A 55,976-nucleotide genomic window follows, 5' to 3' on the forward strand; every position below is an offset into this window, starting at 1 on the left:
CACAGTCTGGCTAGCAGAAGCAAATTCGGTCCCTCCGCCCCCGACAGGTTTCACCCTAGGCCATACAAGCGAATTCATTCGCGAAGCGGGCCGAAGGCCCGCCACTGGGGCAAGCAGGAAGCGGCCTTACAGCCGCCCGAAGGCCAAGGTCGGTACATCCACGATGCTCGATCCGCCATCGGCCACCAGGGTGGCACCGGTGATGATGGAGGCGTCGTCCGAGAGCAGGAAACGGCACGCGCTGGCGATCTCCTCCGGGTTGGCGGCGCGGCGCAGGGGCACATCGGCGGTGACGCGGGCATAAGCCGCATCCAGGCTTTCGCCGTGCTGATCCATCAACGGCTGCATTTCCGCATCGGCCATGGGGGTCCGGACCCAGCCGGGGCAGATCGCGTTCACTCTCACGCCCTGTGGGCCATAGTCCCGCGCCAAAGAGCGGGTCAGGCCAATCAGTGCGTGCTTGGCGGTGGTATAGCCGCAGACGTTTTCCCCAGCGGCCAGGGCCGCAATCGAAGCCATCAGCACCATGGCACCACGCCGATCGATCAGCAGTGGCAGGCAGGCGCGAGCGGTGTGGAAGGCGCTGTCCAGATTGGCGCGCATGGCCGTCTGCCAGTCCTCTTCGCTCGTCTCGGTGGCGCTGCCCAGGCCGTGGCCGCCAGCATTGGCGAGCACCCCGTCGAGGCCGCCGAAGCGTTCGACGATGGCCGGGATGAAGCGCGTCCAGTCGCCACTGTTCGCGGCATCCCCCGTTAGCACCAGGCCACCGGTTTCACGGGCCACCGCTTCCAATGGCTCGCGGCGACGCCCGACCAGCACCAACTGCGAACCCTCACCGGCAAGGCGCCGCGCGCAGGCAGCACCGATGCCCGTGCCAGCGCCGGTGACAAGGACGGTGCGACCCTTCACTGCGGGTACTCGGTGCGGTTGAGCACGCTGCAATGGGAGCTGACCGGGAAGTTCGACAGCTCGCCGAAGTCGCCACTGGCATAGCCGAAGATCTTGCCGTCGCTGCGATGGTTCTCCAGGTCGATCAGCACCAGGCCGAGCGTCGGGATGATCTTCTCGCGCCAGACGAACAGGTACAGCGAATCGGCGATCTTCAAAGTGTGGCATCGGTCGGTGTCGGCCAGCCCCTGCTCGACGCCCTTGAGGCACTGCCAGCTGTAGAAGTTCTCGTTGAGGTAGATGTGTTCGTAGACCTCAGTAGGGCTGTATCGATAGAGGTTGCGCAGGCCCACCAGTTCGCGTGTCAGGGTGTGGGGGCAAGCGCCCGGCTGCCAGGGACGGTCGAGGCTGCCATGGTGGAATTCGGCTTTCACCGACGTCAGTTCGTCACCCGTCAGCGCCTTGCTGAACAGGTCGCCACGCACCTCCACCTCGCCGGGCATGCGGCCGAGCACAGCGGTGAAGGCTGCATTGACGATATCCAGCACCAGGCTGACGGAGACGGTGCGTCCGTCTTCCTGCTTGAGAAAGTCCACCAGATACAGGCCCTCGCGCACGGAGGTGGCGCGGTAGGGCGCTTCGCCGCTCGCGCTGCTATCGGCCAGGGACCAGGCGAGCTGTCCGGTGCTGAAGCGGTGCTCGATCTGCCAGCCGTTTTCGAAGTGCAGGGTGAAGCTCTGGCCGGCCAGGTCTGCGAGGTTGGGCAGGATGAAGGCTTCGGGGGCGAAACCGTCTGCCAGGGCGCCTACGGTGATCCATTCGGGTTGGTTGTTCATGGCACATCTCTCTTGGGTGGGGATGGGCCAATGGTGGGAGGGAAGGAGGAGGGGCGGTATCAACCGGAAGGTGGAGCGGGCTGGTCTACGCTGGTCTCACCGTCTCCCTGCAAACGAGGTGTACGCCATGCACTTAGCAAGACCCCGGCTGCTCGACAAGGTTGCCATCATCAGCGGTGGTGCGGGTGGCTGTGGTGAAGCCGCCAGTCGCTTGTTCGCTGCTGAAGGTGCCCGGGTGGTGATCATCGACCGCAACGGTGATGTCGCCGAGGATCTGGCCCAGCAGATCAAGGCTGCCGGTGGCGAGGCGATCGGTATTGGCGCTGATGTTTCGAAGGCCGACCAGGTGAAGGCGGCCGTGGCGAAAGCGGAGGCGGCTTTCGGCGGCGCGGATGTGCTGTTCAATCACGCGGGCACCCTGATCGTGAAGCCCTTTCTCGATGTGGAGGAGGACGAGTGGGATTGGCTGATGGCGGTCAACGTCAAGAGCATGTACCTGATGACCCGCGCCGTGCTGCCGCAAATGCTTGCCAAGGGGAAGGGCAGCATCGTTTGCACTTCGTCCATTTCGGCGGAGTACGCGACCCCGGGTGAGGTGGTCTACAACGCCACCAAGGGCGCCTGCCAGATGTTTGCCAGGGCCATCGCCGTGGAGTTCCGCGACCGGGGTATCCGCTGCAACGCGGTGGCGCCGGGCTTCATCCGCACGGCTCATGGTGTTCGCGAGATGAAGGAGCTGCAGGCCATGGGCGTGGATGCCAGCGAAGCAGCCATTTCATTGCAGCAGGGTCGCCTGTGCGAGCCGGAAGAAGTGGCACGCGCAGCGTTGTTCCTGGCATCGGATGAAGCGTCCTTCGTCAGCGGCGCGCATCTCTTTGTGGATAACTGCTTCTCGTCGGTTTGAGTCGAGGGGCCTGCCGGCGGGACCGCCTTGCGGGCACGGACTGCTTTTCCTGTGGGGGCGATTTCAATCGCTGAGCAGACCGCAGGTCTGCCCTTGATGTCCGCAGGGGGCTGTTGCGCAGCCCTTGGCGAATGAATTCGCCCCCACATGTGTTCTGTTCCTTTGAAACGGTATCAATCCCCGACGCACCTACGGGAAGAGCCTTCTCACCAGCTCGGTGCGGCTGCGCGCCCCGGTCTTGCGGAACAGGTGGATAAGGTGGGTCTTGACCGTCGCCAGTCCCAGATCCAGTTGGCGGGCGAGGTCCTTGTTGCACAAGCCTTCGCGCAGGAGCAGGGCGATTTCCTGTTCTCGTGGAGTGAAGGCGGCGAGGGCTCCGCTCTCCGGTGACGCCTCCGGTAGCTGGCGCACGGCCAGGTCCAGCAGACCGCGCAGGCCGTCGAGGCGCTGCAGTTCTTCGGCATCGAAAGGCGAGAGCTTGCCGGTGCGCAGCAGGGAGATGCCCACTACCGGCCGCTGGTGATCATGGGCGATCACCTCCACCACATCGCGGATGCCGTGGCGGGCGAGGAAGCCCTGGTAGATGCGCTGCGAATCTCTCGCCTGGCGCGCCATGGCTTCCCGCAGGGGCACCACGGCGCGGCGTTCGTCGCGGCAGAGGGCGGGCTGCAGCGGGTCGAAATCGCGGTAGTGGTCGAGGTAGTCGCGGTGGGTGCGGGCGTCCATGCGCAGCAACTGGAAGTCGTGGGCGCGCAGCTGCGGGTCGACCCGGTAGAAGGCGAAGCAGGAGGCCGGGACCACCCGGCTGAAGGCGTGCAGGCAGTGCAGGCCGAAGTCGTCGTGCATGGCGCTGCTTCCGAGAACGGAGGAGCGCGGCCTGGGCCGCGCTCCGAAGGGTTACAGATGGGCCTCTTGGAAACCTATCGCGAGGGCATTAACGATGGTATCGAGCTGCTCCTGCTCGATCACCAGCGGCGGGGACAGGATGATCTTGGTACCCACCGGACGGACCATCACGCCGTTGGCGCGGGCGATTTCGGCAACCCGGTTGGCATAGCCGCCCATGGGATCGATGGGCTCGCGGCTGGTTTTGTCGCTTACCAGGTCCAGCGCCACCATCAGGCCTTTGCCACGTACTTCGCCCACGGCGGCGAAGCGCTCGGTGAAGGAGGCCAGGCTTTTGAGCAGGTAGTCGCCCTGTTTCGCCGCGTTGGCCGGCAGGTTTTCCTTCTCGACGATCTCCAGGTTAGCCAGGCCCGCCGCGCAGGCCACCGGGTGCCCGGAGTAGGTGTAGCCGTGCATGATCGCGCCGGTGAAGTTGCCGTTGTTGGCGAAAGCCTGCTCGATGCGCTCGTTGACCACCGTGGCACCCAGCGGGATGTAGCCGGAAGAAATGCCTTTGGCCAGGCACATGATGTCGGGCTTCACGCCCCACAGGCGGCTGCCGAACATGGAGCCGGAGCGGCCGAAGCCGGTGACGATCTCGTCGGCGATCAGCAGCACGCCGTACTTGTCACAGACCTTGCGGATCAGCGGCCAGTAGTTCTCCGGTGGCACGATCACCCCGCCCGCGCCCTGGATAGGTTCGGCAATGAAGGCGGCGACGGTATCCGGGCTCTGGAACTGGATTTCACGTTCCAGCAGGTCGGCGCAGATTTGCCCCAGTTCTTCCGGGTCCTGGCTGTAGGGGTTGCGGTAGAGCCAAGGCGTGTCGACATGGAAGCAGCCCGGCAGCAGCGGTTCGTAGTTGCGGCGGAATACGGTATTGCCGTTGACCGAGGCGCCACCGAAGTGGGTGCCGTGGTAGCCCTGGCGCAGCGAGATGAACTTGGTGCGGTCGGCCTGCCCCTGCAGCTTCCAGTATTGGCGGGCCAGCTTCAGCGCAGTCTCCACCGCATCCGAGCCGCCAGAGCTGAAGGCCACGCGGCGCATGCCTTCGGGTTCCAGCATGCCGATCACCTTCGCGGCCAGTTCCTCGGCGCGCGGGTGGCTGATGCCGTCGAACACCTGGAAGTACTCCAGTTCATCCAATTGGGCGGTGATGGCAGCCTTGATCTCCTTGCGGCCGTGGCCGACGTTGACGTTCCACAGCCCCGCCACGCCGTCCACCAGGCGATTGCCCTTGTCATCGAAGACGAAGCAGCCCTCGCCACGGAGGATGCGGATGGGCTCGCGCTGCTTCATTTCGTTGGGGTGCAGCATGGGGTGCCAGAAGGCGTTGTCGCGGGTAGCCATGTGAATTCTCCTCAAGGCCCGGTACGGAAGGTGCCTGCGCATCGGTGCAAGCTGCGTGGCTCCATTTGTGCCTCAAGCCGCCGCTGAATACTTGCACCTGCCTGCCAGCGCGCTTGCCTTTTCCTGCCAGCGCGCCTGGCAGCCATTGGCAAGTCCGGCGGCAGCCAGGATCAAGATCGCGCCGAGGGCTTGGCGCAGAGTGCTTCTCGACTATCCGAGATACCCGGTCGCCCCGGCGGCCGAGCGAGAAGAGGAACCGAGATGAGCATTGCCCTTGACCCCCGCGTGGTTGCCTTTGTCCAGGCCCACCACGGCCTGTTGATCGACGGCCAGTCGCGCCCGGCGCTGTCCGGCACCCAGATGCCGGTACACAACCCTGCGACCGGTGAGGAACTGGCGCGTGTGGCGGTGGCCGGCAAGGCCGACGTGGATCTCGCGGTGGCAGCCGCGCGGCGCGCCTTCGAGGGGAGTTGGGCGGCCCAGCGCCCAGCAGATCGCGAACGCCTGCTGCTGAACCTCGCCGACCTGCTGGAAGCCCACGGCGAAGAACTTGCGCAGCTGGAAACCCTCAACAATGGCAAGTCCATCAACCTGTCGCGCGCCATCGAAGTGGGCGCCGGGGTGGAATTCACCCGCTACATGGCCGGTTGGGCCACCAAGATCGAGGGCAAGAGCCTGGATGTCTCGATAGCCGCCATTCCCGGTGGCAAGTTCCGCGCCTACACGGTGCCGGAGCCGGTGGGTGTGGTCGGCGCCATCGTGCCCTGGAACTTCCCGCTGATGATGGCCCTATGGAAGATCGTTCCGGCCCTGGCCTGCGGCTGCACCGTGGTGCTCAAGCCGGCCGACGAAACCCCGCTTACCGCCCTGCGCCTGGGCCAGTTGTGCCTGGAGGCGGGCATTCCTGCCGGCGTGGTGAATATCGTCACGGGTGTGGGCGCCGAAGCGGGGGCCGCCCTGGCGGCCCATCCCGGGATCGACAAGCTGGCATTCACCGGCTCCACCCCGGTGGGGAAGATGATCGGCCACGCGGCGGTTGAGAACATGACGCGCTTCACCCTGGAGCTGGGCGGCAAGTCGCCGGTAATCGTGCTCGACGACACCGCGCTCGACACCGCAGCCGCCGGTGCCGCCAGCGCCATCTTCTTCAACCAGGGCCAGGTCTGCACTGCAGGTTCGCGCCTCTATGTACAACGCAAATCCTTCGACCAGGTGCTGGAGCGCCTGCACGGTATCGCCGGCTCCCTGAGCATCGGTCCGGGGCTGGACCCGAGCGCGCAGGTCAACCCGCTGATTTCCGCCAAACAGCAGCGCCGAGTGCTGGGAATGATCGACAGCGGCCGCGCCCAGGGCGCGAGCGTCATTTGCGGCGGCGAGGCGCATGGCGAGCAGGGCTTCTTCGTCAAGCCGACGGTGATCGCCAACGTGCGCCCGGACATGCAGGTGGTGCGCGAGGAAATCTTCGGTCCGGTACTGGTCGCCACCGCCTTCGACGACATCGATGAAGTGGTGACGTTGGCCAACGACTCTCCCTACGGCCTGGCCGCCAGCATCTGGTCCAACGATCTGAAACAGGTGATGGGCCTGATTCCTCGACTGAAGGCGGGCACCGTGTGGGTCAACGCCCACAACCTGCTGGACCCGTCCATGCCCTTTGGTGGCTTCAAGCAGTCCGGCATCGGCCGTGAGATGGGGCATGCCGCCATCGAAGCCTTCACCGAGAGCAAGTCGGTCTGCATCGCCTACTGAAAGCCCTGACAGGTGCGCGCCCATACGGGTGACGCGCCGAAAACCTTTCGCCCACCGCGGCGAGCCGGGCCCTTGTGGAGCCCGGCCATTTACATGCCTTGAGCCCTAACAACGACAACATCCGCTTTCGAGGTTCACCACCATGTCCATCAACGCAAGACTCACCGCACACCTGGATCGCGGCACGGTGGGATTCCCCACCGCGCTCGCCAGCACCATCGGACTGATCATGGCGAGCCCGGTGATCCTCACCGCCACCATGGGCTTCGGCATCGGTGGCAGCGCCTTCGCCGTGGCCATGCTGATCGCCGCCGTGATGATGCTGGCGCAATCCACCACCTTCGCCGAGGCGGCATCGATCCTGCCCACCAGCGGTTCGGTGTACGACTATATCTCTTGCGGCATGGGACGCTTCTTCGCCATCACCGGCACCATTTCCGCCTACCTGATCGTGCACGTGTTCGCCGGCACCGCCGAGACCATCCTCTCGGGGATCATGGCCCTGGTGAACTTTGAACACCTCAACACCCTGGCCGAATCCGCCGGTGGTTCCTGGCTGCTGGGCGTCGCCTTCGTGATCACCTTCGGCATCCTCAACGCCTTTGGCATCAGTGTGTTCAGCAAGGCGGAGGTCATTCTCACCTTCGGCATGTGGACGACGTTGATGATCTTCGGCGTGGCCGGACTCCTGGCCGCGCCCAAGGTCGAGCTGGACGGCTGGTTCGGGGCCTCGCTGATCGGCACCGACCTCACCACCATCCTGTCCCTGGTGGGCATGGCGATGTTCATGTTCGTCGGCTGCGAGTTCGTCACTCCGTTGGCTCCGGAGGTGCGCCGTTCGGCCTGGACCCTGCCACGCGCCATGGCCCTGGGCCTGCTGGGTGTGGCGTCCTGCATGTTCATCTACGGCGCGGCCATGAAACGCCAGGTGGAAAACGTGCTGCTGGATGAAGCGAGCGGCGTGCATCTGCTGGATACGCCGATGGCCATTCCCCAGTTCGCGCAGGCGGTGATGGGCGATATCGGGCCGATCTGGCTGGGCATTGGTTTCCTGTTCGCCGGTGCCGCCACCATCAACACATTGATGGCCGGTCTGCCGCGCATCATGTACGGCATGGCGGTCGATGGCGCTCTGCCCAAGGTCTTCACCTATTTGCATCCACGCTTCAAGACGCCGCTGCTGTGCATCGCCGTGGCAGCTGCGATTCCCTGCCTTCACGCCTGGTGGCTGGGTGGCAATACCGATGACATCTTCAATCTGGTACTGGCCGCGGTCTGTGCCTGGAGCACCGCCTACCTGCTGGTGACCCTGTCGGTAGTGATGCTGCGCATCCGTCGCCCGGACCTGCCGCGTGCCTATCGCTCGCCCTGGTTCCCGCTGCCGCAAATCGTCTCCAGCGTCGGCATTCTCATCGGCCTCTGGTACATCACTCCTCCGGGCATGAACCCCCGTGACGTCTACATTCCCTTTGCTGTGATGCTCGGCCTCACCGCCGCTTACGCGCTGTTCTGGACGCTGGTCGTACAGAAGGTCAATCCGTTCCGTCCGGTGCCGGTGGAAGAAGTGCTGGAGAAGGAGTTCAGCCAGGAACCCGTTGCCCACGCCGTGGAGCATTTCAGCCATGTTTCCAAGCCTGTCTGAGTACTGGCGGCGGCCGCCCCCCGGCTACCGGCCGGGGGCGACGTTGCTGAAGGTGATGCAGGACCTCCAATGCCTGCGCGCCGAAGCGCTGGAGGGTGCGGTCATGCGCTTCTCCAGCGATGACGGGGGGCTGGTGTTCGAGGTTCGCGAAGTGGTCCAGGCGCAGTTCCTCATGCACCTGGTACTCACCGAGTTCGTCCTGCAGGTTCCTTCGACCGGAGCCGGCCAGGTGCGAATCGAACTGAGCCACTGTGGCGCGGTTCGTCGCCAGGGAATCGCCTGCAAGGTGCGCGTAGGCGATTCGCAGGCCCTGAGCGGGCTGCTGGCCCGCCTACGCGGCGACCCGGCATTACTGGCGGCCCTGATGCCGCTGGATTTCAAGCGGCTGCTGATCGAACGGGAAGGGCGGCAGTGGACGGTCCGCCTGGAGCACATCGGCGCTAGCGAGGTGGTCAACCGCATGCCTGGCTTCCGTCGTTACATCCGCCTCGTTCCTGAACAGCGGCAATGCCTGCTGCAGGCGCTCCATGCGTTCAAGGACGTTCTCGGCAAATCCTGAAAGAACTGGACGGGTACACCTCTTGATTGGGCATTAACGATCTGTTTGAGCCCGGCAGCACCCTTGCCGGAAAAATAGATAACATGTTAATAATGTCGCCATAACAACAATGTGGCGTCAGCCGATCTGGAGGTTCCCGATGGTTGCCCAAGCTGTCCGCTCCCATGATTTCGATTCCTGGCTCCGTTCCCTGCAAGGTGTCTGCGGCCGATTCGAGTCGCGCCCAGCACTCAGTCATGACCTGTTCATCGGTGAAATAGCCCGTCAGGACCTTTCGGGCCTGGAAGTGGCGCAGATTCGCACCAACGCCGGAATGATCAGCCGGCAACGCACCTCCATCGATCACGACGACGACCGCCACTGTTTTCTGATTGTCCAGCGCAGCGGGCGTGCCCAGTTGCGCCAGAACGACGAAAGCATCGAGCTCGCACCCGGCGAGATGGCGCTGATGGATTCGGCGCGCGCTTGCGAGATCTTGCCCCATGGCCTGATCGAGCATGCGTCCTTCCATCTGTCTCGCGAAGATGTCTGCCGGCACATGCCGGACGGGCGACCGAAGTTCGGCAAGCTTTCCCAGCACTGCGCCAGTGGACGCGTGCTGCGTACCCTGGTGGAGCAGATATGCGGCGGCGAACTGGACAATTACGCCGCACTGGAGGAGGGCGAAGCCCTGCAGGAAGCACTTATTGCCCTGCTGGCGCCCACATTGCGCCAGCAGCCAGGACAAACCGTCAGCGAAATGGATGGTTGCCACAACGGCGGTCTGCGCAGCATGGCCCAGCAATTGATCGACCAGTCCCTGTCAGAACCTGGGTTGACGCCTCTGTCGTTGGCTAAACAGTTGAATATCTCCGTACGCCAGCTCTACCGGCTCTTCGAGGATCAAGGCGACAGTGTCTGCCGGTTCATCCAGCGCGCCCGTCTGAAACGCAGCGCTGCCGACCTCGCCAATCCCCGTCTGCGTAGCGACTCCATCACCGACATCGCGTTCCGTTGGGGCTTTACCGATTCGGCGCATTTCAGTCGGACCTTCAAGAAACACTTCGAGCAGTCGCCACGGGATTACCGCGCCAGCGCGTTCAGCGGCTGAGGGCGAGCTGGCGGTCTGGGGGGTTGTAGGAGCGGGGGGGGACGCCCAGTTCTTGCCCGCGAAGCTCTTCCGGCGCTGTTTTCGCGAGCAAGCTCGCTCCTACAGGGCGATCCGCTGCTTCAACTTCCGCGCCACGCCACGTACCCCCGGCTCGTAAACCTCGCGCTCGACGGCATTCAGCGCGAGCGCGAGCACCTGGTCAGCGATCAGCTCGTGCTGTTGGTACATGGAGTTCACCGCTAGCGGCAGGAAGTCCAGCAACTGGGTGTCACCGAAGGTGCCCACGCGCATGCGTTCGGGCCAGTCACCGTGTTCGCGCAGGGCATCCAGTACACCGGCCAGCAGGACGTAGGCGGTGGTGATCAGTACATCGGGCAGCTCGCCCCGTTGCAGCAGGTCGGCCATCAGGCGCTGGCCGCACTCGCGGCTGAAATCCTCGCCCTGGAGTTCCAGCACTTCGCACTTGAGCCCTTTCAGGGCGTCATGAAAGCCCGCGCTGCGTTCGGCGCTGATGGGCAGGTCCGGCCGCGCACCGAGCAGGGCGACGCGTCGAGGGGCGGGGTTCAGCAGGCTGCGTGTGAGTTGCAGGCAGGCCTGGCGGTCATCGCTGACCACGGCACAGAAGCGCGCCGGATCGCGCACCCGGTCGACGGCGATCACCGGCAATCCTTCGTCCAGCAGCCGGGCGAGGCTGTCATCGCCCGGCGGCAGGCAACTGGCGACTATCAGCGCATCGCAGCGCCGGGCGCGGAACAGCTTGAGCAGTTGCCGTTCGCTGTCCGGCTCGTCGTCGGAACTGGCGATCAGCAACTGATAGCCCCGTGCCCGCGCGCCCTGTTCGAGCAGCTTGGCGAGTCGGGCGTAGCTGGGGTTTTCCAGGTCCGGAAGGATGAAACCGAGGGTGCGCGTCTGCCGGCTGCGCAGGCCGGCGGCCTGGGGATTGGGCTTGAAACCATGCTCGTCCACCACCGCCTGTACGCGTTCCACGGTGGCCGGGCTGATGCGCTTCTGCTCGGCCTTGCCGTTGATCACGTAACTGGCGGTGGTCACCGAAACACCGGCCAGGCGGGCGATATCGCTGAGTTTCAAGTTCACGACTCCTGTTATGCGGATGTGTTTCATCGGGCGGGCTTCAAGAACCGAAGATTATCGAGTAACGTGCCAGCTCAGTTTAGTGAAACGATTCAGCATGCGTTCTGTCTACGCTTTAACCGATCCAATCGACGTTCGGTGACGCTGCTGATGGCTGACAACGATAAGAAGGGCGCAAGGCCCGAAGAGGTGATGCGATGCTCGAACTGACCGCAGGGCAGATTTCCATGGGCCTGGTCGCGGCGGACAAGGCGTGTGCGTTGCGCATGCTGGCCGAGCGGCTCGAGGGCGATGGCCTGGTAGCGGCGGGATACCTCGCCGGCCTCGAGGCTCGCGAAACCCAGGGCTCCACCTTCCTCGGCCAGGGCATCGCCATTCCCCATGGCACACCGCAAACCCGCGAGCTGGTTTTCAACACCGGCGTGCGCCTGATGCAGTTCCCCGAGGGCGTCGACTGGGGCGGTGGACAGATCGTTTACCTCGCCATCGGCATCGCCGCCAAATCCGATGAACACCTGCGCCTTCTGCAGATCCTCACCCGTGCGCTGGGTGAAGCAGACCTCGGCAGCGAACTGCGCCAGGCGCAAACTCCGGAAGACATCCTCAAGCTGCTGCAAGGCGCTCCCCAGGAGCTGGCGCTGGACGATCAGCTGATCGGCCTTGGCCTGGCGGTGGACGACTATGACGAGCTGGTGCTGCAAGCCGCGCGCCTGCTGCGTCGCGCCGAATGCGTGGAGGGTGGCTTTGCCGCCGCCTTGCTGCAGGGCGAACCACTGCCGTTGGGCGATGGGCTCTGGTGGCTGCACAGCGACCAGGCGGTGCAACGCCCCGGCCTGGCTTATCTGACGCCGGACAAGCCCCTGCGCTATCTCGACCAGCCCCTCAACGGCCTGTTCTGCCTGGCCAGCCTGGGCGACGCCCACCTGGCCCTGCTGGAACGCCTCTGTGCGCTGTTGATAGAGGGGCGTGGCCGCGAGCTCGCCCGTGCCACTCAACGTCGTGCCGTACTCGAGGTGCTGGGCGGAGAGCTCCAGCCCGACTGGCCCAGCGTGCGCCTGCCACTGCCCAACGCCCACGGCTTGCACGCGCGGCCGGCCAAGGAACTGGCGCAACTGGCCAAGACCTTCGAGGGCGAGATTCGTCTGCGGCTCGCCGACAGCGCCACGGCTGCCGTGTCCGCCAAGAGCCTGAGCAAGCTCCTGGGCCTGGGTATTCGCCGTGGCCAGATCATCGAAATCATCGCCGAACCGGCTATCGCGGACGCTGCCTTGCCGGCGCTGAAAGCCGCCATCGAACAGGGTCTGGGCGAAGAGGTCGAGCCTTTGCCGGTCAACGTACAAGCCATGCCGGAAGACGAGCCGGCGGCACCCCCCATCGTCGCCCCCGCGTCCGGCAGCCAGCTTCAGGCGGTATCTGCTGCGCCCGGCATCGCCGTGGGTCCTGCGCACATGCATCGGCAGCAGGAATTCGACTATCCGCTGCGCGGCGAGTCCCCCGGCGTCGAGCGTGAGCGCCTGCAGCAGGCCATCGACCACGTGCACGGCGAGATCGAGGCGCTGGTGCTGCGCAGCGAGGCGAAAGCCGTCCGCGAGATCTTCACCACCCACCTGGAAATGCTCACCGACCCGGAACTCGGCGACGAGGTGGATGCCCGCCTCAAGCAGGGCGAAAGCGCCGCTGCCGCCTGGATGACGGTGGTGGAGGGCGCCGCGACCCAGCAGGAAAGCCTGCACGATGCGCTGCTGGCCGAACGTGCCGCCGACCTGCGGGACATCGGTCGCCGGGTGCTGGCCCAGCTCTGCGGCGTGGACGACGCGCATGAGCCGGACGAACCCTACATCCTGGTGATGGACGAAATGGCGCCGTCCGACGTGGCGCGCCTGGACCGTGACCGCGTGGCCGGCATCCTCACCGCCCGTGGCGGCGCTACCTCCCACAGCGCCATCGTCGCCCGTGCGCTGGGCATTCCAGCGCTGGTGGGGGCTGGTGCCGGTGTGTTGCTGTTGGAGCCGCGCACGCCCTTGCTGTTGGATGGCCAACGCGGCCGGCTGGTCGTGGCTCCGGATGCCGAGCAACTGCAGCGCGCCCGCCAGGAGCAGGAAGGGCGTCAGCACCGCCTGCAACTGGCCGACGTGCACAAGCAGGAGCCGGCGCTGACCCACGACGGCCATCGGGTGGAAATCTGCGCCAACCTGGGCGACTGCGCAGGCGCCGCCAAGGCGGTGGCGCAAGGTGCGGAAGGCGTCGGGCTGCTGCGCACCGAGTTCATCTTCATGGCCCACCCACAGGCGCCGGACCTGGCGACCCAGGAAACGGAGTACCGCCGGGTGTTCGACGCACTCGACGGTCGCCCGCTGGTAGCCCGCACGCTGGATGTCGGTGGCGACAAGCCCTTGCCGTACTGGCCCGTCGCGGAAGAGGAAAACCCCTTCCTCGGTGTGCGCGGCGTGCGCCTGACCCTGCAGCGCCCGAAGCTGATGGAAACCCAGTTGCGCGCGCTGATGCGTGCCAGCGAAGGGCGGCCGTTGCGCATCATGTTCCCCATGGTCGGCACTGTCGAAGAGTGGCGTCAGGCCCGCGAGATGGCCCTGAAGGTAGCCGCGGAGATTCCCCAGGCCGACCTCCAACTGGGGATCATGGTTGAAGTGCCGTCGGCGGCCCTGATCGCCCCCGTGCTGGCCCGCGAGGTGGACTTCTTCAGCATCGGCACCAACGACCTGACCCAATACTGCCTGGCCATCGACCGGGGCCACCCAACGCTGTCCGCCCAGGCCGACGGCCTGCATCCGGCCGTGCTGCAACTGATCGCCCTCACCGTGCGGGCGGCCCATGCCGAGGGCAAATGGGTGGGCGTATGTGGCGAACTGGCCGGCGACCCTCTGGCTGTGCCGCTGCTGGTGGGGCTGGGCGTGGACGAGTTGAGCCTGTCCGCCAGCGGCATCGCCGAGGTCAAGGCGCGGGTGCGCGAGTTCAACCTCAGCGCCGCCCGTGAGCTGGCCGAAAGCGCACTGGGCCTGGAAAGCGCGGCGGCAGTTCGCGAACTGGCGGAGCGTTTCTGATGGCCCGCATTCTGACCATTACCCTGAACCCCGCGCTGGACCTGACCCTGCGCCTCGACCGTCTGGAAGCCGGCGAGGTGAACCGCAGCCTGGCCCAGGCCAGCCATGCTGCCGGCAAGGGTGTGAACGTGGCGCAGGTGCTGGCCGACCTCGGCCATTCGTTGACCGTCTCGGGATTTCTCGGCGAGGACAACGCCGAAGCCTTCGAGGCGTTGTTCGCCCGGCGCGGTTTCGTCGACGCCTTCATCCGCGTGGCGGGGGAAACCCGCAGCAACATCAAACTGGCGGAAGCCGATGGGCGCATCACCGACATCAACGGCCCGGGCCCGATGGTGGACGCCACCGCCCAGACCGCGCTGCTGGCGCGGCTGGATACCGTTGCACCGGGACATGAGCTGGCCGTGGTGGCCGGCAGCCTGCCCCGAGGCGTGGCACCGGCTTTTCTTGCCGAGCTGATCACACGGCTCAAGGGCCATGGCTTGAAAGTGGCGCTGGATACCAGTGGCGATGCCCTGCGCACCGGCCTGCTCGCGGTGCCCTGGCTGATCAAGCCGAACACCGATGAGCTGGGCGAACTCTGCGGCCGGGCGCTGGCCGATGTCAGTGCGCAGCGCGAGGAGGCCGCCCGGCTACAGGCATCGGGGATCGAACAGGTCGTCATCTCCCAAGGGGCCGACGGGGTGAACTGGTTCGGTCCCGGACTCGCCCTGCATGCCCAGCCGCCGCGGGTCAGCGTGGCCAGCACCGTGGGCGCCGGTGATTCCCTGTTGGCCGGCATGGTTCACGGCCTGCACAGTGGCTGGCCGGCAGCCCGCACCCTGCGCCACGCCACTGCCATTGCCGCCCAGGCGGTGACCCAGGTGGGCTTCGGCATCAGCGATGCCGCGCAACTGCAACAGCTCGAAGGCGCCGTAGAAGTCCAGGCGCTGGAAGAACAACAAGAGGTGTCCCGATGAAACTCGCCATAGTCACGGCCTGCCCCAATGGCATGGTCACCAGCGTGCTCTGTGCGCGCCTGCTGGATGCCGCCGCGCAGCGCCTGGGCTGGAGCACCAGCGTCGAGATCGTGGACCCGCAGCACCCGGAAAACCAGCTGTCCGCCGCCACCCTGGAAGCCGCCGACTGGGTGCTGGTGGTCAAGAGCGGGGAGCTGGACCTGACTCGCTTCGCCGGTAAGCGCCTGTTTATCGCCAGCCCCGCCGAGGCCCTGCGCGATAGCGAATCCTTCCTCCTGCGCGCTGCCGTCGATGCCCGCGAACAGCACGCCGAAGCACAGCTCGCCGCCGTTGCTTCCCGACCGCGTATCGTCGCCGTCACCGCCTGCCCGACCGGGGTGGCACACACCTTCATGGCGGCCGAGGCGTTGAAGCAGTCGGCCCAGCGTCTGGGTATCGATCTCCAGGTGGAAACCCAGGGCTCGGTGGGCGCCCGTGATCCGCTGACGCCCGAAGCCATCGCCGCCGCCGATGCGGTGCTGCTGGCTACCGATATCGAGGTGGACACGGCCCGTTTCGCTGGCAAGAGGGTCTTTCGTTGCGGCACCGGGGTTGCCCTCAAGCAATCCGAAGCCACCCTCAAGCGCGCCTTGAGCGAAGGCCAGCTGCTGGAGACCAAGACTGGTGCCGACGCCCAGGCGGGCAAGGCCAAGGCCGAACCCAAGGGGGCTTACAAGCACCTGCTCACCGGCGTCTCCTACATGCTGCCGATGGTGGTAGCGGGCGGCCTGCTGATCGCCCTGTCCTTCGTCTTCGGCATCGAGGCATTCAAGGAGCAGGGCACCCTCGCCGCTGCACTGATGCAGATTGGCGGCGACGCGGCGTTCAAACTGATGGTGCCGCTGCTGGCCGGCTACATCGCCTATTCCATCGCCGACCGTCCGGGCCTGGCGCCGGGCATGATCGGCGGCCTGCTGGCGAGCACCCTGGGCGCCGGTTTCATCGGCGGCATAGTCGCGGGCTTTCTCGCTGGCTATTCGGCACGGGCGATCAACCGCCACCTGAACTTGCCGCAGAGCGTCGAAGCGCTGAAGCCGATCCTGATCATCCCGCTGCTCTCCAGCCTGTTCACCGGCCTGGTGATGATCTACGTGGTGGGCAAGCCGGTGGCGGGGATGCTCGCCAGCCTCACCCACTTCCTCGACAACATGGGCACGTCCAACGCCATCCTCCTCGGCCTGTTGCTGGGCGGGATGATGTGCGTCGACCTCGGTGGCCCGATCAACAAGGCCGCGTACGCGTTCTCCGTGGGGCTGCTGGCCTCGCAGAGCTACGCGCCGATGGCCGCCACCATGGCGGCCGGGATGGTGCCGCCCATCGGTATGGGCATCGCCACCTTGCTGATGCGCCGCAAGTTCGCCCAGGGCGAACGCGAGGCGGGCAAGGCGGCGCTGGTGCTCGGCCTGTGCTTCATTTCCGAAGGCGCCATTCCGTTCGCCGCCAAGGACCCGCTGCGGGTGATCCCGGCCAGCATCGCCGGCGGTGCCCTGACCGGCGCGCTGTCCATGTATTTCGGCTGCAAGCTGATGGCGCCCCACGGCGGCCTGTTCGTGCTGCTGATCCCCAACGCCATCAACCACGCGCTGCTCTACCTGTTGGCGATAGTCGCCGGCAGCCTGCTGACCGGCGTGCTGTATGCGCTGCTCAAGCGCGATGCTGCTCAGGAGCTGGTGCTGGACTCGCCGCGCGCAGCCTGACTTCCCGTCAGGCGCTGCACTCAGGCCTTGCCGTACTCCCGCCCGACGTGGGCCACGCGGGTACGAAACGCGCGGTACCACTCTTCGCGCCCGCGCCGCTGGGCTTCCCGGTGCTCCGCCTGGATGCGCCAGTTGCGAATGTCGTCCTCGCTGCGCCAGTAGGACACCGTTATCCCCAGCCCGTCGGCGCCGCGTGCGGACTCCACACCGAGGAAACCGGGTTGGTCGCGCGCCAGTTCCAGCATGCGCTCGGCGGTGGTGGCATAGTCCTGCTCGGTCTCACTGCGCAGTGAGGTGAATATCACCGCGTAGTAGGGCGGCTCCGGCGTCGGGGCAATCATCGGGCGTTCTCCTGGCAGGCATTGACGAAGGCGTGCACCAGCGGTGGCAGGCGGCCGATCAGCGCGGCGCGTTCCGGCTGGAACAGGGTGGCGATGAAGAAGGGGTGGCCGTCCAGCTCCATGGCTCGTACCGCGCCGGCAGCATCGGTGGCCGCGACCTTCAGGGGGCCCTGGGTCAGTTGCTCGCCAAAGGCGGGGTTCAGGCCGTAGCCGCAGAAATAGCCTTCGAAGGTTTCCTGGGCGCCGTAAGCCGCCGCCAGACGCGAATCGGCACGCAGTTCCACCCGCTCCAGGGTTTCCCGCATGGCACAGGGCAGGGGACTGATGACTGTGCGGGCGGCATCCGGATGGGTTTCGGCATGCTCGGCGTCGGCCCAGCCGAGGACGTTGCGCGCGTGCTCCAGCAGTGCGTACTGGAAGCCGCCGCAGGTACCGAGAAAGGGCAGGGCGTTGCATCGCGCGTGGGCAATGGCCAATAGCACCGCGTCGGTGTCGCGGTATGGACTGCCGGGCACGCACCAGAGACCGTCGAAATCGTCGAGGTTGTGTTCACCGAGGCGCTCGGTCGCCAGCCAGATGCCTTCCACGGCGCGGCCGGTGGCCCGGGCGGCGAGTTCCAGGGCGTGGGGATTGGCACGGTGTGCGGTGATGCTGTCGTCCCTGTCGCCGATCAGGCCGATGCGCAGTTGCTTCATCACTGTCCTCCTTTTCCAGGCGCGGCTTGCGCCTGCTACTGCCGACTATATAGTTGCGAAAAGGCAATCAATATTGGCGATTTGGCAAGGTGGAATTGCAGTGACGCAATACAGGATCGACCACGCCGACCTGGCCCTGGTCCTCGCATTGGTCCGTGGCGGGACCCTGGCGCGGGCCGCCGAGCAGCTCAAGGTTGATGTCTCCACGGTATTCCGCTCGCTGCGGCGCCTGGAGCAGGCACTGGGTAGCGTCCTGTTCGAGAAAAGCCGCGCCGGTTACCTGCCAAACACGACGGCGCAACTGCTGGCACAGCAGGCCGAGCTGGCGGAGAAGGCACTGGAAGCGGCGCGTCTGGGCCTGGAGCAAGGCGGCGAGGCGGTCAGCGGCACGCTGCGCCTGACCTGCACCGACGCGGTGCTCCATGGCCTGCTGTTGCCCGCCCTGGCCCACTTCATGCCGGCTTATCCGGCGTTGGAACTGGAGCTGACCACCTCCAACGACTTCGCCAACCTCAGCCGCCGCGACGCCGACATCGCCCTGCGCCTGACCACAGCACCGCCCGGTCATCTCGTGGGTCGCTGCCTGGGCCCGGTGCCCTACGTGCTCTGCGCGGCTGACGCCTATCTGGCGCGATCGCCCGAGCGCGACCCGGCGCGCATGGCCTGGATCGCCCCCGACGACTTCCTGCCCAACCATCCCAGCCTGGTCTGGCGCCGCCAGCACTATCCCGACGTGCAGCCGATGCATCGCTGCAACAGCATGCTGTCGGTGGCGCAATTGGTGCGTGCCGGCCTCGGCGTGGCGGCGCTGCCGGAGTTCCTGGTGCGTGGCGAAGCGGGGCTCAAGGTTCTGGAAGGCGACCTGCCCGGGTGCACCAGTGCACTCTGGCTGCTGACCCGGCCGGACTGCCGCGCGCTGCGTTCGGTCATCACCCTGTTCGAAGAATTGGGGCGTCACATCCGGCTTCCGGGCACCGCGGCGCAGAGCGGCTAACCTTGTTCTGGCAATGCTGCCCAAGTGCCAGTCCACCTGCCTGCAAGCCCCGGGAGGGCGCCATGTTCAAAGCCATAATCGCCATCATCGTCATCGCGATACTCGGCGTGCTGGGGTACGCCGCGATCAGCCCGGATCATTTCCGCATCGAACGCACGACTACCATCGCGGCACCGCCGGAAAAGGTCTTCCCGCTGATCAACGACCTGCACCAATGGAAGGCCTGGTCGCCCTGGGAAAAGCTCGACCCGGCACTCAAGCGCAGCTACAGCGGGCCGAAAGAAGGCGTCGGCGCAGCCTATTCCTGGCAGGGCAACAACGAAGTGGGCACCGGGCGCATGGAGATCACCCAGAGCGAGCCGGCCTCGAAGGTGGAGATCAAGCTGGACTTCCAGATGCCCTTCGAAGCCCACAACACCGCCGAGTTCAACCTTCAGCCGCAGAACGGCGGCAGTACCCAGGTCACCTGGGCCATGTACGGGCCGTCCCCCTATACCCACCGCTTGATGCAGGTGTTTTTCGACATGGATGACATGGTCGGCAGCAAGTTCGACCAGGGCCTGATGAACCTCAAGGCCGCCGCCGAGAAATAACCTGAAACGGACCGCTCGGCCCCCGGGCGGGCCGGGCGAGCAAGGGACGCTATCCTGATTCTCTCCTTGTGGGAGCGAATTCATTCGCGAATGAGTTCGCTCCCACAAGGCATGGTCAATCCTGACGAAGAACGGAATTTTCCATAGGCCCTGTCGATTCCTGTCGCGGCCGAACGACCAATGGGTGTCAGTACCCCGCAGCCACCCGAGGAACCCATCATGAAATACCTGTGCCTGATCTACATCGAAGAAGCCAAGCTGGCCACCCTGACCGACGCCGACTACCAGGCCATCGCCGGCGAGTGCGTGGAATACACCGAGCAGCTCGCCGCCAGCGGCCATTACCTGGCGTCCAATGCGCTGGAGTCGGTGCGTACCGCCACTACCTTGCGCCTGCAGGGCGGTCGCGTGTCGATGACCGACGGCCCCTTCGCGGAAACCAAGGAGCAGCTCGGCGGCTTCTACCTGATCGAGGCGCGCGACCTCAATGAAGCACTGCAGATCGCCGCGAAGATCCCGCCGGCACGCCTGGGCTGCATCGAGGTGCGGCCGGTGCGCGAGCCCGAGGTCCGGCCGACCCTGGGTGCGGTCTCCTGATGCAACGGGGGGCCTGATGGACGAGGCCGAACTGCGCCAGCGGGTCGAGGCGATCTATCGCAGCGACTCGCGCCGCGTCCTCGCCACGCTGATCCGCCTGTTGGGGGACTTCGACCTGGCCGAGGAAGCCCTGCACGACGCCTTCATCGCCGCCGTGCAGCAGTGGCCACGGGACGGCATCCCGGCCAACCCGCGCGCCTGGCTGGTGTCGGCCGGTCGCTTCAAGGCCATCGACGGCCTGCGCCGGCGCGCCCGCTTCGACGCGTCCAAGCGTCACCTGCTGGCTGAACTGGAAGAAGCCGCCAGCGAGTTCGAGGAGGGCGAGGATGTGGAGGACGACCGCCTGCGGCTGATCTTCACCTGCTGCCACCCGGCGTTGCCCGCCGACGCCCAGGTACCGTTGACCCTGCGCGAAGTCTGCGATCTGAAAACCGAAGAAATCGCCCACGCCTTCCTGAGTACGCCGTCCACCATCGCCCAGCGCATTGTCCGTGCCAAGGCGAAGATCCGCGACGCGCGCATTCCCTACCAGGTGCCGTCGCTGGCCGAGTTGCCGGAGCGGCTGGATAACGTCCTGCGGGTCATCTACCTGGTGTTCAACGAGGGTTATTCGGCCTCTTCCGGCGACTCCCTGACCCGTACCGATCTGTCGGCCGAAGCCATTCGCCTGGCGCGACTGCTGCTGGAGCTGCTGCCGGACCCGGAAGTGATGGGACTGTTGGCGCTGATGCTGCTGCACGACTCGCGCCGCACCGCGCGCGCCACCGACGATGGCGACCTGATCCTGCTGGATCAGCAGGACCGTTCCCGGTGGGACCGGGCGCAGATCGCGGAAGGCCTCGCCCTGGTGACGCAGGCCCTGGCCAGCCGGCGCGTCGGCGTCTATGTGCTGCAGGCCGCGATCAGCGCCGTGCACGCCCAGGCGGCGAGTGCCGAGCAGACGGACTGGGGGCAGATCGTCGGCCTCTACGATGTGCTGCAACGGCTGGTCCAGTCGCCGGTGGTGGCCCTCAATCGCGCCGTGGCCATCGCCATGCGCGATGGCCCCGAAGCGGGACTTGCGGAAGTGGATGCCCTGCTCGATGCCGGCGAACTCGGCGATTACCACCTGGCGCATACCACGCGCGCCGATTTCTGCCGTCGTCTCGGGCGCAAGGCCGAGGCACGTGCGGCGTACCAGAACGCATTGGCGCTGGTACGCCAGGAACCCGAGCGGCGATTCATCGAGGGGCGCCTGCGTGAACTAGAGGAATGACGGCACCGCTCGTCGATCCCGGCGAAGGCGGTGTCGAAGCCGGACAGCGGCCCACGACTAAGGGTGAACCCACGGCATGCCGCCGACGGAACCCCTTCCGGAACCAAGGAGACGCACCATGAGCAGTGAAACCCTCAAGGCCACCGCAGAACTGGAAGTCCACGAAGTCTTCAACCAGTGGCTGAAGGCCGCCCGCGCCAAGAATGTGGACGCCATCCTGGCCTGCTATGCGGACGATGTGATCGCCTATGACGCGATCCTCAAATTGCAGTTCAAGGGCCTGGATGCCTACGGCCAGCATTGGCGCTTCTGCATGGAGATGTGCGCCGGCGATGGCATCTTCGAACCCGCCGAGCCGACCATCCAGGCCGACACCAACGTCGCCTTCCTGCACTGCCTGGTGCGTTGCGGCGGCGAACAGGATGGCGAGGTGCAGACCAGCTGGATGCGCGGCACCCAGTGCTACGTCAAGCGCGGCGGGCAGTGGAAGATCGTTCACGAGCACTTCTCAGCGCCCTTCGACATGGAAAGCGGCAACGCTCTGTTCGATCTTCAACCCTGACCCTGGACGGGATTGCCGCCGTAGGGTGGGCTTCAGCCCGCCTTCGGAGGTCAGCGTGGGCTAAAGCCCACCCTACGACAGCACGCCAGCGCCTTTCTTGCGCAGCACGGCTGTTGAGGCTGGTGGCAGAAGCCACGGACGACAAGGACACACCCTTGTAGGAGCGAGCTTGCTCGCGAACAGTCCGCGCACGATCCTTCGCGAGCAAGAACTCGGCGTCCCCCTCGCTCCTACACACGACACGGCGCGCCAGCCGGTAAACTCGGCCATCCTTCCCGCACCCGAGCACATCCATGGATATCGACCTGGCGCGTACTTTCCTGGAGATCGTCCGTACCGGCAGTTTCGTCGCGGCGGCCGAGCGCCTGCACGTCACCCAGACCACCATCACTGCGCGGATACATAACCTCGAACAACAGCTGGATTGCCGACTCTTCGTGCGCAATCGCGCGGGCGCGCGGCTGACCGCAGACGGCGAGGTGTTCGTCGCCTACGCCAACCAGTTGGTGCAGACCTGGGAAGCGGCCCGACGCGACCTGCCGTTGCCCGAAGGCTATCGCGACGTGCTCAACCTGGGCGGCGAAGTGAGCCTGTGCAGTCCGCTGGTGCTCAGTTGGGTGATCCGCCTGCGCGAGCGCATGCCATCCCACGCGGTACGTGCGGAAGTCGGCGAGGCGGGCCACTTGCAGCAGCAATTGCAGCGCGGCCTGCTGGACGCCGCGCTGGTTTATCGCCCGGATTACTGGCCGGGCCTGCAGGTGGAGTTGTTGCTGGAAGAGAAGCTGGTCCAGGTGCGTTCGGCGACCAATCCCGAGCCCTACATCTACAACGACTGGGGCCCGGAATTCCGCCAGCGCCACGATGCCGCGATGCCCGAAAAGGCCAGTGCCGTGCTGTCCACCAACCTGGGGCCGCTGGCGCTGCACTACATCCTTCAGTGCGGCGGCTCCGGCTATTTCCGCGCCCGCGTGGTGCAAGGGCATCTGGACAACGGCGAGCTGGAACGGGTGGAGAAGGCACCGGAATTCACCTATCCCACCTACCTCGTCTACTCCCGTGAGAAGGATTCCCCAGCCCTGCGCCAGGCCATCGACGTGCTGCGCGACGTGGTGACCGAGGACATCGACTGGTCCCGACGCTGGGACCCGATCTGATTCCGAAACTGCGTGGTCCGGCGTAGGGTGCGCCGTGCGCACCGGAAGTTCTGGCACGGGGTTTCGGTGCGCGCAGCACACCCTACGGCGATGTGCGTACCACGGACCCCGCACGGAGATTCTGTGGGAGCGAATTCATTCGCGATTGAAATCGCTCCCACGATTCCTTGCCCGTCAACTCGCCAGCTGCAACACCGGCTGTTGGTGCAGGTCCTGTAGCCAGTTGCGGTAGAGCGCGGCGATCAGGTCGCTCTGGCTGACGATGCCCACCACGCGGCCACCGTCGTCCAGCACCGGCAGGCAGTGCAGGCCCTGGTCGGACAGTAGCGACACCAGTTCCACCACCGGCGTGTCCACGGTCACGCAGCGTACCGGGCGGCTCATCAGCCTCGACACCGGTGCTTCGCGACGCGCGCGGAAGCGCTCGGCGAGGCTGCGGGGTGCGGCGCTGGCCGCGTGGCCGAGCAGGTCGGAGAGGGTCAGGATGCCTACCAGCTGCTGCTTGTCGTCCAGCACTGGAAGGGCTTTCAGATGATGCTGGTCGAGCAGGCGCCAGGCCTCGCTGACCGGTGCCTGGGGGCCGATGGTGCGTAGGTCGCGGGACATGATCCGTTCCGCCCGCAGGTCGCCCATGGTGCGGCGCAACGCATGCTTCTCGGTGAGCTGGAGCAGGCGTTGGAGATCATCGCGGGTCACGTCGACGAAGCTGCCGAACTCGGCCAGCGCATGGTCCAGGTCAACCTCGGCGATGCCGTTGCGCTCGCCGGGCAGCGGATCAGCGGTCAGGTGTGGGCCGCTCGCAGGATGCGCGACTTTGCGCGGGTAGGGGACGCCGCTGAGATTGTTGAAGAGCAGTGCGGTGTTCACCAGTACCACTGAACCCAGCAGTACCGGCAACAGCAGATGCCAGCCGAGCGCAGAGAAGACCGGTCCACCGAGCGCAGCCCCCAGGGCGATGGCGCAGCTGGGCGGGTGCAGGCAACGCAGGGCCTGCATGCCCACCAGGGCCAGGCCGAAGGCGGTTGCGGCGGTAGCCAGCGGGGGCAGGCCCCAGTGGCTGACCAGCAAGCCGATGGCTGCCGCCAGCACGTTGCCGGCGATCACCGGCCAGGGCTGGGCAACTGGGCTGGAGGTAACAGCGAACAGCAGCAGTGCGGAGGCGGAGAACGGCGCGATCAGGCGCAAGGCCAGGTCGGTACCGTATAGCTGGCTGCACACCAGCGCGGCGAGGAAAACGGCAATGCAGCCGCCAATGGCAGCGCGCAGCCATTCCCGTGGGGGAGCGTTGCTGGCGTCTGGCAGCAGGCGTCGCAGCCAGAGACGCAGGGGATTCTGGGGCATGGGCATGACACTGGGCAGTTGATAAAGGGAGAGGCCGGAGGCGCTGTACGGAAAGTGCCGATACCGGACGGCTTTTCGTACAGGCCCCTGGTCCTCTCAATCCCACCGGGGTGGGAGCTCCATCCCTGGATATGGAAATTTTTTCTCTCGCGCACGGTTCCTCGGGAGCCTGCTTGCGCAGGCCGAACCGGGCCGGGCGTCGGGGATGGGGGCATGCTAAGGGGCGGAAAAATAGAAGGCTAATGAATGTTATTGCTTGTGCAGTGCAAAAAAATTGCACTAAAGCGCTGGGGCTGATCAACCTGTCTTTTCCTGCGTCAGGTGTTGCTCCAGCAACACCTGACCAGCAAGTTGCCTGCTTAATTCAGGCTCGTCTGTTGATGAAAAATATTAAGCCATTGATTTATAAGGAAAAACAAAACTGGCACGGGTGCTGCTTTATCCCTCTGCAAGCAAGGTCGCGACTGTTCGCGGCGAAACAGCAGTGCAGAGAGCCCCATGTCGCAATCCCCGATTTCCGCCCAGTACCCCATCGGTATCCCCGACGCCCAGATCATCCGTAGCGATGCCCAGGCCATCGAGGTGGCCCATCGCGTCGCAGCCTTCCTGCTGGAGGGTGACGCCGAGCGTGACCGCACCCGCCAGGTTCCATCAGAAGTGGTGGACGTGTTTTCCAACAGCGGCCTCTGGGGCATCACCGTGCCCAAGGTGTTCGGCGGCGCCGAGGTGAGCTACGCCACCCTGGCTGAAGTGATCGCCATCATCTCGGCCGCCGACGCCTCCCTCGGACAGATTCCACAGAACCACTACTGCCTGCTGGAAGACATCCGCCTGCAAGGCACCTATGACCAGAAGCGCTTCTTCTTCGGCCTGGCGCTGAAGGGCAACCGCTTCGCCAATGCGCTGTCGGAAACCGGCGGCAAGAACGTCCAGGACATCCAGACCCGCATCCGCCGCGAGGGGGACGCCCATGTCATCAACGGTCGCAAGGGCTACTGCACCGGCTCGCTCTATGCCCACTGGCTGGCGGTGTTGGCCGTGGACGAGGACGACAAGGCCCAACTGGCCTTCGTTCCCCGTGGCAGCGAAGGGCTGGTGATCGTCGACGACTGGTCCAGCATCGGCCAGCGCAACACGTCCAGCGGCACGGTGCTGGCCCAGGATCTGCGCGTGCCGGCGACGAACCTGTTCCCCACCTACCGCTCCTACGAGAGCCCGACCCTGGCCGGCCCGTTCGCCCAGATCACCACCGCTGCCATCGATGCCGGGATCGCCCGTGCGGCCCTGCGCGACACCATCGCCTTCGTCCGTGACCACGCCCGCCCCTGGATCGATGCCGGGGTGGAGAAGGCCAGCGAGGACCCGCTGACGATCATCCAGGTGGGCAACATGGGTATTCGCCTGGAGGCCGCCGAAGCTTTGCTGGAACGTGCCGGCAAGGTGATGGACGCCGCTCGCCCGGCGCCGGACGAGGACAATGTGGCCGCCGCTTCGGTCGCCGTGGCCAAGGCCAAGGTGCTGACCACCGAAATCGCCATCGAAGCCTCCAACAAGCTGTTCGAACTGGGTGGCACCCGCTCCACGCTGGCGCGCCACAACCATGATCGTCACTGGCGCAATGCCCGCGTGCACACCCTGCACGACCCGGTGCGCTGGAAGTACCACGTGGTCGGTAACTGGCTGCTCAACGGCGTGAAGCCGCCGCGTCACGACTGGTCCTGAGGCGCGCGACATGAGCAAGCAGATCCGCCTCAACGCCTTTGCCATGAACGCCGTGGGCCACCTGTCCCCCGGCCTCTGGCGGCACCCGCGCGACCAGGCGCGGCGCTACACCGATATCCACTACTGGATCGAGCTGGCGCAAACCCTGGAGCGCGGCAAGATCGACGGCCTGTTCCTCGCCGATGTGCTGGGTGTCTATGACGTCTATCAAGGTGGGCCGGAGCAGGCCCTGCGCACTGCCGCCCAGGTGCCGGTGAACGACCCGCTGTTGCTGGTGCCGGCCATGGCCGCTGCGACCCGGCACCTGGGTTTCGGCGTCACCGCGTCGGTGTCCTTCGAGCATCCGTATCCGTTCGCCCGGCGCATGAGCACACTGGATCACCTCACCGGTGGCCGTGCCGGCTGGAACATCGTCACCTCCTACCTGGAGAGCGGCGCGCGCAATATCGGCCTCAAGCAGCAGCTCAATCACGAGCAGCGCTATGCCCTGGCCGCCGAGTACCTGGAGGTCTGCTACAAGCTCTGGGAAGCGAGTTGGGACGAGAATGCAGTGGTCGCCGACGTCGAGCGCGGTGTCTATGCGGACCCGGCCAAGGTGCACCCCATCACGCACAAGGGCGCGCACTTCGACGTGCCTGGCTTCCACCTCAGCGAGCCGTCGCCGCAGCGCACACCGGTGCTCTACCAGGCCGGTGCTTCCAGCCGGGGCAAGGCCTTCGCCGCTGCCAATGCCGAGTGCGTGTTCGTCGCCGCGCCCACCCGCCACATCCTGCGCAATCAGGTGGCCGACCTGCGCCATCAGGCCGAGTTGGCCGGGCGCAAGGGCAGCGACATCAAAGTGTTCAACCAGCTCACCGTGATCGTCGCACCCACCGATGCCGAGGCCCAGGCGAAATGGCGCGAGTACCGCGAGTTCGCCAGCCACGACGGCGCCCTGACGTTGATGTCCGGCTGGACCGGCATCGACTTCGGTCAGTACGCGCCGGACCAGGTACTGCGTCAGGTCGAGAGCAACGCCATCCAGTCGGCGGTGGATGCCTTCACCGCGGCGGACCCGAGCCGTACCTGGACCACCGCCGAGATCGCCGACTACTGCGCCCTGGGTGGCGACGGCCCGTTACTTGTCGGTTCGCCGAAAAGCGTGGCCGACGAGTTGCAGGCCTGGGTGGAAGAGACCGACGTGGACGGCTTCAACCTGTCCAGCATCGTCGCGCCGGAAACCTTTGTGGATATCGTTGACCTGCTGGTGCCCGAGTTGCAGGCGCGCGGCTTGTTCAAGCGCGAGTACGAAGACGGCAGCCTGCGCCACAAGCTGTTCGGCGAGGGCGACCGTCTTGCCGAACCGCACCCGGCCGCACGGTTGCGCAGGAAGGTGGGGCAATGAACGAACTGCTCGCCAACCTCGACTGGGTGGAAATCGGCCAGGCCTGCATCGACACCCTGACCATGCTCGCCCTGGCGCTCGGCTTTACCGTGCTGCTCGGCCTGCCGTTGGGCGTGCTGCTCTACCTCACCGGCAAGAAGCAGATGCACGAGAAACCCGGCTTCTACCGCTTCGCTTCGGCCGTGGTGAACATGCTGCGTTCGCTGCCTTTCATCATCCTGCTGATCGTGATGATCCCGCTGACCACGCTGCTCACCGGCACTTCCCTCGGCGTCGCCGGGGCCATTCCGCCGCTGGTGGCCGGCTGCACGCCGTTCTTCGCGCGGCTGGTGGAAACCGCCCTGCGCGAAGTGGACCGGGGCCTGGTGGAGGCTACCCAGGCAATGGGGGCCAGCACCTGGCAGATCATCTGGCACACCCTGCTGCCGGAAGCCCGCACCGGGCTGATCGCCGCCGTGACCGTCACCGCCATCGTGCTGGTGGATTACACCGCCATGGCCGGCGTGATCGGTGGCGGGGGCCTCGGCGATCTGGCCATCCGCTTCGGCTACCAGCGATTCCAGACCGACGTGATGGTGGTCACCGTGGCCCTGCTGATCCTGCTGGTGCAGGCCCTGCAGATGAGCGGCGACCGCCTCGTGATCCGCTACAGCCGCCGTTGAAATCCCGCCGCAGGGCAGCCGGCTTTCGCTGCCCACCCAAGGCCTCACGTTCACCCCACGACGGCCAACCCAATACTGCCCAGGAGCACTTGCAATGAAAAAGGCTATCGCCATTCTGGCCGCCGTCGTCGCCTTCTCCGCCCAAGCCGGCGAGAAGCTCGTAGTCGGCGCCACCCCGGTTCCCCACGCTGAAATCCTCGAGTTCATCAAACCCACCCTGGCCAAGGAAGGCGTGGACCTGGACATCAAGGTCTTCACCGACTTCATCCAGCCCAACGTACAACTGGCGGAGAAGAACCTCGATGCCAACTACTACCAGTACCGGCCGTTCCTCGATGAGTTCAACAAGAGCCGCCACACCAACCTGGTGCCGGTGGTAGGCATCCACATCGAACCCTTCGGCGCCTACTCCACCAAGATCAAGAAACTCGACGAGCTGAAGGACGGCGCTTCCGTCGCCATCCCCAACGACCCGGTGAACACCGGCCGCGCCCTGGTGCTGCTGCACGAGGCCGGGCTGATCAAGCTCAAGGACCCGAGCAACACCCTGGCCACCCAGCGCGACATCGCCGAGAACCCGAAGAAGCTGAAGATCCGCGAACTGGAAGGTGCGCTGCTGGCCCGTTCCGTGAGCCAGGTGGACCTGGCCTTCGTCTTCGCCAACTACGCCCTGGAAGCCGGCATCGACACCAACAGCGCGCTGATCGTCGAGAAGGGCAAGGACCTCTACGCCGAATTCCTCGTCGCCCGTCCGGACAACCTCCAGGACCCGGGCCTGCAAAAACTGGCCAAGGCCCTGAACTCGCCGGAAGTCCGCCAGTTCATCGTCACCCGCTACAAGGGCCAGATCGCCCCGGCGTTCTGATTCTCCAGCCTCGCTCCGCTTGCCTCCCCTCTCCCTTCAGGGAGAGGGGCCGGGGGAGAGGGCAGGGCGCAATTCTGCAATCGAAGGCCACACCGCATGACAAACAAAACCGCCCACAACGCATTTCGTGATGAAGCCCCGTCACTACTCCCGGCGGCGCTGATCGAAAACGATGCACAGGCCCTGCAAGCCGCTCATGAGGTGGCGAAGCTGGCCAGGGAACATGCCGCACAACGCGACCGCGACCGCCAGCTGCCCTGGCGCGAGCTGGAACATTTCACTCGCCTGGGGCTGGGCGGCATCCGCATCCCGCGCCAGTACGGTGGGGCCGAGGTGTCCCACGTCACCCTGGCCGAGGTGTTCCGCATCATCTGCGCAGCCGATCCCGCGCTTGGGCAGATTCCGCAGAACCAGTTTGGCCTGCTCAACGTGGTCGAGAACGTCGGCAGCGAAGCGCAGAAGCGCAAGGTGTTCGCTGGCATCCTCGCCGGTCGCCGGCTGGCCAATGCCGGACCCGAGCGCAACACGAAGCACACCCTGGAGATCAAGGCGCGCATCACTCGCACTGACGAGGGACTCAAGGTCAGCGGCGAGAAGTTCTATTCCACCGGTGCGCTGTTCGCCCACTGGGTGGCGGTCAAGGCCATCGACGACAGCGGTGTCGGCGTGCTTGGCCTCGTTGAGCGCGGCGTACCGGGGCTGCGCATCGTCGATGACTGGTCCGGTTTCGGCCAGCGCACCACTGCAAGCGGCACCGTGCTGCTGGACCAGGCGCCGGTCGCCGACGACCTGGTTTTCCACAACAGCCGACTGGCCGAGGTACCGAGCATCCAGGGCGCGGTATCGCAGCTGATCCAGGCCGCCATCGATGCCGGTATCGCCGAGGCGGCCATCGACGACGCCATCGCCTTCATCCGCGAACGCACGCGGCCCTGGGTGGATGCCGGCGTCGAGCGTGCCAGCGAGGAGCTCTACACCATCGCCGAGATCGGCCGCCTGAAGACCGAGCTGAATGCCGCCAATGCCCTGCTGGAACGCGCCGGCCAAATACTCGATGAAGTGGCCGCTGCGCCCATCGATGGCGAGTCCGCTGCCCGTGCCTCCATCGCCGTGGCCGAGGCCAAGGTGCTGACGACGGAAATCAGCCTGCTCGCCAGCGAAAAGCTCTTCGAGCTGGCCGGCAGCCGCGCCAGCCTCGCCGAGTTCAACCTCGACCGCCACTGGCGCAACGCCCGCGTCCACACCCTGCACGACCCGGTGCGCTGGAAGGTCCAGGCCGTTGGCGCTTATCACCTCAACGGCGCCAAGCCGGCCCGTCATTCCTGGATTTGAGGAGTTCTCCATGACATTGCCGCAACCCGCACCGGCCCTCAGCGTCGCCATCATTCGCGATGACGCCGAAGCCATCGAGGTGGCCCGCCGTATCGCCGCCGAGTTCAAGCCCGGCGCCGCCGAGCGTGACCGCGATCGGCGCCTGCCCCATGAGGAACTCGACGCCTTCACCCGCTCCGGCCTCTGGGGCATCAGCGTGCCGCGCGAATACGGTGGCGCTGGCGTATCACGGGTGACCCTGGCCCGCGTCATCGCCATCATCAGCGCCGCCGACGCATCTCTTGGGCAGATTCCGCAGAACCATTTCTATGCCCTGGAAGTTCTCCGGGTGAATGGCAGCAAGGCCCAGCAACGGCGCCTGTTCGCCGCGGCACTGGCAGGCCAGCGCTTTGGCAACGCCCTGGCGGAAATCGGCACCCGCACCGCCAATGACCGCAATACCCGGCTGATTCGGGAAGGCGCGGGCTACCGCATCAATGGCCGCAAGTTCTACTGCACCGGCGCCCTCTATGCCGATCGGGTACCGACCCTGGTGGTGGCCGAGGACGGGCACCAGTACCTCGCTTTCGTCCCGCGCAATGCCCCCGGACTGACGGTCATCGATGACTGGTCCGGCTTCGGCCAGCGCACCACCGGCAGCGGCTCGGTGGTGTTCGAGAACGTGCCGGTGCGCACCGAGGACCTGGTGTCCTTCCAGGATGCTTTCGACCGTCCGACCACCGTCGGCCCCTTCGCGCAGATTCTCCATGCCGCCATCGACGCCGGTATCGCCCGCGCCGCCTATGAAGATGCACTGGAGTTCGTGCGTACCCGCTCGCGGCCATGGATCGACTCCGGCGTGGACAAGGCCAGTGACGACCCACTGACCATCCAGGAGTTCGGCCGCCTGGCCATCCGCCTGCACGCTGCCGAGGCCATCCTCGATCGTGCCGGCCGCCTGCTGGATGCCGCCACTGCCCGACCCGATGCCGACAGCGTGGCCGCTGCGTCCATCGGTGTGGCCGAGGCCCGTGCCCTGACCACCGAGGTGTCGCTGGCTGCCGGCAGCAAGCTGTTCGAGCTGTCCGGCACCCGCGCCAGCCTGGCCGAACACAACCTCGACCGCCACTGGCGCAACGCCCGCGTGCACACGCTGCACGACCCGGTGCGCTGGAAGTACCACGCGGTGGGCAACTTCTACCTCAACGACAAATTGCCACCGCGTCGGGGGACGATCTGATGGCGCGCCAGCAGATCCTCCTCAACGCCTTCAACATGAACTGCGTGGGGCACATCAACCACGGGCTCTGGACCCACCCGCGCGACCGCTCGGCCGACTATCGCAAGCTGTCCTACTGGACCGAGCTGGCGCAGTTGCTGGAGCGCGGGCTGTTCGACGGCCTGTTCCTGGCGGACATCGTCGGTGTCTACGACGTCTACCAGGGCAACGTCGACCTGACCTTGAAGGAAAGCATCCAGCTTCCGGTCAACGACCCGCTGTTGCTGGTCTCGGCCATGGCCGGGGTGACTCGCCACCTGGGCTTCGGCCTAACCGCCAACCTCAGCTACGACGCGCCGTACCTGTTCGCCCGTCGCCTGTCGACGCTGGACCACCTAACGGATGGCCGGGTCGGCTGGAACATCGTCACCGGCTACCTGGAAAGCGCCGCCCGTGCCATGGGGCTGACGCAACAGGTGGAGCACGACCGCCGCTACGACCAGGCCGACGAGTACCTTGAGGTGCTCTACAAGCTCTGGGAAGGCAGCTGGGAAGAGGGCGCGGTGATCAATGATCGCCAGCGCCGCATCTATGCCCGGCCGGACAAGGTGCACAAGGTTCACCACCAGGGTGAGTTCTTCAATGTGGAGGGCTACCACCTCTGCGAGCCCTCGCCGCAACGCACGCCGGTGCTGTTCCAGGCGGGTGCCTCGGCACGCGGGCTGCGTTTTGCCGGCGAGCATGCCGAGTGCGTGTTCATCAGCGGCAACAACAAGGCTGCGACCCGCGCCCAGGTGGACAAGGTGCGCGCGGCGGCCCAGGCCGCTGGCCGCGATCCGCACGCGGTGAAGGTGTTCATGGGCATCAGCGTGATCGTCGCGCCGACGGTAACCGAAGCGCGCGCCAAGCATGCCGAGTACCTGGCTCATGCCAGCGCCGAGGCGGGCGTGGCGCATTTCGCCAGCTCCACGGGTATCGACTTCTCCCGCTTCGGCCTGGATGAGCCGATCCCCTACGTGAAGACCAACGCCATCGAATCGGCCGCCAGCAAGCTCAAGGACAACAGCCTGACCCGCCGCCAGTTGCTGGAACAGCATGCTCTGGGTGGGCGCTACATCCTGCTGGTGGGCTCGCCCACGCAGGTGGCCGACGAGTTGCTGAGCTGGGTGGACGAGACCGGCCTCGATGGCTTCAACCTCACCCGCATCGTCACCCCGGAAAGCTACGCCGACTTCATCGACCTGGTGGTGCCGGAGCTTCAAGCACGCGGCGCGTACAAGACGGCGTATGCCGAAGGCACCTTGCGGCAGAAGTTGTTTCGCCAGGGGGATCGCCTTCCCGACAACCACCCGGGCGCTCGCTTCTCCTCGGGGCAAATTTCTCCTGTAGGGGCGAATTCATTCGCCAAGCAGGCCGAAGGTCTGCCCCTCAGAAAACCAGGGAGCGCTGCGCGCTCCTTGGCGAATGAATTCTCCCCTACAAAGTGATTCTCCATTTCAGGACAAGGACCAAAGACATGCCCAAACACCTCCTCAAAACCCTCACCCTCGGCCTGCTCCTGGCCTCCGGCATCACCAACGCCGCCGACTCCAAGGTCCTCAAGGTCGGCACCACCGCCGCCTTCGCCCCGCCGCTGGAAGTGGCGGTGGAAGAGGCTGCGAAGAAAGGCCTGAAAGTGGAACTGGTGGAATTCACCGACTGGAACTCGCCGAATATCACCCTGGCTGCCGGCGACATCGACGTGAACTACTTCCAGCACACGCCTTTCCTGGAAAACGCCAAGAAGGAAGGGGGCTTCCAGCTCAAGCCCTTCGCGCCGGGCGTGATCAACAACGTCGGCCTCTACTCGAAGAAGTACAAGTCCATCGCTGATCTGCCGGAAGGCGCCAAAGTGGCCATCGCCAACGACCCCATCAATGGCGGTCGCGGTCTGCAACTGCTGCAGAAGGCCGGACTGCTCAAGCTCAAGGAAGGCGTCGGCTACAAGGCGACCCTGGACGACATCGTCGAGAACCCGAAGAAGATCGACATCATCGAGCTGGAGGCCGTGCAACTGGTGCGTGCGCTGGATGACGTCGACCTGGCCCAGGGCTATCCGCACTACATCCGCCTGGCCGGCACCCTCGATGCCAACAGTGCCCTGCTGTTCGACGGTATCGAGAACAAGGAATACATCATCCAGTTCGTCACCCGCGCCGATTATCAGGACGACGGCCGCTTGGGCGAGTTCGTGGATATCTACCAGCACTCGCCGCAGGTGCGCGCTGCGCTGGATAAGGCTCACGGCAAGCTCTATCAGCCCGGTTGGAATTAACAGGAAGGGTGATGACTTTGTAGGGGCGAATTCATTCGCCAAGCAGGCCGAAGGTCTGCCATGGGATGTCCGGGGGAGCGCTGCGCGCTCCTTGGCGAATGAACTCGCCCCTACAGGTTTGTGCCTTCAAGGAATACCGAATCGAGAGGCCCTACATGGTCAGTTTCAACCGCAACATCAGCCTGGACCTGCCGCATATCCGCCTGCAGGCACTGGGCAAGGCCTATCAGGGCAGCAAGGGTCCGGTGCAGGCACTGCAAGGCATCGACCTTGAAATCCGTCGGGGTGAAGTGTTCGGCATCATTGGCCGCAGCGGCGCGGGCAAGTCGTCGCTGATTCGCACCCTCAACCGCCTGGAAAAACCCACCAGCGGCCAGGTGGTGATCGATGAAGAAGACATCGGCCAGTTCGACGAGAAGCAGCTGGTACTGCTGCGCCGTCGGGTCGGCATGATCTTCCAGCACTTCAACCTGATGTCGGCCAAAACCGTCTGGCAGAACGTCGCGTTACCACTGAAGGTCGCTGGCGTCCCCAAGGCCGATATCGACCACAAGGTCAGTGAACTGCTGGAACTGGTGGGACTCGCGGACAAGCGCGATGCCTACCCGGCGCAACTCTCCGGGGGGCAGAAGCAGCGCGTCGGCATTGCCCGTGCGCTGGTGCATCAGCCGGAAATCCTGCTTTGCGACGAAGCTACCTCGGCGCTGGACCCGGAAAGTACCCAGGCCATCCTTGCCCTGCTGCGCGATATCAACAGGCGCCTGGGGCTGACCATCGTCCTGATCACCCACGAGATGGCGGTGATCCGCGAAATCTGCGACCGCGTGGTGGTGCTGGAGCGCGGCCAGGTGGTGGAGCATGGCGAAGTCTGGCGCGTGTTCGGCGATCCGCAGCACGACGTCACCCGCACCCTGCTGGGCACGCTGCGCCACGACCTGCCGGACGACCTGCTGGCGCGGCTGGTCAGCCAGCCCGCCGATGGCGCGAACGAACTCCTGCTGGACCTGCATTTCACTGGTGCCAGTGGCCGCGAGCCGGACCTGCTGGCCATCGCCCAGGCCCTCGGCACGCGGGTGAGCTTGGTGCATGGCGGCATCGACCGCATCCAGGGGCGTGCCCAGGGGCATCTGCTGCTCAGTGCGGCGCTGGCGGGGCAGGGCGGGCTGGACCTCCTGGAACGGGCGCGGCCCCTGGCGGATAAGGCGGAGGTGCTCGGCTATGTCGCCCATGCTTGACCGGCTGCTGCAGGGCATCCTCGACACCTTGCTGATGATCGGCGCGTCCTCGCTGATCGTGCTCCTGGTGGGAATTCCCCTGGCCCTGGTACTGGTCACCACCGGTCCCGGCGGCATCTTCGAAGCCCGCACGTTGAACCGTGCGCTGGGCAGCGTGGTGAACGTGCTGCGCTCGATTCCCTTCCTGATCCTGATGGTGGCGTTGATCCCCTTCACCCGCCTGATCGTCGGCACCAGCTACGGCGTCTGGGCGGCCGTGGTACCGCTGACCATCGCCGCCACGCCGTTCTTCGCGCGCATTGCCGAAGTCAGCCTGCGTGAGGTGGATTTCGGACTGGTGGAGGCCGCCCAGGCCATGGGCTGCCAGCGCCACCACATCATCTGGAACGTGCTGCTGCCGGAAGCGCGGCCGGGCATCGTCGGCGGCTTCACCATCACCCTGGTGACCATGATCAACTCGTCCGCCATGGCCGGCGCCATCGGCGCCGGAGGGCTGGGCGACCTGGCGTATCGCTACGGCTACCAGCGTTTCGATACGCAGATCATGTTGACCGTGATCATCCTGCTGGTGGTGCTGGTGACCCTTATCCAGTTCGGCGGGGATCGTCTGGCGCGGTTATTGAACAAGCGGGCGTAGAGGTCGGCGGCGTTTCGCGAATGAATTCGCTCCTACAAGGAGGTACGCGGGCCGGCTTGGGCGCGACCTGCTCCCCTCTCCCTCTGGGAGAGGGGCTGGGGGTGAGGGACGTTGGGAGCCGCTCGGAAGTCTAAGGGTAGACCTGCGGCCTGCTTGGCGAATGAATTCGCCCCTACAGAAAACACAAAGCCCGGCATTTGCCGGGCTTTGAGGTTTTGCAGTTTGCGGTCAGGCGACGCGCAGGGCGTTGGTACGGTCGGAACCGCCTTCAGCGACCTGGAAGCCTTGGGTGCGGTCAGAGCCACCTTCGGCAACGCGGTTGGCGCCCGTGCGGTCGGCACCACTTTTGGGTACGCGGTCACGGACCTTGAAGCCAGCTACGACGGCAACCGGCTCGATGACCTGGATGCTGCTGCCTTCCTTCGACTCACCGAGTACCGGCTGGTTGGCGGAGGGCAGGGCGAAAGCGCTGGTGCTCAGGGCGGCGATGAACAGGGCGGCGAAGGCTTGAGTTTTCATGATCGTGGGCTCCTCGGGTGGGGCTGGAAACCGGGTACGGAGCCAATCTTACGGACGGGGGGCTGATTAAAAAGTGAACACACACGATAGGGATCATCGAAACTGTTGATAGTGTGTGAAGTTCTTTTAAATCAGATAGATACGCGGAGTGAGGGGATTTCGCGAATGAATTCGCTCCCACAGATTGGGCAGGATTTCCCCTCTTCCTTTGCGGGAGAGGGGGTGGATTCTCAATCCATCACGTCCTGCAGCACTTCGTAGATGATCCCGGTGGCTACCGCGACCAGGATCAGGTCGGTGCCGGCGCGGACCCAGTCGTAACCCTCGTAGTGGGGCAGGCGGTTGACGAGTCGACCATCCAGTTTCTTGGCGATCCCCGGGGGCAGTGGCTTGCCGCGTGCCAGGTTTTTCTGGATACCCGGCGGCAGGGCCTGGGCCGGACCCCAGTAGTCGCGATTGTCGTCGAGGATGATGCGGATACCGCCGATATCCACCTGTGGGCCGCCGGACCAATTGCTGCCTTGCGAAGAACTCGAGTTGCCCTTGTCGTGCCCCTTGCCCTTGCCCGGGTCCGCGAGCAGGGCAGGTGAGCCGGTGATCAGCGCAAGGCTGGTCAGGCTGGCAATTAGCGTGCGGGTTCTGGTCATTTCCGTGGCCTCCATGAAGGACATTTCCCTGTGACGATGGACTGCGAAAGCAGGGGTGAGTGCCGCAACTATTGCAGAAAATCCGCTGCTGCGATCTGTCGGAAACATGAACCGGTTCAAAGCGCGGAAACCCTTTGCCCATGGGCGTCTCCACTTGTCGTCCGACGTTGAACCGGCGCGCGCCTTCAAAGTCTCACGGCATACCGTGAAAGAAAGCCCGTGGAGGCTCCAAATTGATCAATAAGAAAACCCTGTTGGCCGCGGCGATCTGTGCGATGGTCCTTGCGGCGGGTACCGTGCTGCCCGGCGGCGCATCCCTGATCGACTCCGCCTATGCCCGTGGCAATGGCGGCGGTAACGGCGGCGGCAATGGGGGTGGCAATGGCGGTGGACACGGTGGTGGCCATGGCGGCGGCTTCGGTGGCGGCGTTGGCGGCGGGCATGCCGGCAGCCACGACGGCAAGGGCCACGGCTACGGCAAGAGCGCCGACCACACGGGCAAGGCTACCCGCAATGGCGAGGACAAGGGCAACCGCTACGGCAGCCTGCGCAACGATGACAATGGCCATGGCTATGCCACATCCGCCGTTGCCCGGGACAAGGACAGTCGCGGCCTGGCCAACGCACGTGCCGTGTCCGAGACCACGCCAGGCGATCACAACGCCCACGGCCGCGATCGAGCTGAGGCGTCTTCGAGCAAGAACGACGGCAAGAGCCACCGCTAGAAATAAAAGGGGCAACCAATCGGTTGCCCCTTTTTCATCTCAGCGTGCCGCCAGCAGCACGCCGCGACATTCGCCGAAGCCGATGGCGGGGTATCCCTCCCGCTGGCAACGCGCACGCAGAATCACTTCATCCCCATCTTCCAGGAAGGTGCGCTGCTCGCCGCTCGGCAGGCTGATCGCCTGCTTACCGCCGAAGGTGCTCTCCAGCAGGCTGCCGAAGGCCTCGGGTTCCGGGCCGGAGAGGGTGCCGGAGCCGAACAGGTCGCCGGCTTGCAGCTTGCACCCGCCGACGCTGTGGTGGGCGACCATCTGCGCCACGGTCCAGTACATGTTCTGGGTGTTGCTCAGCGCCAGGCGGTGGGGTGCCAGGCCCTGCTCGCGCATGGTCGCGGTGAGGATCAGCACTTCCAGCTGGATGTCGAAGGCGCCTTTGGCCTGGTCCGCTTCGTCCAGCAGGTACGGCAACGGTTGCGGGTCGCCTTCAGGGCGGGCCGGCTGCGCAGCGCGGAAGGGTTCCAGGGCTTCGGCGGTGATCACCCAGGGCGACACCGTGGTGCCGAAGTTCTTCGCCAGGAAGGGGCCAAGTGGCTGGTATTCCCAGGCCTGCACGTCACGGGCGGACCAATCGTTCAGCAGGCAGTAACCGGCGATGTGCTGCTGGGCGTCGGCGATGGCGATGGATTCGCCCATCTCGTTGCCCTGGCCGATCCAGATGCCCAGTTCGAGTTCGTAGTCCAGTCGCTTGCTGGGACCGAAGTTCGGCACTTCCTGGCCCGGCGGCATGGTCTGGCCAATGGGGCGGCGCACCGGCGTACCAGACACACAGACGGTGGACGCACGGCCGTGGTAGCCGATGGGCACGTACTTGTAGTTCGGCAGCAGCGGGTTGTCCGGACGGAACAGGCGGCCGACGTTGTTGGCGTGGTGGATGCCCACATAGAAGTCGGTGTAGTCGCCCACCTTGGCTGGCAGGTGCAGTTGGCAGGTGGCGGCGGATGGCAGCAGGGCCTGGCCCATGGCTTCCAGGCGCTCCTGGGCGCTGCTGCCTTCGGCCAGCAGGTCCTGCAACTGGGTGCGCAGGGCGCGGCGGGCCGAGGCGCCGAGGGCGAAGAAGGCATTGAGGCTGTCACCGCTAGCGGACAGCGCGGCTTCGGCCGCTTCGCCGCTGAACAGGCCGGCATCAGCGGCGACCTTGAGGTCGAAGATGGCGTCGCCGATGGCCACGCCGGCGCGCGGCGAGGCGCCGGCCGGACTGAAGATGCCGAGCGGCAGGTTCTGCAGGGGGAAATCCGGGTGGCCGTTGGCGGAGCTGATCCAGCTACGGCGGTTGTCTGCTTGGGTCATATCAAATCCTGCCCTTGTCGAAGGTCTTGGCCATGCCGGCCCAGCATGCATCGTAGTCGCTCTGCAGCTGCGGGCATTCCAGCGCGTACTGGCTGGGGCGCAGCACGCGGCTGGTCTCGAACATGAAGGCCATGGTGTTGTCGATCTTGTGCGGTTTCAGATCGGCGGCGATGGCACCGGTGGTGGTGGCGTTGTCCGGGCCATGGGCGCTCATGCAGTTGTGCAGGGAGGCGCCGCCCGGGGAGAAGCCTTCCGCCTTGGCGTCGTAGGCGCCCTGGATCAGGCCCATGAACTCGTTCATCAGGTTGCGGTGGAACCACGGCGGACGGAACGTCTTCTCGGCCACCATCCAGCGCGGCGGGAAGATCACGAAGTCGACGTTGGCCTGGCCATGGGTTTCGCCGGGCGAGGTGAGCACGGTGAAGATCGACGGGTCCGGGTGGTCGTAACTCACGGTGCCGATGGTGTTGAATCGGCGCAGGTCGTACTTGTAGGGCACGTTGTTGCCGTGCCAGGCGACCACGTCCAGCGGCGAGTGGTCGAGCTCGGTGGCCCAGAGTTCGCCGAGGAACTTCTGCACCAGGGTGACCGGTGTGTCCATGTCTTCGTAGTGCGCCACCGGGGCGAGGAAGTCGCGCGGGTTGGCCAGGCCGTTGCTGCCGATGGGGCCGAGGTCCGGCAGGCGCAGCGCGGCGCCGTGGTTCTCGCAGATGTAGCCACGGGCAGTGGCGTCCAGCAGTTCGACGCGGAATTTCATGCCACGGGGGATCACCGCGATTTCCAGCGGTTCCACGTCCAGCAGGCCCAGCTCGGTGGCGATGCGCAGGCGGCCGTGCTCGGGAACGATCAGCAGCTCGCCGTCAGCATTGAAGAACACCCGCTGCATCGAGGTGTTGGCGCGGAACAGGTGCACGCTGACGCCCGAAGCCTGTTCGGCGTCGGCGGTAGCGGCGATGGTCAGCAGGCCGTCGATGAAGTCGGTGGCCACGGCGGGGATGTCCTGCGGATTCCAGCGCAGGCGATTGGGCGTCACCGGCCCCAGGCGATTGCCGGCGATCTGGCGCTCCAGACGCTGGTATTGCGGGTGATTGGCCGAGGGCTTGATGCGGTACATCCAGGTGCGCCGGGCTTCGCTACGCGGAACGGTGAAGGCGGTTCCGGAAAGCAGTTCGGCATAAAGGCCATAGGGCACTTTCTGCGGCGAGTTCTGGCCAATGGGCAGGGCGCCCGGCAGCGCTTCGCTGCTGAACTCGTTATCGAAACCGGATTGGTAAGTGAGCTGCGTGGGGGAGACCATGGCGACCTCGCTGTTTTTGTAATTTGATTACGCATAACGTAATTTGAAAGCAAAAAGGGGTCAAGCTATAACAGCGCCCTCCACACCGACCAAGGCCAGGACATGACGAACGACAACGACAGCGCAGGCGCACCACGCCGGCAGAAGGTGCAGGCCGCGGAAGTGGGGACCGACATCCTCAAGGGGCTGGCGGAGCTGGCACCGGCCACCTCGCTGTCGAAACTGGCCGAGCATGTCGGGATGCCTGCGAGCAAGGTGCACCGTTACCTGCAGGCGCTGATCGCCAGCGGTTTCGCCGAGCAGGACGCCACCACCAACCACTATGGCCTCGGCCGCGAAGCGCTGCTGGTAGGGCTGGCCGCCATCGGACGGCTGGACGTCGTGAAGGTCTCCATGCCGCACCTGGTGGAATTGCGCGATGCGCTCAACGAAACCTGCTTCCTCGCCGTTTGGGGCAACAAGGGGCCGACTGTCGTGCATGTCGAGCAGGCGCTGCGTGCGGTGACGCTGGTCACCCAGGTGGGCTCGGTGCTGCCGTTGCTCGGTTCGTCCACCGGCATGGTGTTCAACACCTACCTGCCGGAGGGCGAAACCGCCTTCCTGCGCGATGAGGAAATGGCCCTGCCGGATGCGCCCGGCACTGTCGAACTGCAGGAACAGATGGCACAGATCCGCGCCACCGGGATGCATCCGGTACACGGCCTGCTGATGCCGGGAGTGAACGCCCTGTCTGCACCGCTGTTCGCCACCGGCAACAAGCTCGCAGGTGTGATCACCGTTGTCGGTGCCGCCAGCGTGTTCCGCGCCGACACCGACAGCTCAGCCGCTGAACGACTGCACCGGGCAGCTGAGGCCATCAGCCGCCGGATGGGTGGCCAGCAGCCGGAGTAGAGCTGATTTGGATTATGTGTAGGAGCGAGCTTGCTCGCGAAAGGTCGGGCTCAAGAGCTTCGCGAGCAAGCTCGCTCCTACAGGTTCAGTGGAGCCGGGTGTTTTGCTCAGCAGACCTTGGCGATGGCGGCGGCCAGGTCAGCGATGCGGCTGTGATCCAGCCCGGCGACGTTGGCCCGTCCGGTGCTCACCATATAAACGCTGAACTCCGCACGCAGGCGGGCCACCTGTTCAGGCGAGAGGCCGGTGTAGGAGAACATGCCGCGTTGCGCGCCGATGTGCGCGAAACGATCCGCGAGGCCATAGGGCTGCAGGGCTTCCACCAGGCCGGCACGCAGTTCTGCGACGCGTGAACGCATGATTTCCAGTTCCGTCATCCACTCGGTCTTGAGCGTGGCGTCACCCAGGATAGTGGCAACCACTGCGGCGCCGTGGGCCGGCGGGGTGGACCACAGGTTGCGGGCGAGGAAGGCCAACTGGCTGCGCACGTCGGCCTGCTTCTCGGTGTCGGCGGCGCAGACGATCAGCGCGCCGGTACGCTCGCGGTAGAGACCGAAGTTCTTCGAGCAGGAGCTGGTGACCAGCACTTCCGGCAGCGCCTCGGCGAACAGGCGTACGGCCCAGGCGTCTTCTTCCAGGCCATCACCGAAGCCCTGGTAGGCGAAGTCGATCAGCGGCAACAGTTCGCGCGCCTTGACCACTTCCAGCACCTTGCGCCAGTCGTCCTGGGCAAGGTCGAAGCCGGTGGGGTTGTGGCAACACGCGTGCAGCAGCACCACGTCGCCGTTGGGCACCTGCTCCAGGGCTGCGAGCATGGCGCTCACGTCCAGGCGGTTGGCCGCATCCACGTAGGGGTAGTGATGGACCGCGATGCCGGCGCCGGCAAAGATGGTTTCGTGGATCGGCCAGGTAGGATCGCTCAGCCACACGCCCCGGCCAGGGAGGTTGCTGGCGATGAACTCCGCCGCCAGACGCAGTGCGCCGGTGCCGCCCGGAGTCTGGGTAGCACCGGCGCGGCCTGCAGCCTCGAGCGAGTTGCCGGTACCCAGCACCAGGTCCAGCAGCAGTCGGCCGAAGGCCGCGTCACCGTGGCCGCCGATGTAGGTCTTGGTGGTTTCGGTATCCACCAGGCGCTGCTCGGCGAGCTTCACCGCATGGGGAATGGGCGTCAGGCCCCGGGCGTCCTTGTAGACGCCCACGCCAAGGTCGATCTTGGCCGGGTTGGGGTCCAGGCGATAGGCGTCCATCAAACCGAGGATGGGATCGCCGGGCACCCGGCCTACCTTGGCGAAATGGCTCATTTACGGCCCTCGGCGGTCTCCGCGACCTGGTCGGTACGGGCAGACATGATGAAGTCGTTGCGATGCAGGCCCTTGGCCTCATGGCTCCACCAGGTCACGGTGACCTTGCCCCACTCGGTCAGCAGACCTGGGTGATGACCTTCTTCCTCGGCAATGGCTCCCACTGCGTTGGTGAAGGCCAGGGCATAGCGGAAGTTCTTGAAGCGGAATTCCTTCTCCAGCTGCATGACGCCGTCACGCACTTCGATGTTCCAGTCGGGGATCTGCTTGATCAGTACGGCCAGTTCTTCGTCGGATACCAGCGGTGCGTCGGCGCGGCAGGCTTCGCAATGGGCTTGGGACAGGGCGGTCATTAGGGTTCTCCAGTTAAGGGGTTCTGTAGGTTGGCGCCGAGCCTGCGAGGCCCAACGAGCGCGGCCAGCAAACCGGCAATGTTGGGCTTCGCTGCGCTCTGCGCCAACCTACGAAAAGCGTCAGGCAGCCTTCGGCTTCGGCGGGAACTTGGGCGCGTGCAGGCCCATGCCCATGGCCTTGTGCACCAGCGCCATGATGTCTTCATGGGCCAGGTCGAACAGGCGCTTGAGGTCCGGCAACACGAAATACAGCGGTTGCAGGATGTCGATGCGGTAGGGGGTGCGCATGCATTCCAGCGGGTCGAAGGCCTGGTGCTCGGGCTCACCCGACAGAGCGTAGACCGTCTCCTTCGGCGAGGAGAGGATGCCGCCGCCATAGATACGCCGGCCCTGCGAGGTTTCCATCAGGCCGAACTCGATGGTCATCCAGTACAGGCGGGCGAGGTAGACGCGTTCTTCCTTGGTGGCCTTGAGGCCGAGCTTGCCGTAGGTGTGGGTGAATTCGGCGAACCAGGGGTTGGTCAGCAGCGGGCAGTGGCCAAAGATCTCGTGGAAGATGTCCGGCTCTTGCAGGTAGTCCAGCTCCTCCGGCGTGCGGATGAAGGTGGCCACCGGGAATTGCTGGCTGGCCAGCAGCTCGAAGAAGGTCTGGAAGGGGATCAGCGCCGGAACGCGGGCCACACTCCAACCGGTGGTCGCCTGGAGCACCTTGTTGATTTCGCCCAGTTGCGGGATGCGGTCATGGGGCAGGCCGAGCTGCTCGACGCCGTCGAAATATTCCTGACATGCGCGGCCTTCGATCACTTTCAACTGGCGGGTGATCAGAGTGTTCCATACCTGATGCTCGGTTTCCGGGTAGTGGATGAAACCGTTGGCATCGGGTTCGCGGGCCACGTACTGCGTCGTTTTCATTCGGCCTCCTGGGGATGGGGCTTCGTTGTTGTGTTGCCATATCGATAGCGCAGACTGGGCCACAACGCAGCAGGGGCGGGGCATGCATAGCCCCTGGTATGACTGTCAAATCGTAAGGAAATTTTTACAGTAGCGGCAGGGAGGCCAGATATCGCCTTGTCTGAGCGGCGATATGTCACATATTCTTGACGGAAAAGTAGGGTCGAGAACGGATTCTTTCGTCGATTACCCACGGAAAAACCCGACCCAGGGGTGTCTGATGCGTATCAAAGTCCATTGCCAGAACCGCGTGGGAATCCTCCGCGACATCCTCAACCTTCTCGTCGATTACGGCATCAACGTCAATCGCGGTGAAGTCGGCGGCGACCAGGGCAATGCCATCTACCTGCTCTGTCCGAACATGATCAACCTGCAGCTGCAGTCGCTGCGGCCGAAGCTCGAAGCCATTCCGGGCGTGTTCGGCGTCAAGCGCGTGGGACTGATGCCCAGCGAGCGCCGCCATCTGGAGCTGAACGCACTGCTGGGTGCGCTGGATTTCCCGGTGCTGTCCATCGATATGGGCGGCTCCATAGTTGCCGCGAATCGCGCGGCTGCGCAGTTGCTCGGCGTGCGCGTGGACGAGGTGCCGGGAATTCCGTTGGCGCGTTATGTCGAGGACTTCGACCTGCCCGAACTGGTGCGGGCCAACAAGGCCCGGATCAATGGGCTGCGCATCAAGGTCAAGGGCGACACCTTCCTCGCCGATATCGCGCCGCTGCAGTCCGAGCACGATGAAAGCGAAGCCCTGGCTGGCGCGGTGTTGACGCTGCATCGCGCCGACCGTGTTGGCGAGCGCATCTACAACGTGCGCAAGCATGAACTGCGAGGCTTCGACAGCATCTTCCAGAGCTCCAGGGTGATGGCCGCGGTGGTCCGCGAAGCCCGGCGCATGGCGCCGCTGGACGCGCCGCTGCTGATCGAGGGCGAGACCGGAACCGGCAAGGAACTGCTGGCCCGCGCCTGCCACCTGGCCAGCCCACGCGGGCAGTCGCCCTTCATGGCGCTGAACTGCGCCGGCCTGCCCGAATCCATGGCCGAGACCGAACTGTTCGGCTACGGCCCCGGCGCCTTCGAGGGTGCCCGACCGGAAGGCAAGCTCGGTCTTCTGGAACTCACCGCTGGCGGCACGTTGTTCCTCGATGGCGTTGGTGAGATGAGCCCGCGCCTTCAGGCCAAGCTGCTGCGCTTCCTGCAGGACGGCTGCTTCCGTCGGGTGGGCAGCGATGAAGAGGTTTACCTCGATGTGCGGGTGATCTGCGCCACCCAGGTGGACCTGTCCGAACTCTGCGCCAAGGGCGAATTCCGCCAGGACCTCTACCACCGCCTCAACGTGCTGTCGCTGCACATCCCGCCGTTGCGCGAGTGCCTGGACGGCCTGCCGCCGCTGGTGGAGCACTTCCTCGATTCGGCCAGTCGGCAGATCGGCTGCAGCCTGCCGAAACTGGCGCCGCAGGTGCTGGACAAACTCGGCCACTACCACTGGCCGGGCAATGTGCGGCAACTGGAGAACGTGCTGTTCCAGGCGGTTTCGCTGTGCGACGGCGGTACCGTCCGTCCCGAACATATCCGCCTGCCGGACTACGGCGCGCCGCAGCCGTTGGGCGACTTCTCACTGGACGGCGGGCTGGACGTGATCATCGGTCGCTTCGAAAAGGCGGTGCTGGAACGGCTCTACGCCGAGCATCCGAGCAGCCGCCTGCTGGGCAAACGGCTTGGGGTTTCCCATACCACCATCGCCAACAAATTGAAGCTGCACGGATTGGGCAAAGACGAGAGTTAGACCATCGTTGAATGGTCCGGTGAGGCATCGGAGCGTAAAAAGGGTCCTGTCTGAATCTTGCGTGATGCGGACACAAGCGTTTCTGACATTCCTCTCCCGGAATGATTGGGCGGGCGACCAGATGGTCGCCCCTTTTTTTGCCCGGAATTTTTGGCGGGCGAAGTGGCCGGGCAATTATGTAGGTTGGGTAGAGGCACGAAACCCAACAAGCGGGGCTGCGGACCGCTGGGAATTTCGTTCAGGGCCGATGGGTTTCGCTTCGCTCTACGCCATCCTACGAACACGGTGTGTAGGGTGGATGTCGCTTTTTACATCCACCAGCGTGGCCAGGCTCAACACTCATGGTGGATCGATGAAGCGTGATCCACCCTACAGGGCCATTTCCGAGCTTCACGCCAGCTTCAACAACCCCATCCCCGCCAGCAGCAATCCCAGTCCAAGCCAACCACGGCCCACCAGGCGCTGGCCGAACAGCGTCCAGCCCACCGCGACGGTGGCGAGGATGCCGAAACCGCCCCAGATGGCATAGGCCAGCGACAGGTCGATGCCGCGTACTGCCTGCGCCAGTGCGGTGAAGGCCATCAGGATGCAGAGAATCGCCGCACCCCCCTGCAAACGACGACGGAAGCCGTCGGAATACTTCAGCAGCACGTTGGCCATCACCTCCAGGGCGATGGCGGCGCCGAGCCAGGCGAAGTGAATCCAGATCACGCCGTTCATGCCAGCACCTCCTGGCCGCGGGCCTCGGGTGCAGCACGGGTACCGGATTTGATCAGCAGGATGCCGGTGATCATCACCGTCAGGCCGAGCGCCTTGTACAGCCCGATGCTCTCGCCTAGCCAGGTCACACTGACGAGGGTGATCAGCACGATGCCAATGCCTTCCCAGAGGGCGTACGCCACACCGACCGGCACACGCTTGATTGCCAGCGACAGGAAGAAATACGACAGGCCGATCAGGCCGTACATCAGCAGGTAGCCGAACACGGGGGCGTGCTCGGCGGCGAACTTCATCGAAGTGGTGCCGACGACTTCAAAAAGAATCGCGGCCAACAGATAGAACCAGGAACGCATGGTGCCCTCCCTTGGGCATGCAGGGCCCTTCGCCCGGAGGCGAACGACGTGTTTGCAGGAAATCCTGAACCTGGAATATCGGGGCGCGCCCGACGCTTCCACTGCAATGAGGAAAGGGGGAGGGGCTACAGGTCGCCGGTCCAGTGGCGCTCGCGGGACGCGAGGCGGGCGAAGTGGAAGGGGTGAAGCAGTGTGTTCAACATAATGAACACAATATTAACGATGTTGGTGGTAGAAGGCAATTCTACGGCCGTTAAGGCTTGTCGTGGCGGTGTTTGTGTTCGTTATTTTGTTCGATTTGGAGGGGCGCTTTTCCTGTAGGGGCGAATTCATTCGCCAAGCAGGCCGAAGGTCTGCCCTCCCGGGCAGGGTCTGCTGCGCAGTCCTTGGCGAATGAATTCGCCCCTACAATTTGTGCGCCCCACACCGCTCACCCAACTTCCCGACTCAACCAGTCGAAGAAGGCCTTTACCGGCGGGTGTCGTTCGCGGCCCGGCACGCAAAGGGTCGAGTAGCCCGCGCCGGCCACGCTGATTTCTTGCCGGAAGGGCACCAGCAGGCCACTGGCCAGGCTTTCCGAAACCAGGATCGAGCTGGCCAGCACCAGGCCTTGGCCTGCGATGGCAGCCTGCAGGGCGTAGTGTTCCTCGTCGTATTCCCGCTGCGGTGCGCTTGCCAGCAGGTGTTCCGCTCCAGCCGCCTGGCACCAGGCTTTCCAGCCCAGTTCGTAGAGCAGGGCGTTGCGCCAGCGCACCGTGATCAGCGTCGGCAGTTCCTTGCCGAGTCCGGCCACCAGGGTGGGGGAACCATAGACGCCGAAGCATTCGTCCAGCAGGCACTGGCTGTGCAGGTTGGGGTAAGTGCCCGTGCCGTAGCGGATCACGAAGTCGACGCTGGCGTCCTGGTGCAGGTCGATCAGGCTGTTGCTGGTATCCAGGCGCGCGCTGACTTCTGGGTGCTCAGCGTAGAACCGGCCGAGTCGCGGGATCAGCCAGAGCGCGGCAAAGGCCGGCGTGGTGGACAGAGTCAGATTGCCGCTGCTGCGTTGCGGTCGTAGCTGGTCGAGGGTCTGGGTGACCTCCAGCAGGGCGCCATGGAGACTGCCGAACAGGCGCTGGCCGCAAGCCGTCAGGCGCACGCTGCGGGGTAGGCGGTCGAACAGTGGCACCCCCAGCCAGCTTTCCAGGCCGCGGATCTGGTGCGACACGGCCGTGGGCGTCACCGCGAGCTCTTCGGCGGCGGCCTTGAAGCTGGAAAGGCGAGCGGCGGATTCGAAGGTGCGCAAGGCAGTCAGGGGCAGGTTGGAAAACATGAAAAGCTCCATGGGTGAATCCAATTCATCCAAATGAACTAATCCTCATTTGTCCGAAATGGTTGGCGTAACTAGCTTAGGGCCTGAGTTTCCGCCAATTCATGTGCTTCTGGAAGCACAGTCATCAAGGAGATTGAGATGAGTACCATTCTTTCCGTGCAAGGCAGCCCGCGTGGCGAGCGCTCCCATTCCCGTCGTCTGCAAGAGTCCTTCCTCAAGGCGTGGCAGGCGCGGCAGGAGCACGCTCAGGTGCTGCGTCGCGAAGTGGGACGGGTGACCATTCCCGCCGTTAGCGAAGGCTGGATCGCCGCCGCCTTCCATCCGGAGCCCGAGGCGCGCACCGAAGTGATGAAGGCGGACCTGGCGGTGAGCGACCTGCTGGTGGACGAGCTGTTCTCGGCGGACCGCTTGGTGATATCCGCGCCCATGTACAACTTCGGCGTGCCCAGCGGGGTCAAGGCCTGGGTCGACCAGATCGTGCGGATTCGCCGCACCTTCGACTTCGACCCGAACAAGCAGGGCAATCCCTATACCCCGCTGGTGTTGGGCCGCAAGGCGCTAATCATCACCACCCGTGGCGATCACGGCTACAGCCCCGGCGGCGCCAACGCCCACATGAACCATGCCGACGCCTACCTGCGCACGGTGCTGGGTTACATCGGCATCACCGACATCACGGTGGTAGCGGTGGAGAACGACGAGTTCGGTGGCGAGGCGTTCGAACAGTCCTACCAGCGTGCCGAGCGGACCCTGGCGGACCTGGCGGAATCCTTTTAAGGGGGCGGCCATGGCCTGGATATTCCTGCTGGTAGCGGCGTTCTTCGAAGTGCTCTTCGCCATGGGCATGAAGTACGCCGAAGGCTTCACCCGGCCCTGGCCCAGCGTGTTGGTGGTGGTGGCCGCGGTGGCCGGGATCTGGTTCCTGACCCTGTCCATGCGCGTGCTGCCGGTGAGCATCGCCTACCCCATCTGGACGGCCATCGGCACCCTGGGCACGGTGCTGCTGGGATTCCTCTTGCTGGGAGAAGCGTTGACACCGACGAAGCTGGTGTCGGTGGTGCTGATCGTCGTGGGAGTGGCGGGGCTCCGGTAGGTTGGTGCGGGCGGCGCTCCGTCAGAGCGAAGCGAAGCCCAACACATCGTGTTTCGGTCGAACTCCAATGTTGGGCCGCGCTGCGCTTGGCGCCAACCTACGACGGGACTGCGTCCTAACCCGTAGGGTGGATGTCGCTTTTCACATCCACCAGCGTGGCCGGGTCTGACGCCGATGGTGGACCGATAAAGCGTGGTCCACCCTACGAAAGACTTACCGCCTACTCACCTGCACGGCCGGCGCCAGGTCTTGGCACTGCGTGTTCAGGCCGGGGGCGAGATAGGGCTGGAGAATCGGCGCCATGCCCTTGAGGACCTGCACGGGCAGGGCGGAGGTGAAGCTGAACTTGTCCGCCTGGCTGCCTTCGACGAAGGCGGTGAGGGTGCCGAAGTGGCGCGGACCCAGATAGAAGACGAACGTCGCGGTGCGGTTCATCGCCTTGGAACTCTTCACCGTGCCCCAGCGGGTCACGGTCTGGATGCGGTTGTCGCCGGTGCCGGTCTTGCCGCCCAGGACCAGCGGCTGGCCGTCAGGCAATGTGAAGCTGCCTTGCAGGCGTCGGGCGGTGCCGCCTTCCACCACCTTGGAAAGCGCATCGCGCAGGGTCGCGGCCACTTCCGAGGTCATCACCCGCTTGCCCTCGCTGGTCTGCTGGCCCACCAGGGTTTCATAAGGGGTGTCGGCTGCGAAGTGCAGTTGCTCGATGCGCAAGGTGGATTGGCGCACACCGTCGTTGAGGATGATGCCCATTAGTTCGGCGAGGGCGGCCGGGCGGTCGCCGGAACTGCCCAGGGCGGTGGCGAGCGATGGCACCAGGTGGTCGAAGGGGTAGCCCAGGGACTTCCAGTGCTCGTGGATGTCGAGGAAGGCTTCCACCTCCAGCATGATGCGGATGCGCTTGTCGCGAGCGTATTTGCGCTTGGACTTGAACAGCCAGCCATAGACCTCGCGGCGCTCGCCGCCACTCGCCTCCACGGCCTCGCGGTAGGTCGCCTGCGGGTGCGCCTGCAGGTAGCCGAGCAGCCAGAGTTCGAGCGGGTGCACGCGGGCCACGTAGCCCTGGTCGTTGAGGTCGAAGGCGCCAGGGCCGTAGCGTTTGTAGAGGTCTTCCACACGCTTGTCGGTCAGCGCCGGGTTGGCCTTGGGCACCCGCTCGCGCATGAACGCGGCGAAGGTGGCGAGGTCGGCCTGGGGTTGCAGGTAGCGGTGGATGGCGGCCATTCGCGCGCCCCAGGGGTTGAGGCCGTCGAGGAAGGTCGACATGCGTTGTTCCGCATCCTTGCCCTGGTACTTGTTCCAGAAGCGGCGCAGATAGGTCTGGCTTTCACGGGACACGAACAGGTCCAGGTAGCCCTGGCGGCGCGGGTCCTTGTCGTCGGACAGGAGCTGCATCTTGCCGCCGTCGGGGCGGTACATGTCGTGCCGCACGATATCGCGCATCAGGCGCACGAACGGCAGGTTGATGGATTCGCGCAGGGCGTCGCGCAGGGTGGGGCGACGATCATTGTCTTCCTTGCGGAAGTTGTTGAAGGTGTGCAGCCCGCCGCCGGTGAAGAAGGCTTCATAGGGGCTGGCGGAGTACTTGCGATCCAGGGCCGCCTGGAGCATGGCGTCGAGGTTGCGGTCCTTGGTCATGATCAGGTAGTCGACGGCCCACTTGGTGATGAAGTCCAGCGGGTCGACCGGGACCTTGCGCAGCTCCGGCACTGGCAGGCCGGCGTAGCGCTGGTGCAGGGTGGCGACGTTTTCCAGGTAGGTGGCGAGCACCCGCAGCTTGGCCGTGGAGCCCAGTTCCAGCTTGCTGCCTTCGTTGATGTCGAAGGGCTGGTCGGTGTTGTCGGTCTGCACGCGCACGCGGTTGCCCGACGGGGTGCGCTCGAAGAGGGTGAAGCTGTAGCGCACTTCGCGGGTTTTCTCCGGGGACAGCAGGCGTTCGCCGTACAACCCGACCTGCTCGGCGAAGGTCGGGTCAGCCAAGTGGCGCAGGTAGTCGGTCACGGCGTTCTGCAGTTCGCTCTGCAAGGTGCTGTTGGCGGTGAGGTCGAGGCGGTCGAGGTCGTAGAGCGGCATCTTGAGCATGCTCGAGAGGCGGCTACGGGTGACGCTGATGCCTTTGTTCGCTTCCACTGCCTGGAGTGCCGGTTCTTCCACCCAGTTGCGGAAACGCAGCCTGGCAGCCAGGGCGGCATCGCGTAGTGGCGTGTCGATGATCCCCGCGCCAGCCAGCACACGGATATGGCTGTCGGTCAGCGTGTTCAGCTCTTCATGGGCGCTGGACAGGTAATAGGAAGGACGGCGCTGGGCGATGAACAGCGAGAGCACCTGGCGCATGGCCAGGCCGCGTTCGGCCAGGTCGCTGTCCTTGTTCCCCAGTATCTGGTTGACCCGGTTGAAGTCGGCGCCGTACCAGACCCGCAGCCCATCGGCGATGCCATGCACCTCACCATGCCCCGGCGCGGCTGAGAGCGGCACGCTGTTGAGGTAGTCCATTACGATGCGTTCGCGTGCGGCCAGGGTTTCCGGGCCGCCCTGGTAGGCGCGCACGCTGGCGGAGACCATCTGGCGAATTTTTTCCGAGGCCGAGGCGGTGCGGCCGTACGGCGAATGGCGGTACTTCTCCAGTTGGGTGGCCAGTGTGCTGCCGCCCGCCGACTGGCCATCCAGGTCGATGGCCTTGCCCACCTGGGTCAGTGCTGCCTTGGAGAAGCGTGGCCAGTCCACCGCCGGGTTGGCCAGCGGCGTTTCCTGATCCAGCAATTTGCGGTTTTCGATGAACAACAGGCTGCTGACCAGAAGCGGGGGGATGCTGGCGAAATCCGGATAGCGCTGCTGTGGATAACTGAACTGATAGAAGGGCAGGCCACGGCAGTCGCAGATGCTGATGCCGGCCTGGCTCTTTTCCCGATAGGGCGGGAACAGCCCACGATCGGCATAGTTGATCAACGCCGGCGAGAAGCGCGTCTGCTGCTCAATCGCATAGCCGCGTTTTTCCAGGCGTTCGAGCATCTCCGGCAGGGAGGCGTAGCCCAGGCGGCGGTCGAAGGGGCCGTCGCCGGGATAGCGGATTGCCTTGCTCGGGCCATCTTCCAGCTTGTAGCTCAGCGTCGCGGCGTAGCGGCTGAGTTCTCGCGCCTGAAAGCGCGACGTCTGCATTTCATGAGTGGCGGCGGCAGCGACGATGCCGCAGGTCACCAGGAAAATGCTCCAGAACAGGAGGCGGTGTCTGCGGCGCGGCGGCTTTTCCGGCGGAACGCCGGAGTCATTGAGACTACCTGGGGGTACCTCGTTCCTGGTTTCGTCGGATTGCCATATTGCGCCCATAGTCCACCGGCCTGGCCTGTCACCGCTCTTGCTTGCAATGTTAGTAGGTCGTCGGCTGGCTGCATGGTGGAGTTGCGGCAAAAATGGGAGCGAATCAATGACAGGCGACAATCGGATGCAACTCGACCACTGCTGGCGCGCCAATGTTTCAAGTTGGACACGTCCAGCGCGAGAAAGTCGCAGCGAAAGCAGGCACATGGCCACTGACCTGGCCTCGCGATACCTCGCGATGGGTATCGTTCCTCAACCCATCCTACGAATGTGAAAAGTCGAGAAAGTAGGATGGGTTGAGCTTGCGAAACCCATGGGGCGGGTCGCGAAGAAAGGCGCCCCCTAGCCGTTCCACTGGTACTTCAGTGCACCAAAAGTAGGCATGACGTTGCCTCGTCTTTGTGCAAGACTCGCCGCCGATCTCGGACGCGTCTGCGCCCGCCGGACCGTTCCGCCCCACAAGGACGGCACTTCCAGGCGGCCAAGGGTCGTTACCACGACCCGGCTTCTCGGCTACGCGGCTGACTCCTCGACAACTACAAGATGAGGTACCACCCCATGTCCGTAGCTGATCATCAGCCACAACATGAATCGCTGCACCGAGACCTCGGTGAGCGTCATATCCGCCTGATGGCTTTGGGCGCTTGCATTGGCGTCGGGCTGTTCCTGGGTTCGGCCAAGGCCATCCAGATGGCCGGTCCGGCCATCATGCTGTCCTACATCATTGGCGGGCTCGCCATTCTGGTGATCATGCGCGCCCTCGGCGAGATGGCTGTGCATAACCCCGTGGCGGGGTCCTTCAGCCGCTATGCCCAGGATTACCTCGGCCCGCTGGCCGGCTTCCTGACCGGCTGGAACTACTGGTTCCTCTGGCTGGTGACCTGCGTGGCGGAAATCACCGCCGTGGCTATTTATATGGGCGTCTGGTTCCCCGAGGTGCCGCGCTGGATATGGGCCCTGGCGGCACTGATCAGCATGGGTGGCATCAACCTGATCGCCGTTCGCGCTTTCGGTGAGTTCGAGTTCTGGTTCGCCCTGATCAAGATCGTCACCATCGTCGCCATGGTGGTCGCTGGCACCGGCATGATCGTCTTCGGGCTCGGCAACGACGGTATCGCCACCGGTATCTCCAACCTCTGGGAACACGGCGGCTTCATGCCCAACGGCGTGCAGGGCGTGCTGATGTCCCTGCAGATGGTGATGTTCGCCTACCTCGGTGTGGAAATGATCGGCCTCACCGCCGGCGAAGCGAAGAACCCGCAGAAGACCATTCCCCAGGCCATCGGCTCGGTGTTCTGGCGCATCCTGCTGTTCTACGTCGGTGCGTTGTTCGTGATCCTCTCCATCTATCCGTGGAACGAGATCGGCACCCAGGGCAGCCCCTTCGTGATGACCTTCGAGAGCCTGGGCATCAAGACCGCCGCCGGCATCATCAACTTCGTGGTGATCACCGCTGCGCTGTCGTCCTGCAACGGCGGCATCTTCAGCACCGGTCGCATGCTCTACAGCCTGGCCCAGCAAGGTCAGGCGCCGCGCGCCTTCGCCGTCACTTCCAACGGTGTGCCGCGCCGCGCACTGCTGGTGTCCGGCGCCGCACTGCTGCTGGGCGTATTGGCCAACTACCTGGTGCCGGAGAAAGTGTTCGTCTGGGTGACCTCCATCGCCACCTTCGGCGCCATCTGGACCTGGGCGATGATCCTGCTGGCGCAGCTGAAGTTCCGTCGCAGCCTCACCCCCGCCGAGCAGGGCAAGCTGCAGTACCGCATGTGGCTGTTCCCGCTCAGCTCCTACCTGGCCATGGCCTTCCTGGTGCTGGTGGTGGGCTTGATGGCCTACTTCCCCGATACCCGCGTCGCGCTCTACGTGGGCCCGGCTTTCCTGGTGCTGCTGGTGGTGCTGTACAAAGCGCTGAACCTGGCTCCCGCCAAATCAGACGAGCCGATCGGCGACGCTGCCTGATCTTCATCGCTCCACCATCGGGCCCGCCAAGTGCGGGCCCGATGCTTTTTGGCGACTGGGTTTTGCCGGAAGCGACTAGGCTGAACCCATCCATTGTTTTCGGAGATCACTGCCATGGCCGGTTCAACTGCCGTTCCCTGCCTGCGTTACCGCGATGCGCCCGCCGCCATCGGCTGGCTCTGCCATACCTTCGGCTTCGTCGAACATCTGGTGGTGCCCGAGCAGGACGGCAGCATCTCCCACGCCCAGCTGAACCTTGGCGACGGCATGATCATGCTCGGTTCCGTGCGCGACACCGACTACGGCCGCCTCATGCGCCAGCCCGACGAAACCGGCGGGTTGGGCACCCAGAGCATCTATCTGGTGGTGGCCGATGTCGACGGTGTGCACGCCCGCGCCGTGGCCGCCGGTGCCACCATCGTGCTGCCGCTGAAAGACGAGGATTACGGTGGACGAGGCTTCACCTGCCGCGACCCGGAAGGCCACCTGTGGAGCATTGGTTCGTACGATCCCTGGGCTTGAGCCGCTCGGTCCATTGCCGGAAGATTGCGCCCCAGCTGCCGGCAATCCCGACTGAACGGATTTTTCGAGGAATACGCCATGCAAAGCATCACCTTCCCAGACGGCACCCAGGTGCCCGCCATCGGCCAGGGCACCTGGCACATGGGCGAGAACCGCAGTGAGCGCAAGCGCGAAGTCGCGGCACTGCGCCAGGGGCTGGAGCTGGGCCTTCGCCTGATCGATACCGCCGAGATGTACGCCGAAGGCGGTGCCGAGGACGTGGTAGGCGAAGCAATCGACGGCCTGCGCGATCAGGTCTTCCTGGTCAGCAAGGTCTACCCGTGGAACGCCAGCCGCCGTGGCACCGCCCTGGCGTGCGAGCAAAGCCTCAAGCGCCTGGGCACCGACCATCTCGACCTTTACCTGCTGCACTGGCGTGGCGAACACCCACTGGAAGAAACGGTGGAGGCCTTCGAGCGCCTACGCGAACAAGGCAAGATCGCGCGCTGGGGCGTTTCCAACCTCGACCTTGATGACCTGCACGAGTTACCCGCCGGTTGCGCCGTCAACCAGGTGCTCTACAACCCCGAGGCGCGTGGTATCGAGTTCGACCTGCTGCCCTTCCAGCAACAACAGGGCATGCCGCTCATGGCCTATTGCCCGGTAGGGCAGGGCGGCAAGCTGCTGCGCAACGCGGCGATGCAGGAAGTCGCGCGTCGCCACCAGGCCAGCACCGCCCAGGTGGCCCTCGCCTGGGCCCTGCGGCAGGACGGCGTGATCGTCATTCCCAAGGCAGTCGACCCGCTGCACCTGAAGCAGAACGCCGAAGCCCATAAGCTCCGGCTCAGCGACGATGACCTCGCCCTGATCGACCACAGCTTCCCGCCGCCACGGCGCAAGCGTCCGCTGGAAATGCTCTAAGGCCAGGGGCCAAATCCTGTGGGAGCGAATTCATTCGCGAGTAAACATCCACGTTCGTAGAACGTGGACTTGCGATAGCCCCTCGAAGGGACGATTCCTTCCCCGTGCACAAAGCGGACGTCTTTAGCTCGATCTGGATCGTAGGGTGCGCCGTGCGCACCGATTCCGGGATCGGTTTTGGCAGCACGTCAAACCGCCGGTGCGCACGGCGCACCCTACCTGATCGGCTTCATCCTGCTAGCCCGCGCATATCCACCCGCCATTCGGCGGCGCGCCCTGCCTGATGGCAAGATAATTCCTCCGACCAGATTCCTATTGTCCGACAGCTCTCATAGACTCTTGCCCACTTCTTACCAGGGAATGGCCTTGA

At 65.0% G+C, this 55,976-nt stretch carries 52 protein-coding genes (1 of these 52 running past the window's edge); 33 read left to right on the plus strand and 19 right to left on the minus strand.

Annotation, left to right across the window (positions count from 1 at the left end; all coding sequences use genetic code 11):
- Positions 1–126 precede the first annotated feature (126 nt).
- Both MnOB_RS18590 and MnOB_RS18595 read right to left on the minus strand, forming a co-directional pair.
- On the minus strand, positions 127–909 hold the full coding sequence (locus tag MnOB_RS18590) for an SDR family NAD(P)-dependent oxidoreductase (protein WP_077525710.1): 783 nt from the start codon (positions 907–909) through the stop codon (positions 127–129).
- A complete protein-coding gene (locus MnOB_RS18595) occupies positions 906–1,724 on the minus strand; it encodes a molybdenum cofactor biosynthesis F family protein (protein ID WP_077525711.1) in 819 nt (272 codons plus the stop codon). The genes MnOB_RS18590 and MnOB_RS18595 overlap by 4 nt, the downstream gene beginning before the upstream one ends.
- Before the next feature lie 127 nt (positions 1,725–1,851).
- On the opposite strand from MnOB_RS18595, the gene MnOB_RS18600 reads away from it, so the two are divergent.
- Complete coding sequence (locus tag MnOB_RS18600; protein ID WP_077525712.1) at positions 1,852–2,628, plus strand: SDR family NAD(P)-dependent oxidoreductase; 777 nt, start codon at positions 1,852–1,854, stop codon at positions 2,626–2,628.
- A gap of 189 nt (positions 2,629–2,817) precedes the next feature.
- Here MnOB_RS18600 and MnOB_RS18605 read toward each other — a convergent pair whose 3' ends face one another.
- Together MnOB_RS18605 and MnOB_RS18610 are read right to left on the minus strand one after the other, a co-directional pair.
- The gene (locus tag MnOB_RS18605; protein ID WP_077525713.1) at positions 2,818–3,474 is read right to left on the minus strand and encodes a helix-turn-helix transcriptional regulator; all 657 of its coding nucleotides are present in this window, start codon (positions 3,472–3,474) and stop codon (positions 2,818–2,820) included.
- 51 nt (positions 3,475–3,525) lie between these two features.
- On the minus strand, positions 3,526–4,863 hold the full coding sequence (locus MnOB_RS18610; RefSeq protein ID WP_077525714.1) for an aspartate aminotransferase family protein: 1,338 nt from the start codon (positions 4,861–4,863) through the stop codon (positions 3,526–3,528).
- Positions 4,864–5,124: 261 nt separating this feature from the next.
- On the opposite strand from MnOB_RS18610, the gene MnOB_RS18615 reads away from it, so the two are divergent.
- From MnOB_RS18615 to feaR, 4 genes are all read left to right on the plus strand, one after another.
- Complete coding sequence (locus MnOB_RS18615; protein WP_077525715.1) at positions 5,125–6,612, plus strand: aldehyde dehydrogenase family protein; 1,488 nt, start codon at positions 5,125–5,127, stop codon at positions 6,610–6,612.
- 142 nt (positions 6,613–6,754) lie between these two features.
- Positions 6,755–8,254, plus strand: a complete 1,500-nt coding sequence (locus MnOB_RS18620; protein ID WP_077525716.1) for an APC family permease — start codon at positions 6,755–6,757, stop codon at positions 8,252–8,254.
- Positions 8,235–8,813 (plus strand): DUF3156 family protein, encoded by a 579-nt coding sequence (locus MnOB_RS18625; RefSeq protein ID WP_077525717.1) that lies wholly within the window; start codon positions 8,235–8,237, stop codon positions 8,811–8,813. The genes MnOB_RS18620 and MnOB_RS18625 overlap by 20 nt, the downstream gene beginning before the upstream one ends.
- A gap of 139 nt (positions 8,814–8,952) precedes the next feature.
- On the plus strand, positions 8,953–9,903 hold the full coding sequence (gene feaR / locus MnOB_RS18630) for a transcriptional regulator FeaR (protein WP_077525718.1): 951 nt from the start codon (positions 8,953–8,955) through the stop codon (positions 9,901–9,903).
- A gap of 99 nt (positions 9,904–10,002) precedes the next feature.
- On the opposite strand, the gene cra is transcribed toward feaR, so the two are convergent.
- Positions 10,003–10,992: a catabolite repressor/activator gene (cra, locus tag MnOB_RS18635; RefSeq protein WP_077525719.1), complete on the minus strand. Its 990-nt coding sequence runs from the start codon at positions 10,990–10,992 to the stop codon at positions 10,003–10,005.
- 200 nt (positions 10,993–11,192) lie between these two features.
- Between cra and ptsP the strand changes: the two genes are divergently transcribed.
- From ptsP to MnOB_RS18650, 3 genes are read left to right on the plus strand one after another with little or no spacing between them, the layout of a single operon-like run.
- Positions 11,193–14,054, plus strand: coding sequence for a phosphoenolpyruvate--protein phosphotransferase (ptsP, locus tag MnOB_RS18640; protein WP_077525720.1), 2,862 nt, complete (start codon positions 11,193–11,195; stop codon positions 14,052–14,054).
- Complete coding sequence (gene pfkB, locus MnOB_RS18645) at positions 14,054–15,010, plus strand: 1-phosphofructokinase (protein WP_077525721.1); 957 nt, start codon at positions 14,054–14,056, stop codon at positions 15,008–15,010. Before ptsP ends, pfkB begins: the two co-directional genes overlap by 1 nt.
- On the plus strand, positions 15,007–16,746 hold the full coding sequence (locus tag MnOB_RS18650; RefSeq protein ID WP_077525722.1) for a PTS fructose-like transporter subunit IIB: 1,740 nt from the start codon (positions 15,007–15,009) through the stop codon (positions 16,744–16,746). Before pfkB ends, MnOB_RS18650 begins: the two co-directional genes overlap by 4 nt.
- A gap of 20 nt (positions 16,747–16,766) precedes the next feature.
- Here the strand turns inward: MnOB_RS18650 and MnOB_RS18655 are convergent, their stop codons facing one another.
- Together MnOB_RS18655 and MnOB_RS18660 are read right to left on the minus strand one after the other, a co-directional pair.
- On the minus strand, positions 16,767–17,087 hold the full coding sequence (locus tag MnOB_RS18655) for an antibiotic biosynthesis monooxygenase family protein (RefSeq protein WP_077525723.1): 321 nt from the start codon (positions 17,085–17,087) through the stop codon (positions 16,767–16,769).
- Positions 17,084–17,782, minus strand: coding sequence for a CTP synthase C-terminal region-related (seleno)protein (locus tag MnOB_RS18660; protein WP_077525724.1), 699 nt, complete (start codon positions 17,780–17,782; stop codon positions 17,084–17,086). Before MnOB_RS18660 ends, MnOB_RS18655 begins: the two co-directional genes overlap by 4 nt.
- Before the next feature lie 100 nt (positions 17,783–17,882).
- On the opposite strand from MnOB_RS18660, the gene MnOB_RS18665 reads away from it, so the two are divergent.
- The 6 genes from MnOB_RS18665 to MnOB_RS18690 all read left to right on the plus strand — a co-directional run bounded on the left by MnOB_RS18665 (position 17,883) and on the right by MnOB_RS18690 (position 22,937).
- On the plus strand, positions 17,883–18,776 hold the full coding sequence (locus MnOB_RS18665; RefSeq protein ID WP_234358289.1) for a LysR family transcriptional regulator: 894 nt from the start codon (positions 17,883–17,885) through the stop codon (positions 18,774–18,776).
- A 62-nt stretch (positions 18,777–18,838) separates the two neighbouring features.
- Entirely contained in the window at positions 18,839–19,369 is a 531-nt protein-coding gene (locus tag MnOB_RS18670; protein ID WP_077525725.1) for an SRPBCC family protein, read from the plus strand.
- A 219-nt stretch (positions 19,370–19,588) separates the two neighbouring features.
- Positions 19,589–19,966 carry a YciI family protein gene (locus MnOB_RS18675; RefSeq protein ID WP_077525726.1) on the plus strand — a complete coding sequence of 126 codons (378 nt, stop codon included), beginning with the start codon at positions 19,589–19,591 and terminating at the stop codon, positions 19,964–19,966.
- 31 nt (positions 19,967–19,997) lie between these two features.
- The gene (locus tag MnOB_RS18680; protein ID WP_107504104.1) at positions 19,998–21,221 is read left to right on the plus strand and encodes an RNA polymerase sigma factor; all 1,224 of its coding nucleotides are present in this window, start codon (positions 19,998–20,000) and stop codon (positions 21,219–21,221) included.
- A 118-nt stretch (positions 21,222–21,339) separates the two neighbouring features.
- Positions 21,340–21,783 (plus strand): YybH family protein, encoded by a 444-nt coding sequence (locus tag MnOB_RS18685; RefSeq protein ID WP_077525728.1) that lies wholly within the window; start codon positions 21,340–21,342, stop codon positions 21,781–21,783.
- A 293-nt stretch (positions 21,784–22,076) separates the two neighbouring features.
- Complete coding sequence (locus MnOB_RS18690) at positions 22,077–22,937, plus strand: LysR family transcriptional regulator (RefSeq protein WP_077525729.1); 861 nt, start codon at positions 22,077–22,079, stop codon at positions 22,935–22,937.
- Between the two features lie 174 nt (positions 22,938–23,111).
- Here MnOB_RS18690 and MnOB_RS18695 read toward each other — a convergent pair whose 3' ends face one another.
- Complete coding sequence (locus MnOB_RS18695) at positions 23,112–24,278, minus strand: HPP family protein (protein WP_077525730.1); 1,167 nt, start codon at positions 24,276–24,278, stop codon at positions 23,112–23,114.
- 498 nt (positions 24,279–24,776) lie between these two features.
- Here MnOB_RS18695 and MnOB_RS18700 point away from each other — a divergent pair, with 498 nt between their 5' ends.
- From MnOB_RS18700 to MnOB_RS18745, 10 genes are all read left to right on the plus strand, one after another.
- Positions 24,777–26,000 carry an SfnB family sulfur acquisition oxidoreductase gene (locus MnOB_RS18700; protein WP_077525731.1) on the plus strand — a complete coding sequence of 408 codons (1,224 nt, stop codon included), beginning with the start codon at positions 24,777–24,779 and terminating at the stop codon, positions 25,998–26,000.
- A gap of 10 nt (positions 26,001–26,010) precedes the next feature.
- Positions 26,011–27,384, plus strand: coding sequence for an LLM class flavin-dependent oxidoreductase (locus MnOB_RS18705; RefSeq protein WP_077525732.1), 1,374 nt, complete (start codon positions 26,011–26,013; stop codon positions 27,382–27,384).
- Positions 27,381–28,046, plus strand: a complete 666-nt coding sequence (locus MnOB_RS18710) for a methionine ABC transporter permease (RefSeq protein WP_077525733.1) — start codon at positions 27,381–27,383, stop codon at positions 28,044–28,046. The genes MnOB_RS18705 and MnOB_RS18710 overlap by 4 nt, the downstream gene beginning before the upstream one ends.
- Before the next feature lie 94 nt (positions 28,047–28,140).
- Complete coding sequence (locus tag MnOB_RS18715) at positions 28,141–28,911, plus strand: MetQ/NlpA family ABC transporter substrate-binding protein (protein ID WP_077525734.1); 771 nt, start codon at positions 28,141–28,143, stop codon at positions 28,909–28,911.
- 96 nt (positions 28,912–29,007) lie between these two features.
- Positions 29,008–30,243, plus strand: a complete 1,236-nt coding sequence (locus MnOB_RS18720) for an SfnB family sulfur acquisition oxidoreductase (RefSeq protein WP_077525735.1) — start codon at positions 29,008–29,010, stop codon at positions 30,241–30,243.
- 10 nt (positions 30,244–30,253) lie between these two features.
- On the plus strand, positions 30,254–31,462 hold the full coding sequence (locus MnOB_RS18725) for an SfnB family sulfur acquisition oxidoreductase (protein WP_077525736.1): 1,209 nt from the start codon (positions 30,254–30,256) through the stop codon (positions 31,460–31,462).
- Positions 31,462–32,928, plus strand: a complete 1,467-nt coding sequence (locus MnOB_RS18730; protein ID WP_077525737.1) for an LLM class flavin-dependent oxidoreductase — start codon at positions 31,462–31,464, stop codon at positions 32,926–32,928. Before MnOB_RS18725 ends, MnOB_RS18730 begins: the two co-directional genes overlap by 1 nt.
- A gap of 29 nt (positions 32,929–32,957) precedes the next feature.
- Positions 32,958–33,755, plus strand: coding sequence for a MetQ/NlpA family ABC transporter substrate-binding protein (locus tag MnOB_RS18735; RefSeq protein ID WP_077525738.1), 798 nt, complete (start codon positions 32,958–32,960; stop codon positions 33,753–33,755).
- Between the two features lie 155 nt (positions 33,756–33,910).
- Positions 33,911–34,990 (plus strand): methionine ABC transporter ATP-binding protein, encoded by a 1,080-nt coding sequence (locus tag MnOB_RS18740; RefSeq protein ID WP_077525739.1) that lies wholly within the window; start codon positions 33,911–33,913, stop codon positions 34,988–34,990.
- Entirely contained in the window at positions 34,974–35,627 is a 654-nt protein-coding gene (locus tag MnOB_RS18745; RefSeq protein ID WP_077525740.1) for a methionine ABC transporter permease, read from the plus strand. Before MnOB_RS18740 ends, MnOB_RS18745 begins: the two co-directional genes overlap by 17 nt.
- A 228-nt stretch (positions 35,628–35,855) precedes the next feature.
- On the opposite strand, the gene MnOB_RS18750 is transcribed toward MnOB_RS18745, so the two are convergent.
- Together MnOB_RS18750 and MnOB_RS18755 are read right to left on the minus strand one after the other, a co-directional pair.
- On the minus strand, positions 35,856–36,146 hold the full coding sequence (locus MnOB_RS18750) for a hypothetical protein (protein WP_077525741.1): 291 nt from the start codon (positions 36,144–36,146) through the stop codon (positions 35,856–35,858).
- Positions 36,147–36,376: 230 nt separating this feature from the next.
- Positions 36,377–36,793 (minus strand): anti-virulence regulator CigR family protein, encoded by a 417-nt coding sequence (locus MnOB_RS18755; protein ID WP_077525842.1) that lies wholly within the window; start codon positions 36,791–36,793, stop codon positions 36,377–36,379.
- 233 nt (positions 36,794–37,026) lie between these two features.
- On the opposite strand from MnOB_RS18755, the gene MnOB_RS29060 reads away from it, so the two are divergent.
- Positions 37,027–37,518: a hypothetical protein gene (locus MnOB_RS29060; protein ID WP_234358290.1), complete on the plus strand. Its 492-nt coding sequence runs from the start codon at positions 37,027–37,029 to the stop codon at positions 37,516–37,518.
- 39 nt (positions 37,519–37,557) lie between these two features.
- On the opposite strand, the gene fahA is transcribed toward MnOB_RS29060, so the two are convergent.
- Positions 37,558–38,862, minus strand: a complete 1,305-nt coding sequence (fahA, locus tag MnOB_RS18765) for a fumarylacetoacetase (RefSeq protein ID WP_077525742.1) — start codon at positions 38,860–38,862, stop codon at positions 37,558–37,560.
- A 1-nt stretch (position 38,863) separates the two neighbouring features.
- Positions 38,864–40,159 carry a homogentisate 1,2-dioxygenase gene (gene hmgA / locus MnOB_RS18770; RefSeq protein ID WP_077525743.1) on the minus strand — a complete coding sequence of 432 codons (1,296 nt, stop codon included), beginning with the start codon at positions 40,157–40,159 and terminating at the stop codon, positions 38,864–38,866.
- 102 nt (positions 40,160–40,261) lie between these two features.
- Between hmgA and MnOB_RS18775 the strand changes: the two genes are divergently transcribed.
- Positions 40,262–41,050 (plus strand): IclR family transcriptional regulator, encoded by a 789-nt coding sequence (locus MnOB_RS18775; protein WP_077525744.1) that lies wholly within the window; start codon positions 40,262–40,264, stop codon positions 41,048–41,050.
- Between the two features lie 107 nt (positions 41,051–41,157).
- On the opposite strand, the gene MnOB_RS18780 is transcribed toward MnOB_RS18775, so the two are convergent.
- The 3 genes from MnOB_RS18780 to phhA all read right to left on the minus strand — a co-directional run bounded on the left by MnOB_RS18780 (position 41,158) and on the right by phhA (position 43,616).
- A complete protein-coding gene (locus MnOB_RS18780; protein WP_077525745.1) occupies positions 41,158–42,351 on the minus strand; it encodes an amino acid aminotransferase in 1,194 nt (397 codons plus the stop codon).
- Complete coding sequence (locus MnOB_RS18785; RefSeq protein WP_077525746.1) at positions 42,348–42,704, minus strand: 4a-hydroxytetrahydrobiopterin dehydratase; 357 nt, start codon at positions 42,702–42,704, stop codon at positions 42,348–42,350. Before MnOB_RS18785 ends, MnOB_RS18780 begins: the two co-directional genes overlap by 4 nt.
- A gap of 120 nt (positions 42,705–42,824) precedes the next feature.
- Positions 42,825–43,616, minus strand: a complete 792-nt coding sequence (gene phhA / locus MnOB_RS18790; protein WP_077525747.1) for a phenylalanine 4-monooxygenase — start codon at positions 43,614–43,616, stop codon at positions 42,825–42,827.
- A gap of 259 nt (positions 43,617–43,875) precedes the next feature.
- Here phhA and MnOB_RS18795 point away from each other — a divergent pair, with 259 nt between their 5' ends.
- The gene (locus tag MnOB_RS18795; protein WP_077525748.1) at positions 43,876–45,435 is read left to right on the plus strand and encodes a sigma-54-dependent transcriptional regulator; all 1,560 of its coding nucleotides are present in this window, start codon (positions 43,876–43,878) and stop codon (positions 45,433–45,435) included.
- Positions 45,436–45,825: 390 nt separating this feature from the next.
- Here MnOB_RS18795 and mdtI read toward each other — a convergent pair whose 3' ends face one another.
- The 3 genes from mdtI to MnOB_RS18810 form a co-directional block, all read right to left on the minus strand.
- Positions 45,826–46,155 (minus strand): multidrug/spermidine efflux SMR transporter subunit MdtI, encoded by a 330-nt coding sequence (mdtI, locus tag MnOB_RS18800; protein ID WP_077525749.1) that lies wholly within the window; start codon positions 46,153–46,155, stop codon positions 45,826–45,828.
- Positions 46,152–46,508, minus strand: a complete 357-nt coding sequence (locus MnOB_RS18805) for a multidrug/spermidine efflux SMR transporter subunit MdtJ (RefSeq protein ID WP_077525750.1) — start codon at positions 46,506–46,508, stop codon at positions 46,152–46,154. The genes mdtI and MnOB_RS18805 overlap by 4 nt, the downstream gene beginning before the upstream one ends.
- Positions 46,509–46,938: 430 nt before the next feature.
- Entirely contained in the window at positions 46,939–47,820 is an 882-nt protein-coding gene (locus MnOB_RS18810) for a LysR substrate-binding domain-containing protein (RefSeq protein WP_077525751.1), read from the minus strand.
- Positions 47,821–47,958: 138 nt separating this feature from the next.
- Between MnOB_RS18810 and MnOB_RS18815 the strand changes: the two genes are divergently transcribed.
- Both MnOB_RS18815 and MnOB_RS18820 read left to right on the plus strand, forming a co-directional pair.
- Entirely contained in the window at positions 47,959–48,597 is a 639-nt protein-coding gene (locus MnOB_RS18815; protein WP_077525752.1) for an FMN-dependent NADH-azoreductase, read from the plus strand.
- Positions 48,598–48,607: 10 nt separating this feature from the next.
- Positions 48,608–48,913: a DMT family transporter gene (locus tag MnOB_RS18820; RefSeq protein WP_077525753.1), complete on the plus strand. Its 306-nt coding sequence runs from the start codon at positions 48,608–48,610 to the stop codon at positions 48,911–48,913.
- Positions 48,914–49,126: 213 nt separating this feature from the next.
- On the opposite strand, the gene MnOB_RS18825 is transcribed toward MnOB_RS18820, so the two are convergent.
- Entirely contained in the window at positions 49,127–52,234 is a 3,108-nt protein-coding gene (locus tag MnOB_RS18825) for a transglycosylase domain-containing protein (RefSeq protein WP_077525754.1), read from the minus strand.
- Between the two features lie 549 nt (positions 52,235–52,783).
- On the opposite strand from MnOB_RS18825, the gene MnOB_RS18830 reads away from it, so the two are divergent.
- The 4 genes from MnOB_RS18830 to MnOB_RS18845 form a co-directional block, all read left to right on the plus strand.
- On the plus strand, positions 52,784–54,184 hold the full coding sequence (locus tag MnOB_RS18830) for an amino acid permease (RefSeq protein WP_077525755.1): 1,401 nt from the start codon (positions 52,784–52,786) through the stop codon (positions 54,182–54,184).
- 114 nt (positions 54,185–54,298) lie between these two features.
- Positions 54,299–54,706 (plus strand): VOC family protein, encoded by a 408-nt coding sequence (locus MnOB_RS18835; RefSeq protein WP_077525756.1) that lies wholly within the window; start codon positions 54,299–54,301, stop codon positions 54,704–54,706.
- Between the two features lie 78 nt (positions 54,707–54,784).
- Positions 54,785–55,606: an aldo/keto reductase gene (locus tag MnOB_RS18840; protein WP_077525757.1), complete on the plus strand. Its 822-nt coding sequence runs from the start codon at positions 54,785–54,787 to the stop codon at positions 55,604–55,606.
- Between the two features lie 369 nt (positions 55,607–55,975).
- Position 55,976 carries a 1-nt sliver of an efflux RND transporter periplasmic adaptor subunit gene (locus MnOB_RS18845; RefSeq protein ID WP_077525758.1) on the plus strand. Its footprint extends 779 nt past the window's final position, so just 1 of its 780 coding nucleotides falls inside the window; only part of the start codon is in view: it crosses the right edge, with 1 base visible at position 55,976; its stop codon lies beyond the right edge, outside the window.

The organism is Metapseudomonas resinovorans (genome assembly GCF_002003485.1).
GTDB lineage: Bacteria > Pseudomonadota > Gammaproteobacteria > Pseudomonadales > Pseudomonadaceae > Metapseudomonas > Metapseudomonas resinovorans_D.

Excerpts from the sequence above, each read along its gene's own strand:
- MnOB_RS18595 (WP_077525711.1), bottom strand. The coding sequence starts at position 1,724 with ATGAACAACCAACCCGAATGGATCACCGTAGGCGCCCTGGCAGACGGT.
- MnOB_RS18600 (WP_077525712.1), top strand. The coding sequence starts at position 1,852 with ATGCACTTAGCAAGACCCCGGCTGCTCGACAAGGTTGCCATCATCAGC.
- MnOB_RS18605 (WP_077525713.1), bottom strand. The coding sequence starts at position 3,474 with ATGCACGACGACTTCGGCCTGCACTGCCTGCACGCCTTCAGCCGGGTG.
- MnOB_RS18610 (WP_077525714.1), bottom strand. The coding sequence starts at position 4,863 with ATGGCTACCCGCGACAACGCCTTCTGGCACCCCATGCTGCACCCCAAC.
- MnOB_RS18615 (WP_077525715.1), top strand. The coding sequence starts at position 5,125 with ATGAGCATTGCCCTTGACCCCCGCGTGGTTGCCTTTGTCCAGGCCCAC.
- MnOB_RS18620 (WP_077525716.1), top strand. The coding sequence starts at position 6,755 with ATGTCCATCAACGCAAGACTCACCGCACACCTGGATCGCGGCACGGTG.
- MnOB_RS18625 (WP_077525717.1), top strand. The coding sequence starts at position 8,235 with ATGTTTCCAAGCCTGTCTGAGTACTGGCGGCGGCCGCCCCCCGGCTAC.
- feaR (WP_077525718.1), top strand. The coding sequence starts at position 8,953 with ATGGTTGCCCAAGCTGTCCGCTCCCATGATTTCGATTCCTGGCTCCGT.
- ptsP (WP_077525720.1), top strand. The coding sequence starts at position 11,193 with ATGCTCGAACTGACCGCAGGGCAGATTTCCATGGGCCTGGTCGCGGCG.
- pfkB (WP_077525721.1), top strand. The coding sequence starts at position 14,054 with ATGGCCCGCATTCTGACCATTACCCTGAACCCCGCGCTGGACCTGACC.
- MnOB_RS18650 (WP_077525722.1), top strand. The coding sequence starts at position 15,007 with ATGAAACTCGCCATAGTCACGGCCTGCCCCAATGGCATGGTCACCAGC.
- MnOB_RS18655 (WP_077525723.1), bottom strand. The coding sequence starts at position 17,087 with ATGATTGCCCCGACGCCGGAGCCGCCCTACTACGCGGTGATATTCACC.
- MnOB_RS18660 (WP_077525724.1), bottom strand. The coding sequence starts at position 17,782 with ATGAAGCAACTGCGCATCGGCCTGATCGGCGACAGGGACGACAGCATC.
- MnOB_RS18670 (WP_077525725.1), top strand. The coding sequence starts at position 18,839 with ATGTTCAAAGCCATAATCGCCATCATCGTCATCGCGATACTCGGCGTG.
- MnOB_RS18675 (WP_077525726.1), top strand. The coding sequence starts at position 19,589 with ATGAAATACCTGTGCCTGATCTACATCGAAGAAGCCAAGCTGGCCACC.
- MnOB_RS18685 (WP_077525728.1), top strand. The coding sequence starts at position 21,340 with ATGAGCAGTGAAACCCTCAAGGCCACCGCAGAACTGGAAGTCCACGAA.
- MnOB_RS18690 (WP_077525729.1), top strand. The coding sequence starts at position 22,077 with ATGGATATCGACCTGGCGCGTACTTTCCTGGAGATCGTCCGTACCGGC.
- MnOB_RS18695 (WP_077525730.1), bottom strand. The coding sequence starts at position 24,278 with ATGCCCCAGAATCCCCTGCGTCTCTGGCTGCGACGCCTGCTGCCAGAC.
- MnOB_RS18700 (WP_077525731.1), top strand. The coding sequence starts at position 24,777 with ATGTCGCAATCCCCGATTTCCGCCCAGTACCCCATCGGTATCCCCGAC.
- MnOB_RS18705 (WP_077525732.1), top strand. The coding sequence starts at position 26,011 with ATGAGCAAGCAGATCCGCCTCAACGCCTTTGCCATGAACGCCGTGGGC.
- MnOB_RS18710 (WP_077525733.1), top strand. The coding sequence starts at position 27,381 with ATGAACGAACTGCTCGCCAACCTCGACTGGGTGGAAATCGGCCAGGCC.
- MnOB_RS18715 (WP_077525734.1), top strand. The coding sequence starts at position 28,141 with ATGAAAAAGGCTATCGCCATTCTGGCCGCCGTCGTCGCCTTCTCCGCC.
- MnOB_RS18720 (WP_077525735.1), top strand. The coding sequence starts at position 29,008 with ATGACAAACAAAACCGCCCACAACGCATTTCGTGATGAAGCCCCGTCA.
- MnOB_RS18725 (WP_077525736.1), top strand. The coding sequence starts at position 30,254 with ATGACATTGCCGCAACCCGCACCGGCCCTCAGCGTCGCCATCATTCGC.
- MnOB_RS18730 (WP_077525737.1), top strand. The coding sequence starts at position 31,462 with ATGGCGCGCCAGCAGATCCTCCTCAACGCCTTCAACATGAACTGCGTG.
- MnOB_RS18735 (WP_077525738.1), top strand. The coding sequence starts at position 32,958 with ATGCCCAAACACCTCCTCAAAACCCTCACCCTCGGCCTGCTCCTGGCC.
- MnOB_RS18740 (WP_077525739.1), top strand. The coding sequence starts at position 33,911 with ATGGTCAGTTTCAACCGCAACATCAGCCTGGACCTGCCGCATATCCGC.
- MnOB_RS18745 (WP_077525740.1), top strand. The coding sequence starts at position 34,974 with ATGTCGCCCATGCTTGACCGGCTGCTGCAGGGCATCCTCGACACCTTG.
- MnOB_RS18750 (WP_077525741.1), bottom strand. The coding sequence starts at position 36,146 with ATGAAAACTCAAGCCTTCGCCGCCCTGTTCATCGCCGCCCTGAGCACC.
- MnOB_RS18755 (WP_077525842.1), bottom strand. The coding sequence starts at position 36,793 with ATGACCAGAACCCGCACGCTAATTGCCAGCCTGACCAGCCTTGCGCTG.
- fahA (WP_077525742.1), bottom strand. The coding sequence starts at position 38,862 with ATGACCCAAGCAGACAACCGCCGTAGCTGGATCAGCTCCGCCAACGGC.
- hmgA (WP_077525743.1), bottom strand. The coding sequence starts at position 40,159 with ATGGTCTCCCCCACGCAGCTCACTTACCAATCCGGTTTCGATAACGAG.
- MnOB_RS18775 (WP_077525744.1), top strand. The coding sequence starts at position 40,262 with ATGACGAACGACAACGACAGCGCAGGCGCACCACGCCGGCAGAAGGTG.
- MnOB_RS18780 (WP_077525745.1), bottom strand. The coding sequence starts at position 42,351 with ATGAGCCATTTCGCCAAGGTAGGCCGGGTGCCCGGCGATCCCATCCTC.
- MnOB_RS18785 (WP_077525746.1), bottom strand. The coding sequence starts at position 42,704 with ATGACCGCCCTGTCCCAAGCCCATTGCGAAGCCTGCCGCGCCGACGCA.
- phhA (WP_077525747.1), bottom strand. The coding sequence starts at position 43,616 with ATGAAAACGACGCAGTACGTGGCCCGCGAACCCGATGCCAACGGTTTC.
- MnOB_RS18795 (WP_077525748.1), top strand. The coding sequence starts at position 43,876 with ATGCGTATCAAAGTCCATTGCCAGAACCGCGTGGGAATCCTCCGCGAC.
- mdtI (WP_077525749.1), bottom strand. The coding sequence starts at position 46,155 with ATGAACGGCGTGATCTGGATTCACTTCGCCTGGCTCGGCGCCGCCATC.
- MnOB_RS18805 (WP_077525750.1), bottom strand. The coding sequence starts at position 46,508 with ATGCGTTCCTGGTTCTATCTGTTGGCCGCGATTCTTTTTGAAGTCGTC.
- MnOB_RS18810 (WP_077525751.1), bottom strand. The coding sequence starts at position 47,820 with ATGTTTTCCAACCTGCCCCTGACTGCCTTGCGCACCTTCGAATCCGCC.
- MnOB_RS18815 (WP_077525752.1), top strand. The coding sequence starts at position 47,959 with ATGAGTACCATTCTTTCCGTGCAAGGCAGCCCGCGTGGCGAGCGCTCC.
- MnOB_RS18820 (WP_077525753.1), top strand. The coding sequence starts at position 48,608 with ATGGCCTGGATATTCCTGCTGGTAGCGGCGTTCTTCGAAGTGCTCTTC.
- MnOB_RS18825 (WP_077525754.1), bottom strand. The coding sequence starts at position 52,234 with ATGGGCGCAATATGGCAATCCGACGAAACCAGGAACGAGGTACCCCCA.
- MnOB_RS18830 (WP_077525755.1), top strand. The coding sequence starts at position 52,784 with ATGTCCGTAGCTGATCATCAGCCACAACATGAATCGCTGCACCGAGAC.
- MnOB_RS18835 (WP_077525756.1), top strand. The coding sequence starts at position 54,299 with ATGGCCGGTTCAACTGCCGTTCCCTGCCTGCGTTACCGCGATGCGCCC.
- MnOB_RS18840 (WP_077525757.1), top strand. The coding sequence starts at position 54,785 with ATGCAAAGCATCACCTTCCCAGACGGCACCCAGGTGCCCGCCATCGGC.